General features: G+C 66.2%; 55 protein-coding genes and 6 tRNA genes (2 of these 61 only partly in view). 19 read left to right on the forward strand and 42 right to left on the reverse strand.

Features of this window, described 5'->3' with window-relative positions; genetic code table 11:
* Positions 1–428, forward strand: partial view of a mandelate racemase/muconate lactonizing enzyme family protein gene (locus ACIBI6_RS11700; protein WP_396956036.1) — the 3' end only. 706 nt of this gene lie to the left of the window's left edge; 428 of the gene's 1,134 nt are visible here — the last part of the coding sequence; its start codon lies off the left edge, out of view; the stop codon is at positions 426–428.
* 103 nt (positions 429–531) lie between these two features.
* On the opposite strand, the gene ACIBI6_RS11705 is transcribed toward ACIBI6_RS11700, so the two are convergent.
* The 8 genes from ACIBI6_RS11705 to pgsA form a co-directional block, all read right to left on the reverse strand.
* Positions 532–975 (reverse strand): SRPBCC domain-containing protein, encoded by a 444-nt coding sequence (locus tag ACIBI6_RS11705; RefSeq protein WP_396956037.1) that lies wholly within the window; start codon positions 973–975, stop codon positions 532–534.
* A 29-nt stretch (positions 976–1,004) separates the two neighbouring features.
* On the reverse strand, positions 1,005–1,349 hold the full coding sequence (locus tag ACIBI6_RS11710; RefSeq protein ID WP_364341452.1) for a metalloregulator ArsR/SmtB family transcription factor: 345 nt from the start codon (positions 1,347–1,349) through the stop codon (positions 1,005–1,007).
* A complete protein-coding gene (locus ACIBI6_RS11715) occupies positions 1,346–1,795 on the reverse strand; it encodes an SRPBCC family protein (RefSeq protein WP_364341454.1) in 450 nt (149 codons plus the stop codon). Before ACIBI6_RS11715 ends, ACIBI6_RS11710 begins: the two co-directional genes overlap by 4 nt.
* Positions 1,796–2,325: 530 nt before the next feature.
* Positions 2,326–3,216, reverse strand: coding sequence for a hypothetical protein (locus ACIBI6_RS11720; protein WP_364341456.1), 891 nt, complete (start codon positions 3,214–3,216; stop codon positions 2,326–2,328).
* A gap of 150 nt (positions 3,217–3,366) precedes the next feature.
* A complete protein-coding gene (gene pspA, locus ACIBI6_RS11725; RefSeq protein WP_364341458.1) occupies positions 3,367–4,197 on the reverse strand; it encodes a phage shock protein PspA in 831 nt (276 codons plus the stop codon).
* Between the two features lie 202 nt (positions 4,198–4,399).
* Positions 4,400–4,837, reverse strand: coding sequence for a helix-turn-helix transcriptional regulator (locus ACIBI6_RS11730; RefSeq protein WP_364341460.1), 438 nt, complete (start codon positions 4,835–4,837; stop codon positions 4,400–4,402).
* Between the two features lie 168 nt (positions 4,838–5,005).
* Positions 5,006–5,500, reverse strand: a complete 495-nt coding sequence (locus ACIBI6_RS11735; protein ID WP_364341462.1) for a CinA family protein — start codon at positions 5,498–5,500, stop codon at positions 5,006–5,008.
* Complete coding sequence (gene pgsA, locus ACIBI6_RS11740; RefSeq protein WP_396956038.1) at positions 5,497–6,153, reverse strand: CDP-diacylglycerol--glycerol-3-phosphate 3-phosphatidyltransferase; 657 nt, start codon at positions 6,151–6,153, stop codon at positions 5,497–5,499. Before pgsA ends, ACIBI6_RS11735 begins: the two co-directional genes overlap by 4 nt.
* A 311-nt stretch (positions 6,154–6,464) precedes the next feature.
* Between pgsA and ACIBI6_RS11745 the strand changes: the two genes are divergently transcribed.
* From ACIBI6_RS11745 to ACIBI6_RS11755, 3 genes are all read left to right on the forward strand, one after another.
* Positions 6,465–7,031 (forward strand): amino-acid N-acetyltransferase, encoded by a 567-nt coding sequence (locus tag ACIBI6_RS11745; protein ID WP_364341467.1) that lies wholly within the window; start codon positions 6,465–6,467, stop codon positions 7,029–7,031.
* 16 nt (positions 7,032–7,047) lie between these two features.
* Complete coding sequence (locus tag ACIBI6_RS11750) at positions 7,048–7,332, forward strand: YciI family protein (RefSeq protein WP_396956039.1); 285 nt, start codon at positions 7,048–7,050, stop codon at positions 7,330–7,332.
* Between the two features lie 115 nt (positions 7,333–7,447).
* Entirely contained in the window at positions 7,448–7,987 is a 540-nt protein-coding gene (locus tag ACIBI6_RS11755; protein WP_364341471.1) for a hypothetical protein, read from the forward strand.
* On the opposite strand, the gene ACIBI6_RS11760 is transcribed toward ACIBI6_RS11755, so the two are convergent.
* Entirely contained in the window at positions 7,984–8,985 is a 1,002-nt protein-coding gene (locus ACIBI6_RS11760; protein WP_364341473.1) for a TerC family protein, read from the reverse strand. The two genes, ACIBI6_RS11755 and ACIBI6_RS11760, sit on opposite strands and share 4 nt — an antisense overlap.
* Before the next feature lie 133 nt (positions 8,986–9,118).
* Between ACIBI6_RS11760 and ACIBI6_RS11765 the strand changes: the two genes are divergently transcribed.
* The 8 genes from ACIBI6_RS11765 (at position 9,119) to ACIBI6_RS11800 (ending at position 10,553) form a co-directional block, all read left to right on the forward strand.
* Positions 9,119–9,547, forward strand: a complete 429-nt coding sequence (locus ACIBI6_RS11765) for a hypothetical protein (protein ID WP_364341475.1) — start codon at positions 9,119–9,121, stop codon at positions 9,545–9,547.
* Positions 9,548–9,709: 162 nt separating this feature from the next.
* Positions 9,710–9,856 carry a hypothetical protein gene (locus ACIBI6_RS11770; RefSeq protein WP_396956040.1) on the forward strand — a complete coding sequence of 49 codons (147 nt, stop codon included), beginning with the start codon at positions 9,710–9,712 and terminating at the stop codon, positions 9,854–9,856.
* 78 nt (positions 9,857–9,934) lie between these two features.
* Positions 9,935–10,006: transfer RNA gene (locus ACIBI6_RS11775), tRNA-Trp, on the forward strand.
* An 81-nt stretch (positions 10,007–10,087) separates the two neighbouring features.
* Positions 10,088–10,197 (forward strand) — tRNA-Gly (locus ACIBI6_RS11780).
* 7 nt (positions 10,198–10,204) lie between these two features.
* A tRNA-Leu gene (locus ACIBI6_RS11785) sits at positions 10,205–10,281 on the forward strand.
* Between the two features lie 23 nt (positions 10,282–10,304).
* Positions 10,305–10,377: transfer RNA gene (locus tag ACIBI6_RS11790), tRNA-Arg, on the forward strand.
* A gap of 4 nt (positions 10,378–10,381) precedes the next feature.
* Positions 10,382–10,453 (forward strand) — tRNA-Gln (locus tag ACIBI6_RS11795).
* 30 nt (positions 10,454–10,483) lie between these two features.
* Positions 10,484–10,553, forward strand: a tRNA-Gln gene (locus ACIBI6_RS11800).
* Positions 10,554–10,632: 79 nt separating this feature from the next.
* On the opposite strand, the gene ACIBI6_RS11805 is transcribed toward ACIBI6_RS11800, so the two are convergent.
* The 5 genes from ACIBI6_RS11805 to dapA all read right to left on the reverse strand — a co-directional run bounded on the left by ACIBI6_RS11805 (position 10,633) and on the right by dapA (position 18,777).
* Positions 10,633–12,084 carry a carbamoyltransferase N-terminal domain-containing protein gene (locus tag ACIBI6_RS11805; protein WP_396956041.1) on the reverse strand — a complete coding sequence of 484 codons (1,452 nt, stop codon included), beginning with the start codon at positions 12,082–12,084 and terminating at the stop codon, positions 10,633–10,635.
* Positions 12,085–12,120: 36 nt separating this feature from the next.
* A complete protein-coding gene (locus tag ACIBI6_RS11810) occupies positions 12,121–14,712 on the reverse strand; it encodes a DNA translocase FtsK (protein WP_396956042.1) in 2,592 nt (863 codons plus the stop codon).
* 239 nt (positions 14,713–14,951) lie between these two features.
* Positions 14,952–15,578: a TIGR03085 family metal-binding protein gene (locus ACIBI6_RS11815; RefSeq protein ID WP_364341485.1), complete on the reverse strand. Its 627-nt coding sequence runs from the start codon at positions 15,576–15,578 to the stop codon at positions 14,952–14,954.
* A gap of 228 nt (positions 15,579–15,806) precedes the next feature.
* Positions 15,807–17,786 (reverse strand): RNase J family beta-CASP ribonuclease, encoded by a 1,980-nt coding sequence (locus ACIBI6_RS11820; RefSeq protein WP_396956043.1) that lies wholly within the window; start codon positions 17,784–17,786, stop codon positions 15,807–15,809.
* A 67-nt stretch (positions 17,787–17,853) separates the two neighbouring features.
* The gene (gene dapA / locus ACIBI6_RS11825) at positions 17,854–18,777 is read right to left on the reverse strand and encodes a 4-hydroxy-tetrahydrodipicolinate synthase (protein WP_364341489.1); all 924 of its coding nucleotides are present in this window, start codon (positions 18,775–18,777) and stop codon (positions 17,854–17,856) included.
* 208 nt (positions 18,778–18,985) lie between these two features.
* On the opposite strand from dapA, the gene ACIBI6_RS11830 reads away from it, so the two are divergent.
* On the forward strand, positions 18,986–19,435 hold the full coding sequence (locus ACIBI6_RS11830) for a toxin-antitoxin system HicB family antitoxin (RefSeq protein ID WP_364341491.1): 450 nt from the start codon (positions 18,986–18,988) through the stop codon (positions 19,433–19,435).
* Positions 19,436–19,487: 52 nt separating this feature from the next.
* Here the strand turns inward: ACIBI6_RS11830 and ACIBI6_RS11835 are convergent, their stop codons facing one another.
* From ACIBI6_RS11835 to ACIBI6_RS11870, 8 genes are all read right to left on the reverse strand, one after another.
* A complete protein-coding gene (locus tag ACIBI6_RS11835; RefSeq protein WP_396956044.1) occupies positions 19,488–20,687 on the reverse strand; it encodes a winged helix-turn-helix domain-containing protein in 1,200 nt (399 codons plus the stop codon).
* 99 nt (positions 20,688–20,786) lie between these two features.
* Positions 20,787–21,800, reverse strand: coding sequence for a hypothetical protein (locus ACIBI6_RS11840; protein ID WP_364341495.1), 1,014 nt, complete (start codon positions 21,798–21,800; stop codon positions 20,787–20,789).
* Positions 21,793–23,079, reverse strand: a complete 1,287-nt coding sequence (locus tag ACIBI6_RS11845) for an ATP-binding protein (protein WP_396956045.1) — start codon at positions 23,077–23,079, stop codon at positions 21,793–21,795. Before ACIBI6_RS11845 ends, ACIBI6_RS11840 begins: the two co-directional genes overlap by 8 nt.
* 66 nt (positions 23,080–23,145) lie before the next feature.
* Positions 23,146–23,829, reverse strand: a complete 684-nt coding sequence (locus ACIBI6_RS11850; RefSeq protein ID WP_396956479.1) for a response regulator — start codon at positions 23,827–23,829, stop codon at positions 23,146–23,148.
* A gap of 119 nt (positions 23,830–23,948) precedes the next feature.
* A complete protein-coding gene (locus ACIBI6_RS11855; RefSeq protein WP_364342006.1) occupies positions 23,949–24,401 on the reverse strand; it encodes an NAD(P)H-dependent oxidoreductase in 453 nt (150 codons plus the stop codon).
* Positions 24,402–24,740: 339 nt separating this feature from the next.
* Positions 24,741–25,259, reverse strand: coding sequence for a hypothetical protein (locus tag ACIBI6_RS11860; RefSeq protein ID WP_396956046.1), 519 nt, complete (start codon positions 25,257–25,259; stop codon positions 24,741–24,743).
* Positions 25,256–26,002 (reverse strand): 4-hydroxy-tetrahydrodipicolinate reductase, encoded by a 747-nt coding sequence (gene dapB / locus ACIBI6_RS11865; RefSeq protein ID WP_364341499.1) that lies wholly within the window; start codon positions 26,000–26,002, stop codon positions 25,256–25,258. The genes ACIBI6_RS11860 and dapB overlap by 4 nt, the downstream gene beginning before the upstream one ends.
* A gap of 91 nt (positions 26,003–26,093) precedes the next feature.
* Positions 26,094–26,504, reverse strand: a complete 411-nt coding sequence (locus ACIBI6_RS11870; RefSeq protein WP_396956048.1) for a MarR family winged helix-turn-helix transcriptional regulator — start codon at positions 26,502–26,504, stop codon at positions 26,094–26,096.
* A gap of 59 nt (positions 26,505–26,563) precedes the next feature.
* Between ACIBI6_RS11870 and ACIBI6_RS11875 the strand changes: the two genes are divergently transcribed.
* Positions 26,564–27,010 carry a MarR family winged helix-turn-helix transcriptional regulator gene (locus ACIBI6_RS11875; protein WP_396956049.1) on the forward strand — a complete coding sequence of 149 codons (447 nt, stop codon included), beginning with the start codon at positions 26,564–26,566 and terminating at the stop codon, positions 27,008–27,010.
* A gap of 233 nt (positions 27,011–27,243) precedes the next feature.
* Here the strand turns inward: ACIBI6_RS11875 and ACIBI6_RS11880 are convergent, their stop codons facing one another.
* A complete protein-coding gene (locus ACIBI6_RS11880; protein WP_396956050.1) occupies positions 27,244–28,350 on the reverse strand; it encodes an alcohol dehydrogenase catalytic domain-containing protein in 1,107 nt (368 codons plus the stop codon).
* A gap of 198 nt (positions 28,351–28,548) precedes the next feature.
* On the opposite strand from ACIBI6_RS11880, the gene ACIBI6_RS11885 reads away from it, so the two are divergent.
* Positions 28,549–28,944, forward strand: a complete 396-nt coding sequence (locus ACIBI6_RS11885; protein ID WP_364342010.1) for a VOC family protein — start codon at positions 28,549–28,551, stop codon at positions 28,942–28,944.
* An 89-nt stretch (positions 28,945–29,033) separates the two neighbouring features.
* Here ACIBI6_RS11885 and ACIBI6_RS11890 read toward each other — a convergent pair whose 3' ends face one another.
* Together ACIBI6_RS11890 and ACIBI6_RS11895 are read right to left on the reverse strand one after the other, a co-directional pair.
* A complete protein-coding gene (locus tag ACIBI6_RS11890; protein WP_396956051.1) occupies positions 29,034–30,434 on the reverse strand; it encodes a pentapeptide repeat-containing protein in 1,401 nt (466 codons plus the stop codon).
* 188 nt (positions 30,435–30,622) lie between these two features.
* Positions 30,623–31,858 carry an MFS transporter gene (locus tag ACIBI6_RS11895; protein WP_364342012.1) on the reverse strand — a complete coding sequence of 412 codons (1,236 nt, stop codon included), beginning with the start codon at positions 31,856–31,858 and terminating at the stop codon, positions 30,623–30,625.
* Positions 31,859–31,937: 79 nt separating this feature from the next.
* Between ACIBI6_RS11895 and ACIBI6_RS11900 the strand changes: the two genes are divergently transcribed.
* On the forward strand, positions 31,938–32,267 hold the full coding sequence (locus ACIBI6_RS11900; protein ID WP_364341509.1) for a helix-turn-helix domain-containing protein: 330 nt from the start codon (positions 31,938–31,940) through the stop codon (positions 32,265–32,267).
* A gap of 1 nt (position 32,268) precedes the next feature.
* Here ACIBI6_RS11900 and ACIBI6_RS11905 read toward each other — a convergent pair whose 3' ends face one another.
* The 5 genes from ACIBI6_RS11905 to ACIBI6_RS11925 form a co-directional block, all read right to left on the reverse strand.
* Positions 32,269–33,768 carry a tetratricopeptide repeat protein gene (locus ACIBI6_RS11905; RefSeq protein ID WP_396956052.1) on the reverse strand — a complete coding sequence of 500 codons (1,500 nt, stop codon included), beginning with the start codon at positions 33,766–33,768 and terminating at the stop codon, positions 32,269–32,271.
* 58 nt (positions 33,769–33,826) lie between these two features.
* Entirely contained in the window at positions 33,827–35,137 is a 1,311-nt protein-coding gene (locus ACIBI6_RS11910) for a pitrilysin family protein (protein WP_364341513.1), read from the reverse strand.
* A gap of 80 nt (positions 35,138–35,217) precedes the next feature.
* A complete protein-coding gene (locus ACIBI6_RS11915; RefSeq protein WP_364341515.1) occupies positions 35,218–37,491 on the reverse strand; it encodes a polyribonucleotide nucleotidyltransferase in 2,274 nt (757 codons plus the stop codon).
* A 366-nt stretch (positions 37,492–37,857) separates the two neighbouring features.
* Complete coding sequence (gene rpsO / locus ACIBI6_RS11920) at positions 37,858–38,127, reverse strand: 30S ribosomal protein S15 (protein WP_327100954.1); 270 nt, start codon at positions 38,125–38,127, stop codon at positions 37,858–37,860.
* Positions 38,128–38,253: 126 nt separating this feature from the next.
* Complete coding sequence (locus tag ACIBI6_RS11925; RefSeq protein ID WP_364341518.1) at positions 38,254–39,222, reverse strand: bifunctional riboflavin kinase/FAD synthetase; 969 nt, start codon at positions 39,220–39,222, stop codon at positions 38,254–38,256.
* 312 nt (positions 39,223–39,534) lie between these two features.
* On the opposite strand from ACIBI6_RS11925, the gene ACIBI6_RS11930 reads away from it, so the two are divergent.
* Positions 39,535–40,311, forward strand: a complete 777-nt coding sequence (locus ACIBI6_RS11930; protein ID WP_364341520.1) for a metal-dependent transcriptional regulator — start codon at positions 39,535–39,537, stop codon at positions 40,309–40,311.
* A 408-nt stretch (positions 40,312–40,719) separates the two neighbouring features.
* On the opposite strand, the gene ACIBI6_RS11935 is transcribed toward ACIBI6_RS11930, so the two are convergent.
* The gene (locus tag ACIBI6_RS11935; protein ID WP_364341522.1) at positions 40,720–41,133 is read right to left on the reverse strand and encodes a DUF4345 domain-containing protein; all 414 of its coding nucleotides are present in this window, start codon (positions 41,131–41,133) and stop codon (positions 40,720–40,722) included.
* Between the two features lie 86 nt (positions 41,134–41,219).
* Between ACIBI6_RS11935 and ACIBI6_RS11940 the strand changes: the two genes are divergently transcribed.
* On the forward strand, positions 41,220–41,822 hold the full coding sequence (locus ACIBI6_RS11940; protein WP_364341524.1) for a helix-turn-helix domain-containing protein: 603 nt from the start codon (positions 41,220–41,222) through the stop codon (positions 41,820–41,822).
* On the opposite strand, the gene truB is transcribed toward ACIBI6_RS11940, so the two are convergent.
* From truB to ACIBI6_RS11970, 6 genes are all read right to left on the reverse strand, one after another.
* Positions 41,794–42,699 (reverse strand): tRNA pseudouridine(55) synthase TruB, encoded by a 906-nt coding sequence (gene truB, locus ACIBI6_RS11945; RefSeq protein ID WP_396956053.1) that lies wholly within the window; start codon positions 42,697–42,699, stop codon positions 41,794–41,796. The two genes, ACIBI6_RS11940 and truB, sit on opposite strands and share 29 nt — an antisense overlap.
* Positions 42,699–43,370: a 4'-phosphopantetheinyl transferase Npt gene (gene npt / locus ACIBI6_RS11950; RefSeq protein WP_364342014.1), complete on the reverse strand. Its 672-nt coding sequence runs from the start codon at positions 43,368–43,370 to the stop codon at positions 42,699–42,701. Before npt ends, truB begins: the two co-directional genes overlap by 1 nt.
* 170 nt (positions 43,371–43,540) lie before the next feature.
* A complete protein-coding gene (locus ACIBI6_RS11955) occupies positions 43,541–44,497 on the reverse strand; it encodes a metallophosphoesterase (protein ID WP_364342016.1) in 957 nt (318 codons plus the stop codon).
* Positions 44,498–44,555: 58 nt separating this feature from the next.
* Positions 44,556–45,647 carry a TIGR03943 family putative permease subunit gene (locus ACIBI6_RS11960; RefSeq protein WP_396956054.1) on the reverse strand — a complete coding sequence of 364 codons (1,092 nt, stop codon included), beginning with the start codon at positions 45,645–45,647 and terminating at the stop codon, positions 44,556–44,558.
* A 163-nt stretch (positions 45,648–45,810) separates the two neighbouring features.
* Positions 45,811–47,901 carry an Ig-like domain repeat protein gene (locus tag ACIBI6_RS11965; RefSeq protein WP_396956055.1) on the reverse strand — a complete coding sequence of 697 codons (2,091 nt, stop codon included), beginning with the start codon at positions 47,899–47,901 and terminating at the stop codon, positions 45,811–45,813.
* A 9-nt stretch (positions 47,902–47,910) separates the two neighbouring features.
* Positions 47,911–49,593, reverse strand: a complete 1,683-nt coding sequence (locus tag ACIBI6_RS11970; RefSeq protein ID WP_364341532.1) for an Hsp70 family protein — start codon at positions 49,591–49,593, stop codon at positions 47,911–47,913.
* A 111-nt stretch (positions 49,594–49,704) separates the two neighbouring features.
* Here ACIBI6_RS11970 and grpE point away from each other — a divergent pair, with 111 nt between their 5' ends.
* Positions 49,705–50,277, forward strand: coding sequence for a nucleotide exchange factor GrpE (gene grpE, locus ACIBI6_RS11975; RefSeq protein ID WP_364341534.1), 573 nt, complete (start codon positions 49,705–49,707; stop codon positions 50,275–50,277).
* 183 nt (positions 50,278–50,460) lie between these two features.
* Here the strand turns inward: grpE and ACIBI6_RS11980 are convergent, their stop codons facing one another.
* The 5 genes from ACIBI6_RS11980 to infB all read right to left on the reverse strand — a co-directional run.
* Positions 50,461–51,822, reverse strand: a complete 1,362-nt coding sequence (locus ACIBI6_RS11980) for an MATE family efflux transporter (RefSeq protein ID WP_396956056.1) — start codon at positions 51,820–51,822, stop codon at positions 50,461–50,463.
* Positions 51,819–52,838 carry a bifunctional oligoribonuclease/PAP phosphatase NrnA gene (locus ACIBI6_RS11985; protein WP_396956057.1) on the reverse strand — a complete coding sequence of 340 codons (1,020 nt, stop codon included), beginning with the start codon at positions 52,836–52,838 and terminating at the stop codon, positions 51,819–51,821. Before ACIBI6_RS11985 ends, ACIBI6_RS11980 begins: the two co-directional genes overlap by 4 nt.
* Positions 52,839–52,860: 22 nt before the next feature.
* Positions 52,861–53,304, reverse strand: coding sequence for a 30S ribosome-binding factor RbfA (rbfA, locus tag ACIBI6_RS11990; RefSeq protein ID WP_364341538.1), 444 nt, complete (start codon positions 53,302–53,304; stop codon positions 52,861–52,863).
* Positions 53,305–53,408: 104 nt separating this feature from the next.
* Positions 53,409–53,699 carry a DUF503 domain-containing protein gene (locus ACIBI6_RS11995; protein ID WP_396956059.1) on the reverse strand — a complete coding sequence of 97 codons (291 nt, stop codon included), beginning with the start codon at positions 53,697–53,699 and terminating at the stop codon, positions 53,409–53,411.
* An 85-nt stretch (positions 53,700–53,784) separates the two neighbouring features.
* Positions 53,785–56,356: the 3' portion of a translation initiation factor IF-2 gene (gene infB, locus ACIBI6_RS12000; RefSeq protein ID WP_396956060.1), read on the reverse strand. The gene runs 485 nt beyond the window's last position; only the last 2,572 of its 3,057 coding nucleotides appear in the window; the start codon falls outside the window, past its right edge; its stop codon occupies positions 53,785–53,787.

Genomic DNA, 56,356 nt, shown 5'->3' on the forward strand with positions numbered 1-56,356 from the left:
TCGACGCCTACGACTTCGACGGCCACGCCCAACTCAGCGCCACCTTCGACACCGCGATCGCCACCGGCGAAATGCTCACCAGCGTCGCCGAACACACCCAACTCATCACTGCCCGCGGCGCGGATATCGTGCAACCGGACGCACCGCGCGTCGGCGGCATCACCCAGTTCCTGAAGGTAATGGCCCTCGCCGACAGCCAAAACCTGCAACTGGCACCACATTTCGCGATGGAAATCCACATCCACCTCGCCGCCGCCTACCCCCGCGAGCCCTGGGTCGAACACTTCGAATGGTTCGACTCCCTCTTCAACGAACGCCTGGAAATCGCCGACGGCCGCATGCACCTGTCATCCCGCCCCGGCCTCGGCATCACCATCAGCGACCAAGCCCGCGCCTGGACAACCGCCGAACACACCATCCACTCCTGACCGCCCCGGGGCTGGTCAGATGATCACCATGCGCTGGTGGCGGCATTCGCCGCGAGACCACTGCACCAGCGCATGGTGATCGCCCGTCCATTCGCCTGTTACGTCAGTTCCAGTTGTCGATCTTGACGTCGTGCGGATCGGGCGCGCCTTTTCCGGTCTCCACCAATGACTTCAGGCTCAGCAGGAAGACCGCCCACTTGGTGCTGCAGTGGTGCATGAATTCCACCGGCTCCTTCCAGCCTTCGTGCTTGAAGAGCACGACTGCGTAGTCGTCAACCTGCTCGAGGTTCCAATCCACGTGGGTGCCGACCCACTCTTCGGGGCCCTCTACGGCCTCCCAGCGCACGCGCTTGGCAGGGTCGAGCTCGAGGACCTCCATATCGAATCCGCCGGCGTCGAAACGGAATTGGAGCACGCCGCTGATGTCATTGCCTTTGCCCTTGGTGTTGGTCGCCCACCAACCGGCGAGCCCCTCGACGGTGGTCAGGGCCGTATAGACCTCGGCCGTCGACGCTTTGATCGCGACGCGGTGCAGGATATCCACCATTTTCGAATCCTCTTTCCAGTGTTGGATGTTCACTTCTGCTGATCTTTTGTGCGCTGAATCGCCTCGGCGATTCGCTTGATACGCCGGAGCCTGGCGTCCCAAGCCGCCCCGACCGTGGACAACTGCGCTACCGCGCGGGCAAGTTGCGCCTCGTCCACCCGATACCTCCGTTCCCGCCCCGCGGGCGTGGCGTGCACCAGACCGACGCGGTCGAGCACGCCCAGATGTTTCGCGATGGCCTGCCGTGTCACCGGCAGTTGCTCACTGAGGCTGGTGGCCGTGCCATCACCGGCCGCCAAAAGCAGGTCGAGCATCCGCCGCCGGGTCGGATCCCCGACCGCGGACCACAGATCGTCGTCGACGGGCGTAGTCACGGGGTCGACACCAGCCGCGCGATGTACTCGCCGAGTTGCGGAATGAACCTGTCCCAACCGGAGGCGTGGTCCTGATAGGTCTCCTCCAACTTCGCAGCCTCCCAACCCATCTCGCGAAACCCGGTCTCGGTGAGCCGAATCCTGGTGCCCGCGCCCGCCGGGGTGAGCTCGAAGGTGACCAGCAGCGAGTCGGCGAGGTCGGTCGAGCCCTCCGGATAGCACCAGCGGAACGAGAACAGCCGTGGCCGCTCGACGGTCACCACGGTGATCGGAGCGACATGTTCCCGGTCGCCGAAGACCAGCTCACCGGACGCGCCGGGAGTCACCTGGAAATCGGCCGCGTCGGACCACCATTCCGAGATGTGTTCGGGACTGCTGACCACCTCGAAGACCACCTCGGGCGAGGCGTCGACGTGGATCTCGCGTTCGATGCTGCCGAACTCCATATGCTTTCTCCATTCGCAACGTTTGGTTGCACAGAACGCTAGCCCACCATCCGCAATCACGCAACCATCGGTTGCATGTTGGTCGATCAGGTCTGGGACGGCAGAAACCCTCGCACTACAATCACCCGTGGTCAGCAGAGGTTTCGGCGGTTACTCATACTTTCACCCGCGTTTGGCCTCCGGTCGGCAGTGCCCACGAAGAGGGTGCGCGGCGAGCAGGGTGGCGAGCATCCGATGCTGGGCACCGCCCGCAGATGCTGCGGATATTCGTCGAGTATCGCCAAGTCGGCGGCGAAGTGCAGCCGCAGCCGGGCCATGTAGTCGGCCCCCGTCGTTAGTGATCATCTGCGCTGCGGCGGAAGTACCATCACTCGCCCTCACCTCGGCAACTGTCGCAGGAGACAACTCTCGCCCCCGCCCAGCATCTACGGCAGTGCACCGTCCCTCGGCCAGCAACTGCGGCAGTAGCACTATCCCCCGCCCCCCGCGACTACGGCAGAGGCGGTATCGTCCCGCTCCGAGCTCGCTCGCTAGATCCCCTGCGGGGGAAGGGAAGTCGGGATGTGCTGATCCGCAACCTCGGTGAGGGCCTGTGCCCACCCGTCGAGGCGATCGGCGGCATCGCGCAGGTCGGCGACGATGGTGTCGAAGTTGTGCCGTAGCAAGGCAGTTTCGGGAACCGCGAGAATACGCCCCGCAGCGGCGACCACCTGTTCGTATTCGGCGACGCCACTATCGAGGCGGCCGAGCGCGAATTGCATATTCTCGGTGAGGCCAACGGCGGCAACAGATTTCGAGTGCCCCATGGCTCCGAGTGCCTGTTCCATCGCGGAGATATCGGCGGCCAGCGCGTGTAGCGCGGCCGCGCCGGAACCCGCGGTTTCGATCATGTCGGCGAGTTCGTCCTCGGGCAGTCGGTTCGAGCGGGCGATCTGCGTGCCGAGGCCGTGTAGCGCCTTTTCTGCCCGGACCAGGCGAGAAATCGGCCCGCGCGCGCAGGACCACGGCGGTGGCTGCTTGCGCGGTACGAAGGCTGCCCGCGGCAGCGGGGCGCTGCGCAATTGGAGATAGCGGCGGGCGCTCAGCGCGGTGCCGGTGACCAACGCCACCGCTCCGCCGCCGACCACCACTACCGCCCATACCGGTGCCGAAATCACCATCAGCCCAACGGTTCCCGCAGTAGTGAGACCTCCGACCGTGCCGAGTTGGAAGCTGCGGCGGCGAGCCCGGCGGCGCTTACGCAATTCCCGCTCGCGCGGATCCGCCCAGCGCCGCACCGCCACCAGCGCATGTTCGCCCACCTCGCGCAGACTGTCGGGCAGACTCCCCGGCTGTGGCGCGAGCACCGCCTGTGCGCGCACCAGCGCAGCACCGCGACGACGACCGCCCTTACCTTGTTCGCGAGGTCCCTGCGGGCTCATCGTTCTCCTCCAGGGCAGGCGTTCCGCGCGACCCGCGGTGGCCGGACAGGCAGGGCCCGAGCATGACCGACGGCCGACCCGCCAGGTACCCGTGCCATGTCTTCCACCGAACAAGTCCTCGCCGAACTGTATTTATTTCGAACTACGCGCCTACTGCTGCGCGGTCTGACCCTTGTTCATCTGCGGCTGCGGCTGCGCCGGATTCGCCTGCGCCGCACCCGGATTGATAGCGGTGGCACCGCCGGCGGGCAGCGCATCGCCACGCATCGAGGCGCGGATCTGCTCCAGCTTGCTGTGTCCGGCCATCTGGACGCTGGCCTGCTGCACCTCGAGCATCCGGCCCTGCACCGAATTGCCGGCCAGTTCGGCGGCACCCAGCGCATTCGCGTAGCGGCGCTCGATCTTCTCGCGCACGGCATCCAAACTCGGCGTGGTACCAGGCGCGGACAGCGTCGAATCCATCCGCTGCAGCGATGCCGAGACCTGCTCCTGCATCTTGGCCTGCTCCAGCTGGCTGAGCAGCTTCGTGCGCTCGGCGACCTTCTGCTGCAACAGCATCGCGTTCTGCTCGACCGCCTTCTTGGCCTGCGCGGCCGCCTGCAGCGACTGGTCGTGCAGCACCTTGAGGTCCTCGACAGCCTGTTCGGCGGTGACCAACTGCGCGGCGAATGCCTCGGCGGCGTTGGTGTACTGGATCGCCTTCTCGGTATCGCCGGCCGCAGCGGCCTGATCAGCCAGCATGACAGCCTGGCGCGTATTGGCATTGAGCTTCTCGACATCGTCGAGCTGACGGTTCAGCTTCATCTCCAGCTGACGCTGGTTGCCGATGACCGATGCGGCCTGCTGCGAGAGGGCCTGGTGCTGACGCTGAGCTTCCTCGATAGCCTGCTGAATCTGGACCTTCGGATCCGCATGCTCTTCGATCTTCGAATCGAAGAGGGCCATCAGGTATTTCCAGGCCTTGACGAACGGATTAGCCATCGATTGATCCCGCCTCCATAAGATGCGCCGCGCTTTACCGCGACTCTAGTGCGCGACCGTCACGCACCCGATATGTGCCTATCCTCCACCATGTGGCACCCGGGCCGGGCGAACCCGGCCCATCCGACGCCTAGTACAGAATCTATCCGCTTTCGGCACAGGTTCGCAGCGTCGGCCGCGGGCGCCACCTCTCGTCTATTGATCAGTTGCTTTTCACCAGGACCAGCATGTCCGCCTTGGGCGCCGGAATGACGATCCGGGTCTCCTCGGCGATCTGCGGCCGGGGTTCAGCCACCGACATCGTGGCGGTCGCGGGCTCCGGCGCGGCCTCGGCGGGCTCGGCCGCTGCGGTCCGCTCCGCCTCTGGGGCGTCGACGGTCTGGGCGGGCGCCTCGGCAGGCAGGCCGTCGGCACCGGCCATGATCGTGCTCACATCCCAGAGCACCCGCGACAGCGGCACATCCAGGGCCGCGCAGATGGCGGCGAGTAGTTCGCTGGAGGCCTCCTTGCGACCCCGCTCGACCTCCGACAGATATCCCAGGCTCACGCGCGCCGAGGTGGAGACCTCACGCAGGGTCCGGCTCTGGGCGAGACGAGCACGCCGCAGACTGTCCCCGATCGCCTCTCGCAGCAGCGTCATGTCGTTCTCCTTAGCTCCCAGTAACCGGGTCCGCGGGCGCCTACCAGCGCTGCGCACGCCGTCCTTTCTGGCACAACGTCGAGCAGGGACCGGTTGGTTCCCACAGTGGCAAACCAGATGCCGAAGCACCCAGCTAGCTGACCCTTTCGAGCGACCTGCAAGCAGTCGCTAACGGCCGCCTCCCACGATACGACGCAACTCCCGCACCGCGCTGTGCGTAGCGCCGATTCGGATCGCCCACCGGCCCCCGTCCAGTTTCAACCGCATGACCTCGGTATGCCCAGGCCCGGCCACACCCAGGAAGACTGTGCCGACGGCATGCCCACCCTGGGATTCAGGTCCGGCGACGCCGGTCAATCCGACACCCCAGTCCGCATCACAGCGCAGCCGCGCACCGACGGCCAATTCTTCGGCGGTGCTCGCGGCCACCGGACCTTCGGTCGCGAGCACTTCGTCACTGACACCGGCGAGGCTGTGTTTAAGTTCCGTCGCATAGACGATCAGCCCGCCGCGCAGCACCGCACTCGCACCCGGCACCCCTGCAATGGTCGCCGCGAGCAGCCCCGCGGTCAGCGATTCCGCGGTTGCCACGGTCTGCCCGGCGGCACCGAGCTCGCGCACCAATTCGACGACCGGCGCTCCGGCTGTCAGCGGATCGGTCATGCGCCGCGCGCCCGGCCCGAACCTCCCGCGAGCCACAGCCGCGCCGCCTGCCCCACATAGTCGAGGCCGGTAATGACCGTCAGCGCGACAGCCACATACATCAGCGCCATACCAGCGGTGGCGAATCCGCCATGCAGCGGCAACAGCAGAACCGCGATCGCGACGGACTGCACCAGCGTCTTCAACTTGCCGCCGCGTCCGGCCGGAATCACCCCGCGCCGCACCACCACCAGCCGCAGCAGCGTGATCCCGATCTCACGACCGCAGATGACCAGGGTGATCCACCAGGCCAGATCGCCCAGCATGGAAAGTCCGATCACCGCCGAACCGATCAGCGCCTTATCCGCGATCGGATCGGCGAGTTTGCCGAAATCGGTGACCAGACCATATTTGCGTGCCAATTGCCCATCGAAGCGATCGGTGATCGCGGCGATGCCGAACAAAGCGGCGGCAGCGATCCGCCAGCCAGTCTGGTGGCCGCCGCCCACGAACAGCGCGAGCACGAACAGCGGAACCAACGCGATGCGCAGCATGGTCAGCACATTCGCGATATTCATCAGCGGTACGACCGGATCCGCCTGGGCGTGCGCGAATCCGGCACGGGCCGCGGGTTCGACCCAGCGTCGATCTATCTCTTCGGGCTGCACGCTCACGCCTCCGCCTCGCTGGCGCTCGGCTCCGGCGCGTGCGTGCACGGCTGTGACATGGTTCGCTCGCTACGCTCCCGCACGGCCCCCGCCCCACTTGCGCTCAGCTCCGGCGCGTGCGTGCACGGCTGTGACATGGTTCGCTCGCTACGCTCCCGCACGGCCCCCGCCCCACTGGCGCTCAGCTCCCGCGCGCAGGCCACAAAACCCACCGCCACGAGGCTCGGACGCATGCCGACGCGATGCGGTGAGCGGAGCGGGTGGATGTGCGGCACACGTTCAGAGTATCGGTAACCGGGCCGACTACTGTGCACCCCATGACCTCTCGGGGACCACTTGGTGGTTCGACTAGCGACGCGCATCCGGGCGCGGCACCTGCCGCGAACAAATCTGTCCCTGTCGTGCGACGCGCCCGAACCTCCGATGTGCCCCAGATCAAGGCCCTCGTCGATGAATACGCCGGTCGGATTCTGCTGGAGAAGAACCTGGTCACGCTCTACGAGGCGGTGCAGGAATTCTGGGTGGCCGAACTCGACGGCCGGGTGGTCGGCTGCGGTGCGCTGCATGTGCTGTGGGCCGACCTCGGCGAGGTGCGCACGGTCGCGGTGCATCCCGATGTCAAGGGGCATGGTGTCGGGCGGCTCATCGTGGAGCGGCTGGTCACAGTGGCCAGGGAACTCGAACTGGGACGGCTGTTCGTACTCACTTTCGAGGTGGACTTCTTCGGCAGGCACGGGTTCGTGGAAATCGACGGGACACCGGTGACCGCCGAGGTGTACGCGGAGATGTGCCGGACCTTCGATCCCGGCGTCGCCGAATTCCTCGACCTCAGCTATGTGAAACCGAACACCCTCGGCAATACTCGAATGCTGCTGAACCTCTGACCAGAACGGATCGATCGTGCCCATCTTCGCCGTGCACTACACCTATTCCGACGCCACCGTCGAGGCGCGCGACACCTTCCGCCCGGAACATCGGGCCTGGCTCAACGGTCTGATCGATGCGGGTTCGCTGCTGACCAGCGGTCCCTACCCGGACGGATCCGGCGCCCTGCTGCTGTTCCAGGTGGCGGACGAGGCGAGCATCGAGGATCTGCTGCCACAGGATCCGTTCGCCCGCGAAAACCTCATCGAGGACGTGCGCGCGGTCGAGTGGCTGCCCGTGATGGGCACATTCGCTTCCTGACCGATCGGGCTGACCGCCGCGTGTCCCCGCTCAACCCTCGGCGGTCAGCAAACTTACGGCGACACGCCGCGCCAGGTGCGGGCGAATCCGAGCCCGCCGACGCAGACTCCCCCGTATGCGCATATCCGTCGCGATTTTCGCGTCGATGTCGGTCGCAGGCCTCGCACTCACTACCTGCTCGACGGCCACCGATTTCGACAAAACGGCAAACTTGGCTGCCGGGGATCGTCCCTTGCTACGACCAGGTGTGGTCGACGAGTCGATATACCGCGCCGCCGATGGCTACTACTTTCGAACAGCGGACGGCGGCATCGCCTGCGGCTTCCTCGATGAGCCGTTCGGACAGCCGAAACGACCGGTTGGTTGCCAGGGCACGACCCAACCCACCCCACCGACAATGCAAGCCTGCTGGGGCAGCGACCCGAGCGCGGCCGCCCTCGCGGTCGGCGAGAGCGCCGGATATCTCTGTGTGAACCGGGGCTTCTTCGTCGGAACCACATCCGGCGCGGATGCCGACGGGCCGGTGCTGCCGGTCGGGTCGAGCCTGAGCATGTACGGCTTCACCTGCCGGGCCCAGCCCGTCGGGGTGACCTGCCGCAATGACGCGACCGGCCGCGGCTTCGAGATCGCGCCCGAATACAACCGAGTGTTCTAATCGCCGATCCGGCTCTCGACCGACCGGGCCGCACCACGGGTTTTGATCAGGCTCGCCACGGTCGCGATGAGCAGAATCCCGATGATCACGCTCAGCGAGACGGGCGTGGAAATATCCGGTACCTCGACGTGCCGACCACCGTTGACGAAAGACAGGGTGTTCTCGTGCAATGCGTGCAGCACCAGTTTGACGCCGATGAACGCGAGAATCGCCGAAAGGCCATAGGACAGGTAGACCAGGCGATCCAGCAGGCCGCCGATGAGGAAGTACAGCTGCCGTAAACCCATGAGCGCGAAGGCGTTCGCGGTGAACACGATGTAGGGCTGCTCGGTCAGACCGTAGATGGCGGGGATGGAGTCCAGCGCGAACAGCAGATCCGCGAAGCCGATTGCCAATAGCGCCAACAGTAATGGGGTGACTGCGCGCCGACCGCCGATCCGGGTCAGCAGTTTGTCGCCGTCGTATTCATCGGTGGTCGGAAGCACTCGTTTGGCCAGCGCTACGATCCGGCTGTCGCGCTTCTCCTCCTGCTCTACCTCGTGTCCGCTCTCGCGCAATAGTTTCACGGCCGTATAAACCAGGAACAGACCGAACAGATAGAACACCCAACTGAACGCACTGATCGCGGCCGCGCCGACGGCAATGAACACCCCGCGCATGACCAGCGCCAGCACAATGCCGATCAGCAGGACCTTCTGCTGGTAGATCCGCGGCACCGCGAAGCTCGACATGATGATGACGAAGATGAACAGGTTGTCCACCGACAGGGCCTTCTCGGTGACGAAGCCCGCGTAGTACTCGCCCGCGAAGGTCGCGTCCCACTTCCAGGCGACGAAACCACCGAATACCAGGGCCAAGCCGATGTAGATCGTCGACCAGATGCCGGATTCCTTGAAACTCGGATCGTGTGGTGTGCGGACGTGGGCGAAGAAGTCGAAGACGAACAGACCCAGGATCATCGCGATCGTCAGGGTCCACTCGAGTGCGGTTACGTGCATGCGGGCTCCGGGGCGGCTGGGCGTCTCATGACAGCAATCATGCCCGATTTGTCCGATCTGTCGAGCTAGCGGAGGAGTTGCTAACCATAATTTCACATGCGGGTCCGCCGACCGTCGTGTCACCCTCACGAGCATGACCGACGACTACCTCATCCTGAACAAGGCGAAATGGGACGAGCGCGCGCCGGCGCATGCCGCATCGCGTGACTACGCTGTGTCACGGTTCGTCGCCGATCCGGAGTTCCTCAGGATGCTGTGGGCCATGGACGAAACCCGCACCGACCGACCGACTGTCGGCTATCCCTACTTCGAAATGCCCGAGCCCTCCGTGTTTTCGTCTGGAACGACTTATGTCGAGACCGATACGGAATTCACACAGATCGTGACGCACGAGTGGAACCACGGACTCGGCGACGTGGTGACCGCACTTCTCGATCACGGCATGACGATCACCGGACTGGTGGAGCACCGCAGCGTTCCCTGGGAGGCATTGCCCGGACAGATGACGCGCGAGGCGAATGGCGAGTGGCGACTCAGCGAGCATCCGAACGCCTTCCGCTGACTTACACGCTGCAGGCACGCCGACAACTCGCCGGTAGGGAATAAATGGGTTCCTCATCGCGGCTTCCGGTGTTAGCGTTATCCGCATCGCTGGCGACTGCTTGCAGGTCGCTCGAAAGAACCAGTAATCGATCGGTTATCGGAACCACGAAAGGCAAAGGCAATGACCAGCACCCAGGACCAGGGACTACGCTCCCTCGCCGGTGCCTGGCAATTGCGTTCCGGCACCCGACGGCCGATGTCGCAGCTGCGCCTGACCTGGCCGTTGATGTCGCAGCCGCGACAGGCGAGTATCCGGAGCCGCCCCTGAGGTCTCGATTCGAGAAGGCCTGAACAGGGGCCGCTCCAGGCGGAATACTCGCCACGGAGCGGTCCTTTTTCTTGTCCAGCGGATGTAGCTCAACTGGAAGAGCAACGACCTCCAAAGTCGTGGGCTGGGGTTCGAATCCCTCCATCCGTGCTCATAACTTCATAGTGAATGCACAGCAGTAGGTATTTCGTAATGCGAGGTTTGAATAACCCTGCTGCATACCGGTTTCGAGCCCGTGTAGCTCAATGAGAGGGCCGACCCTTTCGAGCGACCCGCAAGCAGTCGCCAGCGGTGTCCTCCCACGGCGCAGGTCGGCGGTTCGATCCCACCCACGGGTACCAAAACCATTCCCTCGTAGCCCAATTGGCAGAGGCACCGGACTTAGAATCCGGTTGATGCGAGTTCGAATCTCGCCGAGGGAACCAGTCCGCGCGGTTTGCGTGGATCAGCGCTCGTAGCTCAACGGACGGAGCACCTGTTTACGAAGCAGGCGGATGAAGGTTCGAATCCTTCCGAGCGCGCCGATGGAGTGTGGTGTAAACGGCAGCATGATGGGCTCTGAACCCGTCGATTCAGGTTCGAATCCTGGCACTCCAGCTTAGTTCTCGGCGCTCGCGCTCAGAACGATGGAGTGTGGTGTAACGCAGCATGACGGACTTTGACTCCGCCGGTTCAGGTTCGAATCCTGGCACTCCAGCGCACACCGACCGAGGCTCATGCAGGTTCGCCCCGGGGCTCTCATAAGGCCCTGCCGCGTGGTTCGACTCCACGATGAGCTACCAAGTCACACTCGTATGGCCCCATTCTCGCGAAGCCGACCCGCGTTCGCGGGTGGTTTGCCGTACCCGTGCCTGATCGGTGTAAAGATACCCTTCGGACCAGATATAGCGGGTGCCACCCCAGCGCGCCGCGGCGGCCACATCCGGAAAGAATCCGCACCCTTCGGAATTCGCGCTCGTATTGCACAACACCGGTACGCCGCTGATGACCTCGTACGCCGAAAGGATCCGGGCGGTCGGGCTCTTTGCCGCGGCATCGATCGTCTGCACCCGCGCGGTACCGTCCAACTGCACGGCTCGAATGCGGTCGGCCCACTCCGGACGGATGCGGTGTTCGAAGGTCAGGTACGGATCGTTGCCGCCGGGCCCGAACACCTCCGCAGCCCGTTGCGTCAGGCACACTGCCGCCACTGACCGGTCGGCGGCTCGGCGCTTGATGCCGTTGAGCCGGTCCCGCATTGCCGAATCCGTTGCGGGAGCGAGAATGCTGCGGTTGCCGAGGGCGCGCGGTCCGAGCTCCGCGCGACCCGAAAGCACCACTACCGGCTCACCTTTCCGGTGCAGTAGGTCCGCCACTCCCCGCTCGTCACAGGGCTGTCTGCGCCAGTTGTCCGGCACCCCGCATACCCTGACTCGTGGACCGGAGTACACACCCCACCGCAGTGCCGTACTTCGCCCCTTCCGAAACATCTCGCAGCACGCGGCACCGATGGCCGCGCCCGAGTCGTCGGGAAACGGCGGAATCCAGACCTCCTCGAAAATCCCGCGCAGCTGCGAGTTCCACTTGATATCGAGGGCGCTTTCCCCGGTCACCACGAGCCTCGATGGCAATGAAGGATCCTGGCGCACAAGCGAACTCAACGACAACCGCTGCGTCTGCTCCTGGCATGTGGCGACCGAACGGACCCTTCGTGCCGCCGCCACGACATGGTAGAGCCGCGCGCGAGCTCCACCGTCGCCGACCAAGACGAGCGCATCCTCCCCGCGTGCCGCGAACGGACTCGTGCAATAGCCACCCATGATGTGCTGGTCCACGTGGTGATAGCTGACGTACTCTTCCGCGGCCGAACCGAATCCGTGACCGCGAAAGCGGTGCCGTGCCAGCGGTATGGTGCATCCGGGCCGATCCTGATACGGCGCGATCGCGAGTTCGACGGGACGGCCGCCGACCAATGTTGCAATGCGTGCGGTCTCGGTCGAATCCATCTCCGGCGCAGAACCATCCACCACGAATCGGTCGATATCGGTGGGCGCCAATCCCTCCGACCGCAATATATCGGCGACCTGGTCGAGATCGCCGAGCGTGCGGTGGCGCCTGCTGTTATCCAGCTTCTCCAGCTCGATGCCGAACACCAGCCGGTCGTCCTCGATAACCGCGACCCCACCATCGTGCGACACTCTGATTCCGCAGATCACCACGCGGCACCACTGTACCGACACCACAGCCACCCACCGGCGGTGAGAATATTTGCCGCCGAAGCGTTTTCACTCCTCTGGGTGGTCCGGGTCCGCGTCGTCGCCGCCGCCGCGGATCGTCCACAGCAGCCCGTCGAGTTCATCGGGCTTGATGAGCACATCGCGCGCCTTCGATCCCTCGCTGGGACCGACGACACCGCGGGTTTCCATCAGATCCATCAGGCGGCCGGCCTTGGCGAAGCCGACGCGCAGCTTGCGCTGGAGCATGGAGGTCGAGCCGAATTGTGAAGTGACGACCAGTTCCACGGCCTGCAGGAAGACATCCAGATCGTCGCCGATATCGGGGTCGACATCCTTCTTCTCACCCGCTTTGGCAGCGGTGACGCCCTCCTGGTATTCCGGTTCGGCCTGGTTCTTGGCGAAGTCGACGACCGCGTGGATCTCCTCATCGGAGATGAACGCACCCTGCAGTCGGGTCGGCTTGTTCGCGCCCATCGGCAGGAACAGTCCGTCACCCATACCGATCAGCTTCTCCGCGCCCGGCTGATCCAGAATGACCCGCGAATCGGTCAATGACGAAGTTGCGAAGGCCAATCGGGACGGAACATTGGTCTTGATCAGGCCGGTAACCACATCCACGGAGGGACGCTGCGTCGCGAGCACCAGGTGAATGCCCGCGGCGCGAGCCTTCTGGGTGATGCGCACGATCGCGTCCTCGACATCGCGCGGCGCGGTCATCATGAGATCGGCGAGCTCGTCGACAATGGCGAGAATGTACGGATACGGCCGGTAGACCCGTTCGCTGCCCAGTGGCGCGGTGATCGCACCCGACTTGACCTTCTTGTTGAAGTCGTCGATGTGGCGCACCTTATTGGCCTGCATGTCCTGGTAGCGCTGTTCCATCTCCTCCACCAGCCAAGCCAGCGCGGCCGCGGCCTTCTTCGGCTGGGTGATGATGGGGGTGATGAGGTGCGGAATGCCCTCGTATGGAGTGAGTTCCACCATCTTCGGGTCGATGAGGATCATCCGGACCTCGTCCGGAGTCGAACGCGCAAGCAGCGATACCAGCATCGAGTTCACGAAGCTCGACTTACCGGAACCGGTCGAACCCGCGACCAGCAGATGCGGCATCTTCGCCAGATTCGCCGAGACGAAATCGCCCTCGATATTCTTGCCGAGACCGATCACCAACGGGTGGTGGTCATTTCGAGTCGAGGGCGCCTTGAGCACATCGGCCAGGCGCACCAATTCGCGATCGGCGTTGGGCACCTCGATACCGACGGCGGACTTACCCGGAATCGGGGCAAGCAGCCGAACATTCTCGGTGGCGACGGCATAGGCGATATTGCGGGCCAGCGCGGTGATCTTCTCGACCTTCACACCCGGACCGAGTTCCACCTCATAGCGGGTGACCGTCGGGCCGCGCACGAATCCGGTAACCGCCGCGTCGATCTTGAACTGCACCAGCACCTCGGTGATCGCCTCGATCATCGATTCATTGGCGGCACTGCGCTTCTTGGGCGGTTCACCGTCGGTCAGCAGCGTCAGCGGCGGGAGGGTGTAATCACCCTCGATCTCGCGGTCGGTAATGAACTCCAGCTGCTTGGGCGGCGGTGGGGTCTGGTCCTCGACCTTGATCGGGGGGCGTTTCTTCGGCTTGGGCTTCTCCTCGGGTGCTGCCTCGGTCGCAATCGGTTTAGCATCGCGTAGGGGTGGTTCGCCGATGAGCTCGGTGACCGCATCGGAACCGCCGAATTCGTCGGGCGGGTAGTTCTCCTCGGGGGTGCGACCACGTCGCTTCGACTTGGTACTGCGATGCAGTGGGAATCCGTCGGCATCGTAATTGGTCGGATCGAAATCGGATTCGCCATCGTAGTCACCGTATTCGTCACCACCGCTGCCGGTGCCGAAGTATTCGCGCAACCGCTGCGGCACCTCGCGTACGGTGGTTCCGGTTACCAGCAGCACACCGAAAACGATGGCCAGCAACAGAATCGGCACCGAAAGCCAGCCGGTGAGCCCGTCGGTGAGCGGCCCGCCGACCACGAAACCGACGAAACCCGCTGCGCGCGAACGCCCGTGTGCATCTGTCGGCGACCCGGCCGCGACATGCCACAGACCCAGGGCCGGCAAGCCGATCAGCAATCCGCCGAGTACCAGCCGCGGCCGGATCTCCGGACGTGCCTCGGTCCGCATCAGGACAATCGCGATTCCGGTTGCCACGAACGGCAGTCCGGCCGAAGCCGATCCGGAGACCGCGCGAATCGCCTCCTCCACCCAATGCCCGATCGGACCACCCGCCGAGAGCCATACGGCGGCAGCGATCACCGCGCTGAGGGCGATGAGGGCCAGTGCGATGCCGTCGCGGCGATGGCCGTGTTCGATTTCGCCCGCCCGACTCACGGCCCTGGTGGTGGCGCCGAGACCGCGCGCGAGCATATTCCAGCCGCTGCTGATCCCACGACTGATCACCGCGAGCGGTGCGGTATTCGACTTGCGACGGACCGGGCGGCGCACCGGTGTGGTGCGGCCGCGCGGTGCGGGCGAGCGGCGCTGAGCGGTGGTGCGAGCCTGGCCCGAACGAGACGCCGCCGTGGTCCTCCCCCGGGCCGATCCCGCCCGCGCACGAGTGGTCGTGGAGCTGCGGGACTTACCTGCCATGGACCCAGGCTAGCCGCAAACGCCCCATCCAGACCATCAACCACACAGGTAACTGTCCCGCCTCCCCGAACCTTTTGCCGGTCGTGAGTACCTCGGCACTCTCGTACCGGACCGCATGTGAAGTGCTAGGCGGCTTTTGGACGTGCCCGACGAGTTACCCATGTCCGCACGAGATCAGTCGTCGCGAATCAGCCATCCTGTTTGGCGTGTCGACCGAGCAACCGCACCCACGAACAGGGTTACACTGACCGATCCAGCTCCAGGACAGCGCGCACATCGGCGGAATCACCTTCGGTTTCGATCCGGACCTCATCTCGACCGAAGGCGTGCAGCAGCAGTTCGGAGGGCTTGCCGGTCAGCGTCACCTGCGCCGTTCCGGACTTCGTATGCACCACGGCCCGCCTGCCCTCTGGGGTGGCCAGTTCGACGGTGACCTGTGCTTTGCGGTAGGCCATCCGCCCCATGCGCCGCAGCCCCGACCACAGCTTGTCCTCATCCGCGGCGGGCAGATCACGCGGCTCCCAGCCGGGTGCGCCGCGACGCACATCCTCGTGATGGACGAACATTTCGGTCAGATTGACGACGGCATCGAGCGGTTTGAGCGGAGACCACCACGGCGGGCCGGAGCGCACATCCGCCAGCAGTTCCGTAAAGGGTCGCCGCGCCGCCTTGGCCTGCACCGACTCCAGATATCCGGCGAACGGTTTCAGCATGATGCCGGGGGACGCGTCCGGGCGGCGTTCCCGAACTACCAAGTGCGCGGCCAGATCTCGCACCGTCCAGGCGCCGCACAGCGTGGGCGCGTCCGGCCCCGCCGCGGACATCGTGTCCACCAGTGCCCGACGTTCCCGTTGCGCCATGCTCATCTGCCGAACATATCGGATGCGATGTCGGCGCGGCAGTCCCCAATCCGATAGGTGCACCAGGGGGCCGGGAGGGCGGCGCGCCGACCTCGACCACTCCGCCGAATCCGACCGAGCCGACCGCCGAAGAGCTCAAATCCGCCGAGCTGGACTCGGCGGCATGCCAGCAGGAGTGCCGTGCCACGCGAAAACCGCCGGATAGCAACAGCTTCCGGCGGCTTCGGGTAGGTGTCAGACGCCGATGACCGTCGGCACGATCATCGGACGGCGGCGGTAGGTCTCGGCCACCCAGCGGCCGACCACCCGCCGCACACTCTGTGCGATGCGGTGGGTTTCGGTAACGCCCTCACCGGCCAGCCGCAGCAGTTCGATCTCGACGAGTTCGGCGGCATCAACTAGTGCGGTCGGATCGTCGGAGAATCCGCGCCCACTCACCTCGGGCGTGCTCACCGCTTTACCCGTGGTCGAGTCGACCGCGAGGGTGATCGAGATGAACCCACCCTCACCGAGAACCAGGCGATCCGAGAGCGTCGATTCACCGACATCGCCGACCGAAAGTCCGTCGACGTAGACGTGTCCGACCGGCACGCGCCCGACGATCGAGGCGATCCCGTCGACCAGGTCCACCACGACGCCGTCCTCGGCGAGCACCACCCGTTCCTCGGCCACACCGGTCGCCACGGCCAGCGCGGCATTGGCGCGCAGATGCCGCCATTCGCCGTGCACCGGCATGGCGTTGGTGGGCCGCACCGCGTTGTACAGGTAGAGCAATTCACCAGCGGACGCGTGCCCGGAAACGTGCACCTTCGCGTTCTGCTGGGTGATGACCGTGGCGCCGAGTCGCGACAGACCGTTGACCACCGCGAATACCGAATTCTCGTTGCCCGGGATCAGCGAGGAGGCCAGCACCACCAGATCGTCGGCGCGAATATTGATCTGGCGGTGTTCACCGCGCGCCATCCGCGACAGCGCCGAAAGTGGTTCGCCCTGCGAGCCGGTCGAGATGAGGACCAGCCGATCGCCCGGCAGGGTGGCAGCGACATCGAGATCGACGACCACACCGTCGGGCACCGTCAGATAGCCCAATTCCTGCGCGATCTCCATATTGCGCACCATCGAGCGACCGACGAAACACACTCGGCGCCCGTACTTCTGCGCGACATCGACAACCTGCTGAATGCGATGCACATGGCTGGCGAACGACGCGACGATCACCCGATGCCTGGCCTTGCCGATCACCGTATCCAGTACGCCGCCGATTTCACGTTCCGGCGTGACGAAACCCGGCACCTCGGCATTGGTGGAGTCCACCAGGAACAGATCGACGCCCTCGTCACCGAGGCGGGAGAATCCGGCCAGGTCGGTGAGGCGACCGTCCAGGGGCAGCTGATCGAGTTTGATGTCGCCGGTGTGCAGCACGACGCCGGCGGGCGTGCGGATGGCAACGGCAACGGCGTCGGGAATCGAGTGGTTGACCGCGAAGTACTCGCAGCCGAACGGGCCGTGCGTGGTGTGCTGGCCCTCGATCACCTCGACGAGCTTGGGACGCTGCCGGTGCTCGCGGCATTTCGCGGCCACCAGGGCGAGAGTGAATTTCGAACCGATGACCGGGATATCGGCGCGCAGGCGCAGCAGGAACGGCACCGCGCCGATGTGATCCTCGTGGCCGTGGGTGAGCACGATGGCTTCGACATCGTCCATCCGGTCCTCGATGGGCCGGAAATCGGGCAGGATCAGGTCGACGCCGGGCTGCTGATCCTCCGGGAACAGCACGCCGCAGTCGACGATGAGCAGTTTGCCGCCGTATTCGAAAACGGTCATATTGCGACCGATTTCGCCGATGCCACCGAGGGCGAAGACGCGCAGACCGTTCTTGGGCAGCTTCGGCGGGGTACCCAGGCGGTCGGCTGCTGCCCGCTCGACGGGGGCTGGCGCAGGTTGCTCACCGCGTCCGCGTCCGCGCGGCTGACGGCCGCGCGCGGGTCTGCGGGGCTGCTCCGCCGGGGCCTTCGGCGCGGCCTCTTTCGCGGGGCTCTGCTGCGGCGCGGTCCGTCTGGGCGCGGTGTCGGACTGCGATAGGTCGCCGACATCGGATTGCGCTGCCTGCTCGGACCGTTCGATGCTGGCGGGTGGACGCTGCGCGGGGGGTTCGGGTGCGCCCGCGGGACGGCTCGCAGTCCGGCGGGGGCGGCGGCCTGCGGCTTCAGTCATGACTGCACCTCACTACTGGTCGGTTCGATCATGTCTGACAATGTGGTGATTCTGATTCGCTCACTCCTCATGAAAGCACCCCTGCCAGCCGGAGGTCGGCGGCGAGGACATCGAGTTGTTCATTGGTCGGCATCAATTGCGGCAGGCGCGGTTCACCGGCATCCACACCGAGCAGACGCAGCCCGCCCTTGCTCATCGCGACGCCGCCCAGTCGCGACATCGCGGCATTCAACGGCAGCAGGCCCGCATTGATCTCGCGGGCGCGCACCACGTCACCGGCGGTATAGGCGTCGAGCAGGGCACGCAGCCGCTCGGGCACGAGATGTCCGATGACACTGATGAATCCGGTCGCGCCGACCGACAGCCACGGCAGGTTCAGCGCATCGTCACCGGAGTAGAAATCCAGATCGGTATTCGCGATGAGATCCGCACCCGCGTTCAGATCGCCCTTGGCATCCTTGACCGCGACGATGCGCGGATGTTCGGCAAGTCTGCGAATGGTGTCGCTGGCAATGGGAACCACCGAGCGCGGCGGAATGTCGTAGAGGGTCACCGGCAGGTCGGTGGCGTCCGCGACGGCGGTGAAATGCGCGATCAGGCCGTCCTGGGTGGGCCGGGAGTAGTACGGCGTCACCACGAGCAGGCCGTGCGCGCCCGCACGCTGGGCATTGCGGGCGAGTTCGATCGAATGCGCGGTGTCATAGGTGCCCGCGCCCGCGATCACGGTGGCACGTGCGCCGACGGCATCGACAACGGCGCGCAGCAGATCCGCCTTCTCCGATTCGGTGGTGGTCGGCGATTCCCCGGTGGTACCGGAAATCGCCAGCAAATCGACGCCGCGGTCAACCAGGCGGGCGGCGAGCGCGACCCCGGCGTCGACATTGAGCTTGCCGTCGGCACCGAAGGGGGTCACCATCGCGACACCTACCGTGCCGGACGCACGCAGCTGTGTTGGATTTGCGGTGCTCGCCGGCCCTACGTGGTTACGCATGCTGCCGCCTCCAGGCCTGAGGCTCACACCGCGGTGTAGGCGTCGATTCACCGTTCGTCATGGTCAGAAAGGCTACCCGCTCCCGGGAACAGCCTCGACACCCTCATCGCCGAACGGGCTGCCACGGCCAGTGATTCACCTCCCAGTATCCGGCCATGATGTCAAATCCGTCCTTGAATGACGCCATGAATGGCGTCACACTGATGTCATGGATTTGAATAAATACACCGCCCGGCTACGCGAGGACCTGATCGCAGCCGCCGCACTCGGTGACGAAAAGACCCAGGCCACCGCCGCCGCTCTGGCGGCCGCAACCGAGAGTTCGGCGCGATTGGCGCTGCTCGCGGCGTTATCGGACCTCGCCGCGGAGGTCAGCACAGAGCTCGGCGACCGAACAGTTCACGTCTCGGTGAATGGCACCGACGCCACCGTGGACGTCCGCAAGAATCCGGCGACGGAAAGCGAGCATCCGACGATCGAGGAGATGACCGGCGATATCAGCCGAGTCACGCTCCGGATGGTCGAGCAATTGAAGGCCAAGGCGGAGGAAGCCGCCGCCGCCAGCGGAGTCTCGTTGAACTCCTGGCTCTCGAATGCCGTCAGCGGCGCAGTGCGCGATCAGATGCGCGGATACGGAGGCCCCAAGCGCGACGTTTGAAGGGACGCGACCTGCGCCGCAACGAGCACACATCCGAAAGGTAGCGAGAAGTTCACAGTAGCGGCGCTAGATCGCCGCGGTCGCCGATGACTACCTCGTCCAATTCGAGCCAGTCCGCCATCTCGCGGAGGGCATCCGTCAGTGCCGCAGCGGTTTCCGGCGTACGGTGCCCCGGCTCGGCGAACGCACCGGGCACCAGCAGCCGTCCGGACGCGCGTTCGACGCGCAGGTCGACGCGTCCCACGAGTTCTCCGTCCAGGAGGAACGGGAATACGTAGTACCCGTGCACCCGTTTGGGTTCCGGCGTGTAGATCTCGATCCGGTAGTGGAAGTCGAAGATCCGCTCGGTGCGTGTTCGGAAGAAGATGAGCGGATCGAACGGGCAGAGCAAGGCCGCACCCTCGATCCGGCGCGGGGTCGAGGCACCGGCGCGCAGGTAGGCGGGTTTACCCCAGCCCGACACCTCGACCGGTTCCAGTTCCCCGGCATCGACCAACTCCGCGATGGCCGGTTCGGTTTGGGAGCGGTGCAGGCGGTAGTAGTCGCGTAGGTCGGTCTCGGTTGCGACGCCGAGGGCGTTGCCCGCGCGCCGCACCAATTCCCGCACTGCCTCGGTCTCGGATACGTTGCGCGCCAAGATCTCCGGCGGGATCACTCGCTCGGCCAGGTCGTAATGACGGGTGAACCCGACTCGCTTGTCGACCGACAGCGCACCCGCCGCGAAGAGCGCCTCGCAGACCATCTTGGTATCGCTGAGATTCCACCACGACCCCTTCGGGCGCGGCTTGTCCAGCTCGAGGTGGCGTTCCACCTCACCGGCGGTAGCGGCGCCGACCTCGGTGATGACGTCGAGAATGTCCTTGCCGAGGGTAGGGTTGCGTTCGATCGCCCGGCGCATGCCGTTCCAGCGCCCGTGTTCGTATTTCCGCATCCGCCAGCGCATGAGCGGCCAGTCCTCGACCGGGATCAGCGCGGCCTCGTGCGCCCAGTATTCGACCAGTCGCCGCGGGCGTCGCACACCGTTGCTCCAGACGGCTTCGTCCAGCACGGTCCGGTCGTAACCGCCGATCCGGCTGAAGACCGGCGCGTAGTGCGCGCGCACCACCGCCGATACCGAATCCAGCTGCAGTAATTGGGTTCTGCCGAGCACGTCCAGGATCGTCCGCCGGGTCGGCGCGGCCGGTTTGCGCCGCCCGAAACCCTGCGCGGCCAGCGCCGTCCGACGCGCCGCGACCGCACTCATCGTCCGCATGATCACGACAATGCCATGGGGGTACGACAGATTCGGAGAGTCATCTGCCTGCCGGAGCGGGCGTGCACTTTGCTGACTTGCGCGCCACGGCCCGACAGGTTACGTCGAGACCGAGACCTCGCCCGCGGTGTCGATCTCGGTCCGCCGATCCCGGTCGGGTGCGTTCGCGAGAACTGTCGCCAGCACCCGTCGGCCCATCGGCAGTACCCGCACGGTCACCGAACCCGCATTGGCCGCATCCAATTCCCTGGTCGCCGATTCGATCACCTGCTGGCGCACCCATTTCGGCACACCGGCGAATCCGCCGTCGTCGAGTAGCACCACCTCGACCCCGCGCGAGCGCGCACCGCGGGCGGCGCTGCTCAACCCGTCGGTCACCAATTGTGGTGCGCGCAGACCGTCCCGGAGTTCGGCCTCCAGCAGCCTGCACTCTTCGCGTTCGCCCGCGGTGAGTTCAGCACCTTCGGCAATGCGTTCCAGAATCGGCCGGGCCACCTTGTCGAGCCGGGCCAGTTGCCGATCCCGCTCGCCGTTCTGCGCGGCCATGGTCGCCTCGGCGGCCGCGCGCATGGTCGCCTCCTCGCGCAGCAGCCGCAGCGAGCGCTGCATCGGCCGCATGACCGCCGCACCGATGGAGACCCCCGCCACCGTGGCGATCGGCACGACGGATCCGACCACCACCCGCAGACCGTTCGTCGCACCGACCACCGCGATCACCGCCGCGATGCCCGCGACACCGCACCACGCCACTCCCAATCGCCCGCGCACCACCAGTACCGCGAGTACATAGGACGACGCGAATGCGGTCCAGACCTGCTTGGACAGGCCGTGGTCGATACTCACGGTGGTCATCGCCGCCGCGATCGGCCCGGCCGCGGCAACCGCGATGGCAGCGGGCAGCGGCAGCGGATCGACCGGAATCACCAGGACCACCACTCCGGCACCGGCTACCAACACCAGCGCGGTCGCGGCCAGAAGCAGCGGGGACTCGGCGAAGTTGCGCACCATGTACAGCAGGATCGTGGCCTCGAAGATGACCAGGAAGAGCCAGGCCGAGCGGTCCCGCAGCCCGAGCAGATCGCGCAGGCCGAATTCGTTCTCGATCTCAGCCATCGCCACCCCAGACCAGGGTCACCGTGGTCCCCTCTCCCGGTTGGGATTCCACGAAGCCGGCGCCACCGGCCAGCTGACGCATCCGGCCGAGGATACTGACCGAGACGCCGAGCCGATCGGCGGGCACCCGGTCCAGATCGAATCCCGCGCCGTCATCGCGGAATACGACACGGATACCACCCGCACTGATCGTCACTGTGACGGTGCGCTGGACGGTACGGCCCGCAACGGTGGCGTGGCGCAGACTATTTCGCGCCGCCTCGGCCAGGGCGGCGGCGATGGTGCCCGCCGCATGCACGGGCAGGCGCAGGTCATCGAGTCCGGCCCAGCGGCGCGCGGTGAATCGGATGCCCGGATTCACCGCGTAGATCGCCGAGCGCAGGAAGCCGATCGCCGATTGCGCGTCCAGTCGGTCGGGTTCGGTATTGGTGCCGCGACATTCGTCGAGTTGTTCCAGCGTGCGTTCGGCCTGACTGCGCAGCACCGGCGATTCGGCACCAGCGCGCGAAGCGTCGAGCAGGGTCGACAGCACCGCGTCATGGATCAATGCGGCGAAGCGGGCGCGCTCACGATCCCGGGCCGCGGCACCGGCCACGGCGGCTGCGCGCCGGCTCGCGATCACCGATTCCCGGTCCACCCGCGCGGCCGCCGCGAGCGCGAAGATGCAGCACCACAGGAATAGTGCGCACAGGCCCGCGGCCCTGGCGAAATCGCCGATGAGGGACCAGATCGTCGTGCTGGGCACCGCATACCGGTTCCCCACTGCCGCAGTTGCCGCGGCGACCACGAGATAGCCGGTGGCCAGCGCCGGACGCCAGGCCAATACGGCCGCCAGCACGCCGAGCGCGAGCACCCGATACATCCACACCGAAGTGGTATCCGTCAATGGCACGGCATAGATGAACGGTATGGTCGCAAGCGCCGCAAGATAACTCACCGCGGCCGCCCCGGCCACCACGCGAATCGCCCTGCGGCCCATGGTGAACGAGACGACCACGAGCACCGGGAACCAGCCGAGCGCCACGCCGACCACCAGGCTCGCCCACGGACCGGAGACGAATTTGGCTTGGTCGGCAATATCGGGTAGCTCGACGATCGCGACGATCACACCGGCGATGCCGACGGCCAGACCCATGCGGCGCAGGATGCGATCCGAGGCCGCTTCGACAATCTTCTCCCTGGACACCGCGGTCCGCCCACGGCGCCATCGGCTCGCCCGAAACAGGTCGACGGAGCTCGCAGTGGTTGTAGAGGTGTCCAGCGCGCTGGACGCGGTCATACCTGCGCCTCGCTGGCGCTCGGCTTCGTTATGCCCGCGATTGCGGCTGTGGTCATTGTCGCTCGCTCATGCGCGCGGATGCCGCTCGGGAACCGGTAGCCACCCGTCCTCTACCGCCCGCTTGTAGAGGTCGGTTTTGGTGGGAGCCGGACGACCCGCATCGGCGTACTTCTGCCGGATGCGCCCCAGATAGTCGTTGACGGTCTGTTCGGACAGTCCCGTCAATCGCGCGACACGGGAGGCCTTCTCCCCGGAGGCGTAGAGGGTTAGCACCTCTTCCTGCCGCGGGCTCAGACCGACGTCGGACAGTTGCGGATCGCCGTCGATGGCGGCGGCCCAGTCGGTGGTCACCACCTGCTCACCCGATGCCGCGCGGCGCACCGCCGCGACCACCGTCGGCACATCCTCGGATTTGCGCACCACGCCGAGCACCCCGGCCTTCGCTGCCGCGCGCACCAGGAACGCGTTATCCGCGCCGGTGAATACGAGGACCTCGACGCCGCGGTTGCGCAGCGCGCGCACATTGTCTTCGGGCGAGGATCCGTCGGCCAGTCGCAAATCGAGAACGACCAGATCCAGCGGTGCGCTATTCGCCGCCGCCGCAAGCAATTCCGGCACGGTCCCCGCGGTCAGCACCAGATCCAGATCAGGTTCCGGCGCCAGCATCGCGGCAAGCCCGATCGCCACCGATTCGTGGTCTTCGACCAGCCCGATCCGACGCGGTGCTGTTTCGCCCCCTTCGGCCCACATCACCTCGACACTCCGTTCCCGAGCAAACTCGTCCACATCCCCTCCGCTACAACGTCACCTCGTAGTATGCCCGGATCCGCCGTATACCAGTCAGACACCAAAATTCGGGGGACGGCGCACTATCCCATGAGCTGCGCCGCGACAGTCGCGCCGAGTTCCCAGCACTGCTGGATCTCCGCTTTACCTGGCGCTCCCATCACGATGACCGGCGCGGCAACCTGCTCCCAGCCGAGTCCGGTGGTCACGCTTCGCACACCACGCTCGGCCCCCTCGGTGCCCTCATTGCCGTGCAGATAGAAGCCGAACGGCCGACCGCGCGTCGAGTCGAGGCACGGGTAATAGAACGTGTCGAACGCGTGCTTGAGCGCACCGGACATATAGCCGAGATTCGCCGGGCTACCGAGCAGATAACCATCAGCTGATAGCACATCGCTCGCGGTAACCGCCAGAGCCGCCCTCCGCTCGACCTGCACACCTTCGATCTCCGGATCCGTCGCCCCCGAGACAACCGCCTCGAACATGGCCTGCATATGCGGTGACGGAGTGTGATGAATGATCAGCAGCCGAGGCACATCGAGCAGCGTACTGCCGCCCACGAACTCGAGCGGATCTAAGGGGCCCCGGCTATTGACTAGCGACAAAATAGGAGGAAAATAAAGGTTTACACCAGAAAACCGGAAAGTACCGAAGATGTCGACGGAGACGTCCAAAGACATCGGAGGGATTTCAAGGATCTGGCCAGGCCCCCGGCAAGCCAGTCGAATATCGGAGTTGTCAGCGACGACTGAGACTCATGGATTCGATGGAGACTACCGGGGACTGTTCTGTATTGGGGGTCTTTTGCTCCGGCTGTTCTCGGAGGGGCTGTTCCCCGAGGACAGTATCGGGTGCCCGCAGTGAGGGCGAGGGGGTTAGGGGTTTGGGTCTAGTTTTTCCAGGGCTACTGCGCGGCGCATGGTTTCGCGAGCTCGGGTGCGGTCGCCGGCGTAGTCGTAGGCGCGGGCTAGGCGGTAGGAGACGCGCCAGTTGTCTGGATCCGCCTCCCATTCCTGTTTGACCTTGTTGAAGAGTTCGTCTGCGGCGGCGCGTTCGACGCGGCCGGAGGGACGGCGGGGGAGGTTCGAGGTGTCGAGTTCCAGGCCCTCGTTGTGGATGCGGCGGGCAAGGTGTTGGTGGGCCAGCGCGGCACGGAGGGTGGCTACGACGATCCAGACGCCGAGCAGCGGCAGGATGAGGACGCCGATGCCGATGACGACGGCGGCGAGGTCACCGGAACCTATGAGGCTGAGTGCGATGCGGCCGAGCAGCAGGAAGTAGAAGCCGAGCACCACGACCAGGGCCGCGATGAATGCGACGACCTTGCGGACGTCGCTGCCGGGTGCCTCGGTGTCCGAGCCCTGGTCTTCGGGCTGGACCGGTTCCTTTGTCACAGATCCAGGAACGGGTCGAGCCCGACGGTCAGGCCGGGGCGGTTCGCGATCTCGCGGACGCCGAGCAGTACACCGGGGGCGAAGGAGGAGCGGTCGATGGAATCGTGCCGAATGGTGAGGGTTTCACCCTGGGTGCCGAAGAGCACCTCCTGATGTGCGACGAGTCCGGCCAGGCGCACCGAATGCACCCGCACGCCGTCGACATCGGCGCCGCGGGCGCCCTCGAGTTCCTGGGTGGTGGCATCGGGGCTGCGGCCGACTCCGGCCTTGTCCCGCGCGGCGGCGATCAGCCCCGCGGTGCGATATGCGGTGCCCGAGGGCGCATCGACCTTGTTCGGATGATGCAGCTCGATGACCTCGACAGAATCGAAAAACCGCGCCGCCTGCTCGGCGAATCGCATGGACAGCACCGCGCCGATCGCGAAGTTCGGAGCAATCAGCACGCCGGTCTCCGGCCGGCCGGCCAACCAACCGCGCACCTCGTCCAGGCGGGCCTCATCGAATCCGGTGGTCCCGACGACAGCGTGAATTCCGCGCTCCACCAGGAACTTCAGATTCCCCATCACCACATCGGGATTGGTGAAGTCGACGACCACCTGGGTGCCCGACTCGGTGAACGACTCGAGCGAATCGTCCTTGTCGACGGTCGCGACCAACTCCAGATCGTCGGCCGCCCGCACCGCCGCACAGATCGCCTGACCGACTTTCCCCCGCGCACCGAGCACTCCGACCCGAATGGTCACCGCACCTCCTAATTCCACCAACGACTCCGCCAGCCTATCGACCCCGCTCCCCTCCCGGTCCGCTGACCTCTGGTGATCGGCGACACGCAGCTCACCCGCCGGCCATGTTCTCGGCCATCTTCTCCAGCAGGCGAACGGTCGCTACGTACTGGTCGTCGGTGATTCCGTCGAGCATGGCGCGACGGCGCTTGCCGATCAGGGCGTAGGCCTGGTGGTGGGAGATGCGGCCCGGCTCGGTGAGGGCGAGGGTCCCCGAATCGTCGGTGATGTCGCCGCGATCCACCAGTTGCGCGAGTTGGACGCCCCACTCCGAAGGGTCGTTCCAGAACGGGGCGAGGCCGTCGCGCACATCGGTGGCCGAGCGGGGGCCTTCGGCGAGTGAGTTGAGGATCTGCCAGTGGCGGCGAGTCAGACCGGACGCGGCCAGATCGTCCTCGAAGCGGGCGTCGATCCGGCGGTCGAGTTCCTTGAGCCAGTAGCCGATCGGACGCTGTGCTGCCATCATTCCTCCAAAGCATGTAAAATTACAACTACATGTAATATGACATGAAAGTAGGCCGGATGGAAGAGCACGATTCGGTCACCGCGGCCGTCGAGACAGCGATGGTGCGGATTCGGCGGCGGCAGACCCGCGGGGCACTGGGCAAGGATTCGCCGGTGCCGATCGCGGTGTTCCGAGTGCTGGACGCGGTGGCCGGTGCGAATGCGGACACCGTCGGGACCCTGGGCCCGGCCTTGGGCGTCGATCAGCCACGCGCGAGTCGCCTTGTCGCCCAGGCAGTTTCATCCGGCCACCTGGAGCGGGTGGCGGATCAGCAGGACGGCAGGCGAGCCGTCCTGCGACTGACCCCCGCCGGACGCGCCGTCGTCACCGCAGCGCGCGACGGCCGCCGCAGCGCGATGGCGGCCGCCATGGCGGACTGGACCGACCGTGAGCGCACCGAATTCGCCCGCCTGCTCGGACGATTCGTCGACGCCCTCGACGAACGCCCTGGAACGGGTACCTGAGAGCGGCCGCCGCGGATGACCAGACCGGCGGCGCGCGGTAGGCGGCCCGCGATGACAGATCCCCTCACACATGGGTCGTCCGAGGCTGGCGAGGGAACGCTCGGCGACGGTGTCCTGAGCGAGCCAGACCTGCCCGGTCCCACCGCTGCCGACTTCCGCGATGTCCTGCGACCGCGCCGGAGCAGCGTCACGCGAGCACACGCGACAACCGCGCAGGCCGGAGAACCGCCGCGCTAATCGAACACAATGACCTGCCGCAGCGCATGCCCGGCAGCGAGTTCGTCCATGGCGCGGTTGACTTCGTCCAATCCGACGTGCGAGGAAACCAGCTTCTCGACAGGCAACCGACCCTCGCGCCACATGCGAACGTACTCCGGGATATCGCGGGAGGGCACCGCCGAACCGAGGTAGCTGCCGATGATAGTGCGGCCTTGCGCGACCAACGCGAGGGGCGAAATGCTCGCGCGGGCATCGGGGGCAGGCAGTCCGACGGTGACGGTCGCACCGCCGGGACCTGTTGCGGCAACAGCGGTTTCGAAGGCGCGGACATTGCCCGCGGCCTCGACCACGACATCCGCCTGGATGCCCTGGTCCGCGAGTTCGGTCGGTGTATACGCGGCGCTCGCGCCGAGTTCCTTTGCGAGAGCAAGCTTTTCCGGCACGGTATCGACGGCGATCACCTCATGCGCACCGAGCGACACCGCGACGAGCACCGCCGCCATGCCGACGCCGCCGAGCCCAACCACCATGATCCGATCTGCCACACCGGGTTTCGCGGAGTTGAGCAGCGCACCACCACCGGTGAGCACCGCGCAGCCCAGTACCGCCGCAACCTCCGGCGGCACATCGGCATCGACCGGAACCACCGATCGGCGATCGACGACGGCGTACGTCGCGAAGGCGGACACGCCGAGGTGATGGTGCACCTCCGCGCCCTCACGGTGTAGCCGCCGCCCACCGTTCAATAGCTCACCCGCATTATTGGAAACACTGCCCGGCCCACACGGCGTGCGGCCGTCACTGGCACAGCCCGCACACTCCCCACAGCGCGGCAGAAAGGTCATCACCACGCGCTGTCCCACCGCGAGATCACTGCCACCGGGACCGATCGCTTCGACGATGCCCGCGGCCTCGTGGCCGAGCAGCATCGGCACCGGTCGCACCCGGTTTCCGTCCACCACCGACAGGTCGGAATGACACAGCCCGGCGGCCTCGATCCGCACCAGCAGCTCACCCGGACCCGGCTCCCCCAGATCCAGCTCACAGACGGTGATCGGCGCCGACTCGGCGAACGGCGTGGGCGCTGCGATCCGCTCCAGGACCGCCCCTCGAATCTTCATTCCACGACGCTACCGCGCAGCGTCACAGACAGAGAAGCGGGTCACAGCCGGACACGCGGTCGAGGAAACATGGTGCCGATCACTCAGGGTGGCACGGTGGGTAGTGATTCGCTAACCTCGACGCCCGTGACGGTGCTCCCGTAGGCCGCCTTGTACCGAGCCCGGGGTCGGGACCGTCACGACACAAGGAGAAATCCCCTGTCAGTACAGTTCAATCACACCATTGTCGGATGTCGCGACAATCGGGTGTCCGCCGAATTCTGGTCGGACATCCTGGGTTTGGAACTAGGAAAAGAGTGGGGCCCGTTCATCCCACTTCCCACGGGTAATGGAGTCACCTTCGACTTCGCGAACGTGCCGGAACACATCTCCGAAATCCAGCCCCAGCATTACGCATTCCTGATCTCCGAGGCCGAGTTCGATGCGGCTTACGCCAAGATCCAGCGCTACAAACTGGAGCACTGGGCCGACCCGCGCCAACAGGGCGTCAACGAGATCAACCACAATGATGGCGGTCGCGGCGTCTACTTCGTCGACCCCAACGGCCACTTCTTGGAGCTGATCACCGTACCGTACGGCGGTTGGCCGACGTAGTGCACACCGTCGGGGCAGCCGCCAACCGCAGCTGCCCCGACGGTTGGTTCGTGAACCCCACTGGCCTGTTCGCGCGGGTCGGCTGAGCGTCACACCGCGGCGGTCGGCGGCCAGGGATTGGGTTTGACGCTGCTCGGTTTGCGGGTCGGCGCGTCATCCCAATCGAAGTGGTTGCCCACCCAGGCCTTCGGGCGATCGAAGTGGATTTCCTGGGCGGCGAAACGGGTGCCGATAAAGGAGATGTCGCCGAAGAAGTCGCCTTCGGTGAAATCGACTATGCGCCCGCCGAGCACTGTCCGCAGGAACCTGACGCCACCGTGGAACTCGGCCCGCGCGAAGTCCGTTTCGCGGGTGCCTCTGTTTCGTAGTCGATTCGACGCACCTACTCTGGCCTCGTCGAAGGCCGTGAGCGTGGCGTAGAACTGCGCGCCTCTGAATGTGACACGGGCACTCACGAATTCGGCGCGATCGAAGGCGATGTGGTCACCATCGAAGGCGGCACGCTCGAACGAGGTCAGCTCCGCCCGGAACTTCGCGTCCTGGAACGAGGTTCGCGTGCCGAGGAAGCGGGCGCCGCTGCAGTTGGTGCGCGGGCCTTGGAAGCAAGCGCTCTCGAACGACACCGAACCTTCGAATGTGACATCGGCGAAGGTGGTGCCGTTACCTGCCTGTTCGCGCTTTTCGATGCGGCTGGTATCGAACTTCGCGTGGTCGAACAGCGCAGGGCCGTCCCGGAACGTCGCACCGCGGAAGGTGACATGGTGGCCGTCGAAACGCACGCGTTCGAACGTCGTCGGCCCGATGAAGGTCGCCCCGGCGAACGACGTATGCCGCCCCGAGAACACCGCGTCCCGGAAATCGACTCTCTCCAGCACCGCGCCGTTGAAGGTCAGGTTGCACGCCGACCACAGGATGTCCGCAGACGGTCTCAGGTGTTGGGCGATCACGCGGACGATGGCGCGACGCACCTCCCGATCGTTCTGCCGGAACTGGTAGACCCGCTCGACCTTGATCCCGGCTTCGTCCGCCGATTCGGCCCGCGAGACAAGATGATTCGCGCCATCGACCGGTTCGTACGGCAGCTGCAGATATCCGCACAGCACATCTATGCACTGCTGTCTTCGACTCCGCGCGGAAAACTCATCGGCCACCCCCGCCATCGCATAAACCCCGGCGATCCGCACCGCCACATCGGCATCCCCCAACTGCCGCGCCGCCGCTCCGAACAACTCCGCGAACCGCCCCCGCTCCAGATCCCGCTGCCGCCGGTATGCCACCACCAATGCGACCGCGCCACCAACACCAGCCGCCACCGATAGCGCGATCTTGGTGAGATCCAACTGATTCGGGGTCTCGGACTTCGCACCCAGCAGCCACCACAACAACCACCAGGTCAGCCCGGCAATCACCAATCCACCGACAACCGCACCCAACACCGCGAGCAACAGTGCCGCGCGGTGTAGTCGGTCGCCCAACCGCCCCCATCGCATCACCGCATGGTAGCCGGATCGTCGCTCACCGACTACCCGGCCAGATCAGCTACTCTGCGCCCCTTACCTTTTCGAATGCATTCTTGGTGCGCGGCTGGCTGACCGATCCGGCGGTCACGGCAGATCGGTCACGCGCGGCCTGGGATCAGCTGTTGGTCGAACCGGCCAGACGAGTAGCGCCGAATCGGCTACCCCTGCGCTCCTTGCGTTTTCGCTTCCTGATTCCGACGCAACCCCAACCCCGCCGCGACCAGGCACGCGAACGCGACCGCACCGACGAACCACGGGAACACCTCGCTCAGCCCCCATTCGGTGGCCGCCCATCCGGCGAGAATGGTCGGCAACGCCATGGCCGAATAAGCGAGCAGGTAGTACGCCGACATGGTCTCGCCGCGCTTGTGTTGCGGCACAACCTCGGACAGATGCCGCAGCGAACCACCGAACCCGAGTCCGAAGGTCGCGCCGAGCAACACTCCGGCCAGCAGCACCACGACCCAGTTGCCGGTGTGCAATGCGGGCACCGTGAGCACCAGTGCCACCGCCATGCCGGTGTCGCCGCCGATTGCCGCGCGCCGCGCCGGAATTCCGGTCGCGAACAGCTGAGCCGTGGCACCGGCGATGGCGGTCGACGCGACGACCGCGCCACCGAAGACCAGATTGTGGATGCCGGTCTCAGCCGAGGCGAGCGACGGATACAGCGACAGCAGCACACCGAGCACCGACCAAGCCGCCATCACGCCCAGCGCCGAGAACCAGAAGTCACCGCGAATCTCCTGCGGCACAGCCGGCTTCGCGATCGTGATGCGCCCGGCGATGCGAGCGGTATGCGGTTCCCGCAACGCGATGACACCGACGCCGATGAGCAGGCACACCACCGTGATGACGACGTACGGCATGCGCAGCGGATGCGGTGCGTACTGCGCCAGCAATGCCGAACCCAGAATCGCCACGGCCATACCGACATTGAAGGCGACGCCGCTGAGCTGACCGGACCGCGCACCGTGCTTCGGCCGCAGATCCAGCAGCGCGGCGGCACCGGCCACGACCGTCGAGCCGACCGCCAATCCGTGCAGCGCCCGCGCCACCAGCAACATCGCGACATTGTCGGCCAACAGGAACACCACAAGCCCGATGATCATGGTGACGATCGCGCCGAGCAGCACCGGCTTGCGACCGACCACATCGGAGATTCGCCCCGAGACCAGCACCGCGGCCAACGCCGCCAATGCGTACACCGCGAAGACGAAGGTCGTCGTCAGCGGCGTGAAATGCCATTCCTTCTGGTACATGCCATACAGCGGCGCGGGTACACCGGACACGCCGAGCGCCACCCCGCTCGCCGCCAATATCAGCGCGTATGCCCAACGCTGTGAGGTCTGCTGGTCGGCCGCCACCGTCATTGTCGCTGTCATCGGAACCCCGATCAGGTAAGTTTGATGATGATCGAACTTCAATAGACGATACAGCCGGTACGATAGCCATCAAACCACTGTGAGGTAGATCATGACCGAAACCAAGGAATCGGCCACCGAGACGGCGCCGGTCGCCTCGTTACCCGCCGTGCTCGGCGCATTGCAGGATCCGGTACGGCTGGAAATGGTGCGACGGCTGAGCAATGCGGGCACCGCCGTGCGCTGCGGTGCGCTCTACGAGGTGATCAACAAGTCGACCGCCACCCACCACTTCAAGATTCTGCGCGAAGCCGGTGTCATCGAGCGATTGATTATCGACGGGCAGACCTGCCAGCGCCTGCGCTCCGAGGATCTCGACCATGCCCTGCCCGGCCTGCTGCCCTCGATCGTCGAGGCGGCGAACCGCGCCCACAGCGACTGAGCTAACCCGTGGGTGTCGGCAGCACCGGCGGCGTGAAATGGAACGTCGGAAGGGGCGGCGGTGTGAAGTGGAAGGTTGGCGCGGGCGACGGTGATTTCGGGGCGGTCGGCACCGAAGTCCGCTCATCGCTGTGGAAAATCTGCGTCGCGGTCTGCTGCAAACCCCACCCGATCGCGAGCGCCGTCAATACCGCGACCAACAACACGCCCCCGACGTACGCGTCGAACATCCGCCACCGGTACTCCAGCGCCTGCACCAGCAGAATCTCGAGCAGCAACGTCACAACCACAATGCCGACGATCGCGACGAATACCCCGAACGCCGCGGGCTGACGAGCCCAATGCCGCAGCGCGGCAAGCATTCCCACGAGTAGCAGCCCGCCACCGATCACGATGATCACGCTCAGCAGCGCGAATTCCTCCCCGGCACCGCGATCCGACTCGCCGTCGCGCCGCACGACCCACGCGCCGAACAGCAGCAGATGCGCCAGCGCGGCACCCACGACCCCCACCAGCACAACGATGTACCCGCCACGCACCTCCTCGGCCGACCAATCCGATCGCAATACCAGCGCACCGATATCCGTGACGAAACTCGACAGCAGCCCGATCACCAACGCCAGCAACGCTTCCGGACGACGCAGCAGCCGCTTGCGCATATATTCTCGCGGCAATTGGCGACCCAGCTTCCGGAACACGCCGAACCACGCACCGAGCACACCCACGAAAAGCACGGGTGTCAGGACACGCATACCACCGGTGGGAATCCACATCGATAGGGAAACCACGGCCGCCGCGAAGAACCACACCCAAGCGGCCAGTCTTATCAGCGCTCGCCACATGATTTCGGCGAGCAGCCGACGTGCGCCCGCATTGCCCGGATTCGACCCGAGCAGCCCACGCAGCGTCGCGACGGCCTTATCCCTGGTCGCGATGTTCTCGAAGTCCAGCCGCGCCCGGGTCTGCAGCAGTTCGGCATGTACCGGATCCTCGGCGAGACCGGCCTCGACGTGGCGGCGCGCCGCATCCGAATCATGCAGTCGCCGATAAGTTTCCGCCGCATGGGCGTGTGTACCCGCATGCGCGGGGGCGAGTTGCGTTGCCCGTTCGAGAGCGTCGCGGGCTTCGGCTCGCGGTTTATCGGAGGTCGCCGCATTGGCGATGACCCGAGCCAGCACCAGCAGGGCGGCAACATTGTCCGGCGCCAACCGGGTCGCCATGCGGGCGTGCCGTTGCGCTTCCTCACGCATGGTGTAGGCATCATAGGCCAGGGCCGCGGTCAGATACGCGTCGAAGCGCGCTGGATCGGCGGCGATAGCCGCGGTCGCATAGCGCAGCGCCTCGTCGGTCTGATCGAGCCGATAGGCGATGTCGGCCATGCGTTCCAGCAGCATCGGGTCGTCGGGTTGGACCACCAAGGCCGCACCGATGATCCGGCGCGCTTCGTCCAGCCGTCCGAGGTCGGCCGCCACCTGGGCGCGACCGAGCGCCGATCCCGTCATGTCCACCCCCGATCGGATCGGTGGCCGACGCGAATCGCACCGGCCACCAATGCCTACCTCAGCCTTCGACCAATCGCCGCACCGCGGCAGGCAAGTCCCGGGCGCGCCGATACGGTCCGGCCACCGCGGCCGCGAATGGCCGCGCGAGCAGAGTGCGGGCGATCGCGGAAACCTCGTCGGTGGTCACCGCATCGATGCGGGCCAGCGTCTCCGAGACGCTGCGGTGGTTGCCGTAACTCAGTTCGCTGCGACCGATCCGGTTCATCCGCGAGGCCGAATCCTCCAGGCCGAGCACCAGACCACCACGCAACGACCCCTTGGCGCGCGCGCATTCCGCGTCGGTAATGCCGTTGGCCGCAATCTCTTCCAGCACCCCGCGCGCCAGTGTCGCCACCTTGCTCAGATTTTCCGGCTGACAGCCGATGTACACCGAGAACGCGCCGGTATCGGCGAAGGTATCCACGCTGGAGTACACCGAGTAGGCCAGCCCGCGTTCCTCCCGAATGCGTTGGAACAGCCGCGAACTCAGGCCACCGCCGACCACGGTGTTGAGCACCGACAGCGGCCAGCGCCGCTCCCCCTCGTGCCGCCCGAACGCCCGCACACCGAAGGCCAGATGTGCCTGCTCGCTGTCGCGATGGCTCCAGTGCAGCGCCGGTACGCTGTGCGGCCGAAAGCGGCCCTCGCGGCGGGGGGCCGGCTCGGCGATCGGGTCGAGCCGGGGCGCGAATGCGCGATGCACCAATTCCACGGTGTGTTCGTGCTCCACATTGCCCGCGACCGCGACGACCATCCGATCCGGCCGATAGCGACGCAGATGGAAGCCGCGCAGCTGGGCGGCATTCATCGCCTCGATGGTTTCGATGGAGCCGATCACCGGACGCCCGATCGGATGATCCCCGAAGAGCGCGGATAGAAATGCGTCGCCGACCAGATCCTCCGGATCGTCGTCGCGCATGGCGATCTCCTCGAGCACCACCTGCCGCTCGACGTCCACATCCTCGGCCCGGCACAGGCCGTTGAGTACGACATCAGAGACCATATCGACGGCCAGCGGTAGATCCTCGTCCAAGACGTGGGCGTAGTAGCAGGTCTGCTCCTTCGCCGTGAACGCGTTGAGCTCACCGCCGACCGCGTCCATCGCCTGCGCGATATCCAATGCAGAACGCGTCGGAGTCGCCTTGAACAGTAGGTGTTCCAGGAAATGCGCGGCACCAGCGACGGTCGGTCCCTCGTCGCGCGAGCCGACCCCAACCCAGACCCCGATCGATGCCGAACGCACGCCGGGCACATGTTCGGTGACCACGCGCAGCCCGCCGGGTAATACGGTGCGCCGTACTCCCGCATCGGTGCCCCGCATCTGGTCCATCCGCAGCTCCAGAGACGAACCCCCCTGCTCGCCGCGGAGCAGAGGGGTTGCCGTCTTCTTCTTCGTCACAGAGACAAGTACTACTCGGTCTCCGCCTGGCCCGCATCAACGGTTTCCGCCGACTCGGACTCGTCGGCGTTCTCGTCGACCGGCACCAGCGAGATCTTGCCGCGGTTGTCGATATCGGCGATCTCCACGCGCAGCTTGTCGCCGACGTTCACCACGTCCTCGACCTTGGCCACGCGCTTGCCGTTGCCCAGCTTGGAGATGTGCACCAGACCGTCGCGGCCGGGCAGCAACGAGACGAACGCGCCGAAGGCGGTGGTCTTGACGACCGTGCCCAGGAAGCGCTCGCCGACCTTCGGCAGCTGCGGGTTGGCGATGGCGTTGATCTGGTCGATCGCCGCCTGCGCCGCCGGGCCGTTGGTCGCACCGACGTAGACCGTGCCGTCGTCCTCGATGGAGATATTGGCGCCGGTCTCCTCGGTGATCTGGTTGATCACCTTGCCCTTCGGGCCGATGACCTCACCGATCTTGTCTACCGGGATCTTGATCGCGGTGACGCGCGGTGCGTAGGGGCTCATCTCGTCCGGTGTGGCGATGGCCTCGGCCATGACCTCCAGGATGGCGGTGCGGGCGTCGTGTGCCTGGCTCAGCGCACCGGCCAGCACCTGTGAGGGGATGCCGTCCAGCTTGGTGTCGAGCTGCAGTGCGGTGACGAAGTCCGGGGTACCCGCGACCTTGAAGTCCATGTCGCCGAAGGCATCCTCGGCGCCGAGGATGTCGGTCAGCGCGACGTAGCGGACCTCGTCTTCGCCCTTGTCGTTCTTGATGGTGTCCGACACCAGGCCCATGGCGATACCAGCGACCGGCGCCTTCAGCGGCACACCGGCGTTCAGCAGCGACAGGGTCGAGGCGCACACCGAGCCCATCGAGGTGGAACCGTTGGAGCTCAACGCTTCCGAGACCTGACGGATGGCGTAGGGGAACTCTTCCTGGCTCGGGAGAACCGGCATGAGGGCCCGCTCTGCCAGGGCGCCGTGGCCGATCTCGCGACGCTTCGGCGAACCGACGCGACCGGTCTCACCGGTGGAGAACGGCGGGAAGTTGTAGTGGTGCATGTAGCGCTTGGAGGTCTCCGGGCCGAGCGAGTCGACCTGCTGGGCCATCTTCACCATGTCGAGGGTGGTGACACCCATGATCTGGGTCTCGCCACGCTCGAACAGCGCCGAACCGTGCGCGCGTGGGATCACGGCGACCTCGGCGGACAGGGCACGGATATCGGCCAGACCGCGACCGTCGATGCGGAAGCCGTCGGACAGGATGCGCTGGCGCACCAGCTTCTTGGTGACCGAGCGGAATGCCGCGCCCAGTTCCTTCTCGCGACCGGTGAAGTCGTCGGCCAGCCGGTCCAGCACGGCGAGCTTGATCTCGTCGATCTTCGCCTCGCGCTCCTGCTTGTCGGCAATGCTCAGCGCCTCGCCCAGCTCACGCTTGGCGGTGCCTTCGACGGCCTCGTAGACATCGGCCTCGTACGGCGGGAAGAGCGGGAACTCCTCGGTCGGCTTGGCTGCCAGCGAGGCCAGATCCTGCTGCGCCTTGCACAGCCGGGCGATGAACGGCTTGGCGGCCTCGAGGCCCTGCGCCACTACGGCCTCGGTCGGCGCCTGCGCACCGTCGGCGACCAGCGCGATGACCTTATCGGTGGCCTCGGCCTCGACCATCATGATGGCCACGTCACCGGATTCCACGACCCGGCCCGCGACGACCATGTCGAAGACCGCGCCCTCGAGCTGCTCGACGGTCGGGAATGCGACCCACTGGCCGTCGATCAGCGCGACGCGCACGCCGCCGACCGGACCGGAGAACGGCAGGCCCGAGATCTGAGTGGACGCGGATGCGGCGTTGATGGCCACGACGTCGTACAGATCGTTCGGGTCCAGGCTCAGCACGGTGACCACGACCTGGATCTCGTTGCGCAGGCCGTCGACGAAGGACGGACGCAGCGGACGGTCGATCAGGCGGCAGGTCAGGATCGCATCGGTGGAGGGGCGGCCCTCCCGGCGGAAGAACGAACCCGGGATGCGGCCCGCGGCGTACATGCGCTCTTCGACATCGACCGTCAGCGGGAAGAAGTCGAACTGATCCTTGGGGTGCTTGCCCGCGGTGGTCGCGGACAGCAGCATGGTCTCGTCGTCCAGGTAGGCGACGACCGAACCGGCGGCCTGGCGGGCCAGACGGCCGGTCTCGAAGCGGACGGTGCGGGTTCCGTAGGTGCCGTTATCGATCAGCGCGACGGATTCGAACACACCGGGTTCGACCTCGATGGCCGATGATGTAGCTGTTTCGGACATTTTTCTGCTCTCAACCTCTCGTCTTCGCTGGATCGAGCGCCAGGAAGGCGCGATCCAGCTGTCGTCAGCCGTCCCGGATCCGGACGCGCGGCAACCCTCCTGGCTGCGACGCGCGCACCCGGCCGGATCCCCTTGGAAACGGCGACGCGGAGGCGGTCATCGATCGAAGCCCGCCGGCGACTGCTCGCCTGCCGGGAGGCCACTACCGAAGACCGACGCCACGCAGGCGGGTGCATACGGCTGTGCAATGTTGTCGTGCAAACAGGGTGTGAATAACCCCTCATACACATATAGCCAACGGGGAGATTGTACTTCTCCCCGTTGGCCGGTCTGTCGACTACCCGAGGTAGCCGGTGTGTCGAAGGATCAGCGACGCAGACCCAGGCGCTCGATCAGCGAACGGTAGCGGTGGATGTCCTTGTCGGCGAGGTACTTCGACAGGCGCTTGCGACGACCGATCAGCGCCATCAGGCCGTGGCGGGTGTGGTGGTCGTGCTTGTGCTTCTTCAGGTGCTCGGTGATGTCGGCGATCCGCTTGGACAGCAGCGCGATCTGCGCCTCCGGGGAACCGGTGTCCTTCTCGTGCACGCCGTACTCGGCCAGAATGGCCGACTTCTGCTCGGTGGTCAGCGCCATGGGGCATCCACTCCTATATCTCAGTTCCGCGCTCGAGGATTCCGGTTACCCGGTGGGCGCCACCGCGGACCGCAGCAAACCCGAGGAGCCACCTTACCCGACACCCCCGCGCCGAACCGAATCCGGTCAGGAGTCGGCGGCGGTGAGGACCTTGCGGGAGTTCTCGACGTCGCGGGCCATCGCCTCGAGGAGTTCGTCGATGGAATCGAATTTGCGCATACCGCGCAGATGCTCGACGAAATCCACCGCGACGTGCTGGCCATACAGATCGGCCTCACTGTCGAGTACGTAGGCCTCGACGGTGCGGGCGCGCCCGGAGAAGGTCGGGTTGGTGCCGATAGAGATCGCGGCCATCGCGCGCTCCCCCGGTGTCACGGTGCCGATGGTAGGGCCGGGACCGAGCACGGTGAACCAGCCCGCGTATACGCCGTCGGCCGGAATGGCGGCATACATGGGCGGCGCGATATTCGCGGTCGGGAAGCCGAGCTCGCGGCCGCGGCCGTCGCCGTGCACGACCACACCCTCCACCCGGTGCGGACGACCGAGCGCCTCGGCGGCCGCGGCCATATCACCCGCGTCGACGCAGGCGCGGATGTAGGTGGAGGAGAAGGTGACCGCATGCTCGACGAGCAGTCTCACGCCGTCGACCTCGAAGCCGAAGCGCCCACCCAGCTCGCGCATGGTCTCGATGGTGCCCGCGGCCTTCTTACCGAAGGTGAAGTTGTCACCGACCACGACCTCGGTCACATGTAGCCGCTCGACCAGCAGATCGTGTACGTAACTCGCCGGGGTCAGCTTCATGAATTCTTGGGTGAAGGGCATGACGCAGAACACGTCGACGCCCAGTTCCTCGGCCAATTCCGCACGCCGGGTCAGCGTGGTCAACTGCGCCGGATGCGAGCCCGGGCGCACCACTTCCATCGGGTGCGGATCGAAGGTCATCAACACTGCCGGAACTCCCCGTGCGGCAGCGGACTTCACGGCCCTGCTGATCAGCTGCGCATGGCCGCGATGCACACCGTCGAATACGCCGATCGTGAGTACGCACCGCCCCCAGTCCGCGGGTACGTCATCGAGGCTTCGCCATCTCTGCACAGTCCGCAGCCTACGCAAAATGCGGGGGGAACAGTATTCGGAGGTGTCCATCCGCCCTCCGGGCCAGAGGCCTGTGTGTACATGGGGTGAATTGCTGGTTCAGGCGGGTGACGACAGCAACGGTGTGATCGCGCTCGAACTCGTCGAAACACCAGCCGCCCGCATCGGGTTCGCACGGTGAGGCCGACCGAGCACCGACGGCCCCGAGAGCGGCCCGGACCAGCCGAAACCGAGGGATCCGCAAGCAGGATCGAGGCTGTCGGACAACGGCACCGAGTGTTCAAGTGTCTAAATGTGTGAATCGGGAGTCCTATGCATAAGCTCGAAGATGTGCCCGGTAAACGAGACATCGCAACCCGACGCGAGCTGGCCGACACCGCAGCGCAGCCGACCGAGACCCCAGGCCCCCACGGCAGCACCGCGACGATTGCGCCGGAGCTCACCTCGGTCGCCCAGGACTATTTGAAAGTGATCTGGACCGCTCAGGAATGGTCACAGGAAAAGGTCTCGACGAAACTGCTCGCCGAACGGATCGGCGTCTCGGCTTCCACTGTCTCCGAGGCGGTACGTAAGCTCGCCGATCAGGGCCTTGTCGAACACGCTCGGTACGGCTCCATCACCCTCACCGAACACGGACGCCGCGCGGCGGTCGCCATGGTGCGCCGGCATCGGCTGATCGAGACGTTCCTCGTCAACGAACTCGGCTACGGCTGGGATGAGGTGCACGATGAGGCCGAGGTGCTCGAGCACGCGGTTTCGGAGTTGCTGATGGCGCGCATCGACGCGAAACTCGGCTATCCGGACCGGGATCCGCACGGCGATCCCATTCCCTCGGTCGACGGCGCGGTGCCGACGCCACCCGCCCGCCAGCTCAGCGATTTCCGCGCGGGCGAATCCGGCCATGTCGCACGGATTTCCGATGCCGATCCGGATATGTTGCGCTACTTCGATTCGGTCGGCATCGCCCTCGATACACCGATCGTTGTGGTGGAACGCCGAGACTTCGCGGGCACCATCGCGATTCGCATCGGGGACCGCACCATCGATCTCGGCCGCCCCGCCGCCGAAGCCATCTGGCTCAGCGACTGACTCGCGTGCCGGTGGTGACTAGTTGTCACCACCGCACGCCGCCGCGGCCACCGCGTCCGCGGCAAGAACAAACGCCGATATCCCCCTATCGCGCCGTTGGGCTCGGAGTTACCACAGGTCAAGCCCCATAGAAATGTCGCCGAGTCGAATCGGTCAGCGCGACAGGAAATTCAGCAGCGCACGGAATCGGATGGCGACAGGTCTCCGCCGCCGCAAGCAGCGATTCGGCGGGCTCGTCGATCAGCCCAGCGCCGACATGGCGGATCAGGGATTCGAGTTGCCCACTTCCCTTCGTCGCACTGTCTACCGCGCCCCGTGTACGGATCGCCTGCCAGTTGACGCATAGCCACCGACTACCTCACATAGGGCACACCCTGTGCGAGGTAGTCATCCGATATGCGACATGGGTCAGCCAGCGGCGGGCACGCGGTCAGCGGTGAAGGCGGTGCGCTTTTCCTGGGCGGCGGCTAGCCAGAAGAAGATCGGAGGGAGGGCGAATTCTATTGCGGTTAGGACGATTTGGAACCAGTGCGGCCAGCCGTAGACGGCGACCGAGATCAAGCGGGCGATGCCGCTCAGTAGGAAGATTCCGGCGAGCCAGCGCACCGCGAGTGCGGAGATCGGATTTTGGCGGGCTGCCCAGATCCAGGCGAGGCCGTAGCCGAGGAAGATGCCGCCGAAGAAGCGAGTCTGACTGTCGGCGGTGACGCCGGAGGATCCCATATCGGGGATGCCGTCGATTCCGGCGGCCATGTGGAATATGCCGATACCAACGATGACAACGCCCATCGCCATGGACAGCCATTTGAGTGCCACGGTCATGAATTCCTCCCTTCACTAGTAGACGTATGTCTACTAAGATCGACCCTACGACTCTTAGTAGACAAACGTCAACTAGGCTTGCAGGGGTGACCCGCCGCCGCCTCGCCCCCGACGAACGCCGTCGACTGCTGCTGGAAGCGGGCGCGAAACTGTTCGCCGAACGCGCCTACGATGCGGTGCTGATGGAGGATGTCGCGGCTGCGGCCGGTGTTTCGCGCGCCCTGCTCTACCGCCACTTCCCGACCAAACGCGATCTCTTCGCGGGCGTCTACCAGCTGGCCGCGGATCGCCTGCTGGTCGCGACGAAACTCGATACCGAAACCCCGCTGCCCGAACAGCTGGCGGCCGGACTCGACGAGCACTTCGACTATTTCGAGGCCAATGCCAATACGGTGGTGGCCGCCAACCGCCTGCTCGCGGGCGATCCGACGATCCAGGCGATCATCTCGGGCGAACTCGGCGAACTCCGGGTGCGTCTGCTCGACAGCATGGGCGTCGAAGGCCAACTCCGCGAGCTCACCTCATCGGTGCTGATGAGCTGGCTGACTTTTGTCCGGGTGCTATCGGTCGACTGGCTGGAAAACCGCACCTGCACCCGCGTCGAACTCCGCGATATCTGCGTCGGCGCGCTGCTCGGCGCGCTGGAGCCGCTTGGCGCGGTTAGAGATTCGACGGACGCACGACCATGACCGAGGCCGCGCGATTACCGCTCTCCTGCAATAGCGCGATGGCGCGCCCGAACGGGTCGATGGCGGCGTAGACGCCGGATATTCCGACCGGCTCGAGCCAGCGGCCGTTGCGCAGGTCATCGGCCTGTTTGTCATCGATATCGCGGTGTGGGAACGCGGTTCGGATGGCGTCGTCGATATCCAGACTCAGCGGTGCTTCCTCGGATTCGGCCAATTCGTCGAGGGTTCTGGCGTGCTCGAGGGTGAACGGGCCGACCCTGGTGCGCCGCAACGCGGTCAGATGGCCACCGACGCCGAGTGCGGCGCCCAGATCGCGCGCAAGGGCACGAATGTAGGTGCCGGACGAACATTCGACGACCACGTCCAGATCGACGAACTCCGAAATATCCCGGCGGGCAAGGATATCGAAGCGCGAGACGGTCACCGGGCGAGCGGCCAGCTGCACCTCTTCACCGGCCCGATGCCGGGCATAGGCGCGTTCGCCATTCACCTTGATGGCACTGACCGTGGCGGGCACCTGCTCGATATCGCCGGTCAATTTCGCGGCGTGCGAGGCGATTTCGGCGTCGGCAAGATGGGTGGCCGATGCGGTCGAGAGCACTTCACCCTCGGCATCGTCGGTGGTGGTGGCCTGGCCGAGCCGGATGGTCGCGGTATAGGCCTTGGTGGTCAGGGTGAGCAGGCCGAGCAATTTGGTGGCGCGTTCGACACCGAGCACCAGTACGCCGGTGGCCATCGGATCGAGTGTGCCGGCATGTCCGATCTTCTTGGTGCGCAATAGTTTTCGACATTTCGCGACGACGTCGTGGCTGGTCCAGCCGCCGTCCTTGTCGACGATCAGCAGACCACCGAGTGCGTCGATCCGCGCGTCGGCCATCAGTCGTGCACGATCGCGGTCAGGATGAGTCCGTCGCCGATCATCCAGCGGCCGTCGAAGGAAATCAGCGGCGCGCCACCGTCGGTGACCTGTCCGGGTACCAGGATCTGGCTGTGGAAGGTGCCCGAACCCGCGCCGTCGGAGCTTTCGTCGATGGTGAAGGTGATGTGGGCGTCCTCGAAGCCGAGCCAGCGCGCGGTCAGTGGCCACCACGCCTTGTAGGTGGCTTCCTTCGCACAGAACAGCAGACGGTCCAGGTGCAGGCCGGAACGGTCGACCCGCGCCAACCAGTCCCGCTCGGGGGGCAGGCTCACCGAATCCAGCACGCCCTCGGGCAGGGTGCCGTGCGGTTCGGCGTCGATACCGATCGAGCGGAACCGCAGTTTGTGGCCCAAGGCCGCCGCCCGGTAGCCGTCACAGTGCGTCAGGCTGCCGACGATGCCACGCGGCCACACCGGCGCACCCCGCTCACCCTTGCCGATCGCGACCGGCGCCTCACCCAGTTCCGCCAACGCCAGCCGGGCGCAGTGCCGAGCACCGATGAAGTCCCGGCGGCGCTTGTCCACCGACTTCTCGATGAGGTGTGCCTCGGCCGGATGCGGTCGCAGATCCTCCGGATACTCCAAGAGTTCTGCCGAAGCCACGCCGGCGGGAAGAATTTTCTCGATCAGCTCGTCCGCCTCCCCGCACCTTCGGGCCAGACTCGTGTGCCACGCGAGCAGCGTCGGCGTCCGGCGGTCAGGGGGCAAGTGAATTTGCCCGTACCCGACGAGTTACCCATGTACACACCAAATCAGTAGTTGCCCCGCGAATCAAATTGCCGCCGCTATGCCGGACAGGGTCAAACGCCGCGACGACGCTCGGCTTTGGCGCGCATCTCAGCGGCTGCGGCCTCCATCTCGGGAGTGACCTCGAAGTGGCCGCCCCACTTGTTCAGCGAGCCCGGCGGATAATCCGGAGTCGGGAGGATTTGACGCAGCAACTGGTCCGGCAGTCCGCGGCGCTGCCATTCGCGGGGGTAGCCGAGCGACACCTCTTCGAAGCGCACGCCGTCGTAGTAGGAGGTGCGCGGGATGTGCAGGTGGCCGTAGACCGAGCAGACCACGTTATAGCTGGTGTGCCAGTCGGCGGTCAGATCGGTGCCGCACCAGAGCGCGAATTCCGGGTACCACAGCACCTCGGTGGGCTGGCGGACCAGCGGGAAGTGATTGATCATCACGATCGGCGTTTCGGGTGGCAGCGCGTCGAGCTTCCGTTTGGTGACTTGGACGCGGGCGTGACACCAGGCATCCCGGGTCAGGTAAGGATCCGGTGACAGCAGGAATTCGTCGGTGGCCACCACATTTCGTTCCCGGGCCAGGGCGAGCCCCTCGGCCTTCGTTTTGGTGCCCTTGGGCAGGAACGAATAGTCGTAGAGCAGGAACATCGGAACCAGCGTCACCTGACCGCCGTACTGCTCCGACCCCGCGCCGGTCCACACTGGGAACGGATCCTCCGGTGTGATGACATCGAGGTCTCGGCAGATCGACACCAGGTAGTCGTAGCGCGCGACACCGTGCATCTGCACCGGATCCTTCGCCGTGGTCCACAATTCGTGGTTGCCCGGCACCCAGATCACCTTGGCGAAGCGGCCGCGCAACAGCTCCAGCGCCCAGCGAATATCGTCGGACTTCTCCCCGACGTCCCCGGCCACGATGAGCCAGTCCTCGGGCGAATCCGCCCGAATCTGCTCGACGACCGGACGATTCCCCTGGTGCCCGACATGGATGTCGCTCACCGCCATCAACTTGGGTATCACCACACCTACATTGGCATATCCGTTCGCGTTGCCGCCGTTCGGCTCGATGATCATGGCGCTAACGGCCGCGTTCGTACGGCCGGTCCGGAGCCTCGATCCGCTGGTAGTCGGTGACGGCGAGGGTGGGCGTGTGATCCGGATCCCGCTGGGCGCTACCGGTTTCGACGACACCCCGGACCTCTAGCCAGGCATCGTCCTCGACCACCTCCGGCATGTCCGACAGGTGCACCAGTACATACCGCGCGTCAGCGACACAGCATGTGATGACCACCCGCGCGAGATCCGCATCGGGCGCATCCGGATGCTGCTGCTCGAGATCTTCGGGCCGAATAATGAACCCACTGATCGTGACCTCACGACCGTCCAGCGAGTGACTGGAGTCCTGAAGCGCCCGATCCACCAGATCCACGATCGGCAAGCGCGGCGCGGGCTCGGCAGGCAGCGGCGGAAAAGCCCACAGTTTCGGCTGCTCAGCGGCGACGTCGCGCGGCACGACTTGAACGGGCGAACTGGTTACCGCCGCGCCCGCGCCCAGCGCGGGTGGTGCGATGAGCAAGAGCGCGGCGACCGGCGCGAGCAACAGCCATTGCGCGCGGTCGGACCCGTGACCGTGGTCGCCATGCCCGAACGGTTCCTGGTGGCCCTGGGCGTTGGTGTGGCCCTGGGCGTTGGTGGGGCCCTGGGCGTTGGTGGGGCCCTGGGCGTCGGTGGGGCCCTGGGCGTCGGTGGGGCCCTGGGCGTCGGTGGGGCCCTGGGCGTCGGTGGGGCCCTGGGCGTCGGTGGGGCCCTGGGCGTTGGTGGGGCCCTGGGCGTTGGTGGGGCCCTGGGCGTTGGTGGGGCTCAGTGCGTTGGTGTGGCTCTGGGCATCGTCACTGCCGAATGCACCCTCGAGCATGTCACCACGGCCGAACGTGTGCTCGCGGCCGGCCACGGCACTGCGGCCGTCCATGTCGGCGGGGCCATCCACACTGCCCTGGCTGAGCATGCTCACGTGGTCCGGCACAGCGCCGCTGTGACCGAATGTGCCCTCGTGACCGACCACGTCACTGCGGACGCACCCGCTGGCATGGCCCAGTGCATCGTCACCGCCGAGCATGTCGTTGAGCCGGCGTGTGTCGATGTGCCTGAGCACCGCACTGTGGCCGTGCATGTCGGTGTGGTCGTCGGATGCGGTGCCGCGGCGGATATCCCGAATGCGAATCCGGAATCACACCAATCGACGGCGCGGACCGCACGCGGCATTATCGAGGTCCCGACGGTCCGGCAGCAGATTCACTGCATCTCGGTATCCACGGCACGCGGACCGACCTCGGCTATCCGAGCCAGCGGATCCGCGCAGTCGGTGCGAAAACCGCGGCGACCGTGAGCTTTCCGTTCGGTTCGCGGCGACAGGATGCGATGGCGACGTGACACGGTCGCGGGATATCGGATGGGATCCGGACGCCGCCGTCGATTTCGTACCGCATATTGGTGACCTTCCAGGAGCGGGCCTGGGGGTCGTCCGGGGTGGTCGGCGGTTGGTCGGGCCGCACGACGGCCATGACTTCGGTGACGCCGATGGGCCAAGTGAAGACCAGTAGCCCCGCTTGGTCGGCCAGTCCGGTCACGGTCGGGATGCCACTCGGCGACGGATCGACCTGCGATTGTTCTTGTCTGCCTTGCGGTTTCGCGACCGGGCCGGTATCGGATCGGGTGATCTCGGAGTACCTGCCCGCGACGGCAGCGGCCACCGCGTACACCGGGTGCCCCACGGTGGGTGCACCACCGTCCTCGAGTTCGGTCGCCTGTGTGCGGCCGACCACGCGCCAGGATCCGTCCGGCTGCAATCTGGTCACCCGATATGCGACGTTATCCGTCGATGTCGGCGACCACGCCACGAGCACCGACCCATTCGCCAATCGGGTGGCCTCGACCCGCTGCGGAGCCTCGATCGGCGACTCCGCGAGCGCAGCGAGCACACCGCCGTGATCGGTGCATACCTCGACCGCGGCGAGCAGTCCGCGCATTCTGGCATCGGCCGGTCCGGCTTGTGCCTCGGCGAAGAGCCGGTCCGCTTCGGCGATCGCGTCCCGGGCTTCGGACAGCAACTGGTCGATACTGGGCACCTGGTTCAGCGGCAACAGATCGGACGCGGTGCGACGCACCTGTTCCAGATGCGGCAGCGCCTCGAAATACCGCTTTGCCGCACGCGCGGCCGTCGCCTCGCGCCAGTGGGCCTGCGCCTGGTTCAGTACCCGGTCGACCTCATCGGATACCGAACGAATCGGCGTGAGCCCTTCCCCATCGGGGCCGACCAGCCGGTGCGCCTCCTCGACATGCCGCGCGGCTTCGTGTGGCCGTCCCCCGCGCAGCGCCGCCCGAGCAGCCTTGAGCGGTGCTTCCCAGTTTCTGGGCGCAGGTGGTTGCGATATCTGTTGCGGCACCGCTATAGGCGGCGAATTTGCCACTCGTGCACCGAGTTCCACGGTAATCTCGGTGAGCAACCGGGTGGCGTCGGACCGATCGAGACCCAACCGCATCGCCTCGTCGAGCAGGTATCGGAAGTCGTCGCCGACGAGTTGGTCCTCGACCAGCACCGCCGCTCTGACCTTCGGTCGCAATTCCTTGGCGACATCCTCGGCCACTGACCGCAGATATTCCCGCAGCGTCGCCTCGTCCGATTCGAGTACATCCTGGATGTGAATCAGCAACTCGTCCAACACAACTCGGACACGTCCGGGTGGCAGCTCGCGGGACCGCGCGCGCAAAGCCTCGGCGCGCAATCGAATCTCCTGGGTCTGACCGGCTTTCGCCGGATCCACCCGCAGCAACGCGAAAAGCGTCGGCGTCGGATCACCGTCGATGAGCCGTTCCCATTCGCTGAGCAACTGCCGAATCTGTTGTCTGCGTTGGTCGGTGAGAACTCCGACGGGCGTGGGAGCATCCTCGATGACCCGATGCCTGCGCAATCGAGTCGCGACCTCGCCGGCACTGAGCCCACCCATCGCGCCGATCTCCTCCAGCCCGGGCACCTTCCGGGCCGGAACCCCACCGTGCCGCTGTACCAATCGCGAGATCGCCGCATCGAGCATCTCGTAGCGGTCCGCATCCCGCCGCTCGCGCATCTCCCGGATCCGCCCCGCTTCCACGCGACGCACCGCCGAATCCAGCAGCACCCGAGACAGCTTGGGATGCTCATCGACCAGCAGACCCACGAGCACCCGGTATTTCGGATGATCACGCTGGCGCTGCCAGAAACCCCAGACCTCCTCGACCCGCGCGGCGATCTCGGCATCGCTCAGCGACTCCGCCTCGTCCAGCGGAATGTCGTAGAGCTCGAACGGATCCGATTCCTCGAGCCCGCCGCGGCGCTCGACATCAGCGAGTACCCGCTTGCGATAGTCGTTCGGGTTGAACGCCTCCATGGTCCCGGCTCAGCTGTCGCGGCGGCGGGTGCGCTGGACCTGATCGAGTTCGCGCGCCACATCCGCTTGCGACAGGGTCGCGCCGGTCTGAGCGGTCAGGACCAATGGAATATCGGCGTCGATGTGGTGGCAGGTGACGCGCAGGACGCCGTCGAAGCCCATCTCGAAGGTAACCCGCACCTCGCTGCCCTCGGGATAGCCTGCGGGGATGCCGCGAATGCGGCCTTCCACCAGCACCTTCGTATCCTCGGGTCGCGCCGATGCCGCCTGGCCCTGCTGTTCCACGATGGTCAGCGCGATCTCGTCCTGATCCGCGCGCACGGTACCGAAGGAACGACGCACCTTCACCGGCAGAGTCGAATTGCGATGCACCAACCAGGTCGCCGCCAGCCCGGACTTGTAGTCGAGCGCGAGCACACCGAAACCGCGCGCGACAACGGTATCGACCTGGATTTCGAGCATCCGACGTACCAGCCCGACCGGCTGTCCGAAGGAAGCGGCGACGCGGGCGATCGCTTGGTCCAGATCGGCTGGGGCGGCGTCCTCGATATGCGCGCCATCGCGCAGTCGGCCGCGCGTGGTGAGGTCGGCGAGGACGAGACGTTCCATCTCCAGCTTTTCGCCGTAGAGCGCCGCGCCGCGCGCCACCGAGAGGTCGGGATCGCGCAGTTCGCCGGCGAGGCCGAGCTCCTTGCGCAATTCGCGCTCCACCATCGGCATGCGCGAGGAGCCGCCGACGAGCAGCAGGCGGTCGACGGATGCGACGCCGCGCTTGCTCGCCGCAGCCAGGCAGTCGCGGGTCAGGTCGATGGTGCGGCGCATGAGTGAGGCGGTCATCGCGTCGACTTCGTCGCGTGTCAGCGGGATCACCGCGCGGGCGCCGTCGTGGGCGATCACCACGTCGGTGCGCTCGGCATCGGTCAGCTCGCGCTTGGCACGTTCGGCGGCCAGCACCACCATCTGCGAACCCGCCGAATCGTCCAGCGGGTCTTCGGCATCCGGATTCGCCTCACAGAACTTCTGCGAAAGATACAGCGCGATGCGTTCATCCCAGTCAGCGCCGCCGAGTTGGTGATCACCCTCGACCGCGAGCACCGAAATGCGGCGGTCGGCGAGTTCGATGACGGTGGCGTCGAAGGTGCCGCCGCCCAGGTCGTAGACGAGAACGGTCTCGCGCAGGCCCGGCTCGCCGACGTCCACACTGCCGTCGAGTCTGCCGAACCCATAGGAGAGCGCCGCAGCAATCGGCTCGGAGAGCACACCGGCGACATCGAAGCCCGCATACGTGCCCGCCTGGATGGTCGCGCGCCGCTCCTCATCACCGAAGTAGGCGGGTACGGTGATGACCGCGCGTTTCACCGGCTCCGCACCGCTGAATTCGGCATCCGCGGCAAGGCTTTTCAGGATCAGCGCCGAAACCGCGGGCGCGGACCAAGTTTGTCCGTGCGCGGCGAAACGCCAATCCTTATCGCCCATCCGCCGTTTCACCAGTGCGCACACATGCTCCGGATCGAGGCGGGCCTGCCGCCGAGCACCCTCGCCCACCAGATGATCGAACGCCGACGCGAACAAGACGACCGAAGGCACCGTCGCCTCGCCGTTCAAACCGATCATGACTTCGGGCCGACCATCGGCGTCTATCCGCGCGATCGCCGAATTCGTCGTACCAAGGTCGATGCCGTAGACCCCCATGAGACGCGATGGTAGCAGCCAGCTCCGACACCAGCCCAGTTACCGACAGCGGATCCCGATGCCGCCCAAAACAATCGATGCTCCCCCGCGAACTCGCGTTAAAGTGCGAGCATGACCGACCCCGTCGCGCCGCACCCCGAGGACCCGACCACCCTCGCCGCGCGGCAGGTCGAGACCCCGATCGCGCCGCAGACCGATTACCCGGCGAACTCCCACCCGCCACAGCTCGAACACACCGACCCGCTCGCCCAACTAACGGAACGTATCGAAGACCTCACCCGAGTCATCGCCCGCCAAGCCACCACTATCGATCGCCTGGCCGACGAGGCCAAGGCACGCGACCGCCGGGATCGCGCTGGCGCCGACCTCCCGCTCGTCGTGGAACTCTTCGCTCTCCATACCGACACCACCGCGTGCGCCACGACCGCCGAATCCCCGCGCGAGCGTGCAGCATTCGAAGCCATCGCCACCCGCATCGAACGGCTCATCGTCGGCCGCGGCGGCACACTGGTCACCCCACAGCGTGGCGACGCCTTCGACTCACTCACCATGGAAGCGGCGGACGTTGCGAAGATCGACGATCCAGCCCTGGATCGCACGGTGGCATCCGTCGTCCAAACCGGCCTGACTGTCTCCGGACGCTCGGTCCGCCCGGCAGGCGTGGTCGTTCACCGACACCGCTGACCACGTGCCGCACCACCGCACCCAGATTCACCCGGTGGGAGTGGTCGTCCGCAGGCACCGCTAAGGGTTGGCCGCCCGTCGAGCATGATGGGTGGTTCTTCACCGACCCCATTGACGACCTGCCGTCCGCCGAGCGCGGAGTTCGCCCCGAAAACCTGCGCGGCATGCGAAACCGTGCACGAGCTAAGCCTTGACGCGCGGGATTTCCGTGCCGGCTCGGGCCCAGCGGCCGGATTCCGCGCGCCAGACTACGGCGATAAGGCGTAGGAGCATGAAGGCTACGAGGCCGGTCCAGATGCCTGCTATGCCCCAGTCGAAGACGAGGGAGAGCCAGATGGTGGGGAGGAAGCCGAGGAGCGCGGCGCCGAGCGTGGTATTGCGGAGGTAGGCGGCGTCGCCCGCACCGAGGAGGACGCCGTCGAGGGCGAAGACAATGCCTGCGATCGGGATGATGGCGACGAAGAACCACCAGGCGACGTGGGTGCGGTCGAGGACGGCCGGATCGTCGGTGAAGAGTTCGGGGATGACGGTGGCGCCTGCCGCGAAGGCCGCCGCCAGCACCAGCGCGAATCCGCCCGACCAGCGGGTGATGCGGCGCGCCAGACCGCGCGCACCGGTGGCGTCGCCCGCGCCGAGTGCCGCACCGACCAGCGTTTGGGCGGCGATGGCCAGCGAGTCCAGAGTCAGCGCGAGGAAATTCCAGAGCTGCAGGACCAGCTGGTGTGCGGCCACCGATGCCGCACCGAATCGGGAGGCGACGGCCGCGGCCGAGACGAAGCTGGCTTGGAAGGCGAGGCTGCGGGCGATCAGATCGCGACCGAGTACCAGTTGCGCCCGCATCACCGACCAGTGCGGAGTCAGCGGAACACGTGCGCGCACCAGCGCGGTCAGGAACAGCCCGGCCGTCACGAACTGGCCCACCGCGTTGGCGACCGCCGAACCGGCCAACTCCAGCCGCGGCGCACCCAGTAACCCGTGCACCAGCGTCGGGCACAACACTCCCGAAACCAGCAGTCCCGCGACAACGAACAGTAGCGGCCGACGTGTCTCCTGCACCCCGCGCAACCACCCGTTACCCGCCATGGCGATCAGAATCAGCGGCACCCCGAACAACGCGATCCGCACCCAGCCCAACGCCTCCCCCGCAATATCCCCACCACCCGCGATCACATTGGTCAGCGGAACCGCAATCGCCTGCCCCACAACAAGAACCAGCGTCCCGACGATCACGGCGACCCAGGTCGCCTGCACACCTTCCCCGATCGCACCGCGCTCATCCCCCGCTCCGTGCCGCCGCGCCGCCCGCGCCGTCGTCCCATACGACAGGAACGTCAGCTGGGAACTGACCTGCGCCAGAATCAATCCACCGACCGCGAGCCCGGCCAATGCCAATGCCCCGAGCCGACCCACCACAGCCAGGTCGAACAGCAGATAGATGGGCTCGGCCACCAGCACACCCAAGGTCGGTAAGGCGAGTCCGAGAATCCTTCGCGGCCCCACCGCGCCGATCTGATCCGACGCGACCTCGCTGACCTCCGAACTCACCCGAGTTCAGCCAACAGAGCCGCGACGACCGATTCGGACGTGCCGTTGGTCGTGTACCCGGCCGCGAACCGATGCCCACCACCGCCCAAAGACGTTGCGACAGTAGCCACATCGACACCATCCTGCGCGCCCGGCGCGCTGTCGCGCGACCGCAGCGAAACCGTCCACCGATCCGGAATCGTGCGAGACTCCTTGAACACCGCGGCGACCCCGGCCTCGGAGGTGGTGCGGACGATATCGACCACACTCTCCACCTCTTCCGAGCGCACACCATCGACATCCTCGCGCCGCACAACGGCATACACCAGTCCGGTCCCACCCCCGGCCTGCGGCTCCAACCGAGCCGAGCCGAGCACCCGCGACAACATCGGCAACCAGCCGAACGGATGCGTATCCATCAGCGAGCGGGTGATTTCGGCACCGTCGATGCCGGTGGCCAACAGCCGTTCGGCCAGGTGATGGGTGCCGGGCCGCACCCAGCGGAAGGATCCGGTATCGGTAACCAAACCGGCGTAAAGGCAATGTGCCACTTCGGCATCGATCGGCTCCTGCCAGGTATCGAGCAGCCGCGCGATCAGACTCGTCGTCGATTCCGCACTCGCATCGATCACATTGATCGTCCCGAACCGGGTGTTGGAGCGGTGATGGTCGAACACCAAAGTCGTTGCGGCCCCGGCCAATCGATCGGCAAGCGCACCAAGCCGACCGGCACTGCCACAGTCCACGGAAACCAGCAGATCCACCTCGGCGGGTACATCCGCGGGCGGCACCAGATAATGCACACCGGGCAGCGTCCGCATCGTGGCGGGCAGTTCGGCGGGTTCGGCGAACGACACCCATACCGGGATACCGCGCCGATGCAACACCAATGCCAGGGCGAGCCCACTGCCGATAGTGTCGGCATCGGGCTGCACATGACACAGGATGGTGACCGAACGGGCCGCGCTCAATGCCGCAACGGCCGGTCCGAAATCGACCGGATCGACAGCGACCCCCCTACCCGGGTCGACGGGCATCGTCGTCATGGTCTACCGCACGTCACTCGTCGGATTCGCGTTCGACCTTGTACGGGTCGGCTTCGCCGGCGTGGGTAGCGGTCGCCGCCACCTTGGCGACCGCGTCGTCGGCGGCCCGCGCCCTGGCCAGTAGCTCTTCCATATCCCGTGCCGCATCGGGCACCTTGTCCAGCACGAACGCCAACGTCGGGGTGAATTTCACGCCGGTGCCTGCGCCCACCTTCGAGCGCAGCACACCCTTCGCCTTCTCCAGACCGGCGGCCGCGGCCGCGTAATCCGGTTCCACGTCGAGGGTTTCGCCCATCACCGTGTAGTACACCGTCGCCTCGCGTAGATCGCCGGTGACCTTCGCATCGGTAACGGTCACGAAATTCAGACGCGGATCCTTCACCTCGTACTCGATCGCGGTCGCCACGATCGCGGAAATCCGCTTGGCGAGTCGGCGTGCCCTGGCTTGATCCACCATGGCTGAACCCTCCTCACTACTGCTGTGTTCATTTTGCGGGCGGGACCGAGGCCCTGCGTGGTTACGCAAGCTACCGCCTCCGAGCCCGTCGTTCCCGCCGCGGATCAGTCTTCGGGTCCGAAGATCCTGCGGCGCACTGCCAGCAACTCTAACTCCGGACGAGCCGCGACGTGACGCTCACATTTGTCGAGTACCTCGGTCAGGTGATCCATACCGGAACTGACCATGGCAACTCCGAGCAATGAGCGACGGTGGCGGTCTTGTTCCCCACCCTCGGCGGCACTCACGCCGAAGCGCTGCAATTCGGCCAGCACGGGCCGAATCACCGAACGCTTCTGCTTCAGCGAGTGCACATCTCCGAGCAGGACGTCGAACTCCAGTGCACCCAGGTACACCCAAGCCTCCTGTTTCGGTGCCTACGAAAAGACTGTCTGGGTGGTCCGGCCCGGTGTTGCTGGGCCGGACCACCGACGCACAATCTCAGTCGCGCGGCTTCTCGCGCAGCTCGTAGGCCTCGATCACGTCGCCTTCCTTGATATCGTTGTAGGTCAACGTCATACCGCATTCGAAGCCCTCGCGGACCTCGGTGACGTCGTCCTTCTCCCGCTTCAAGGTGGAGATCGTGACCGTCTCCGCGACCACCACGTTGTCGCGGAGCAGGCGCGCCTTGGCGTTGCGCTTGACCGAACCCGAGGTGACCATGCAGCCGGCGATATTGCCGATCTTCGACGAACGGAAGATCGCGCGGATCTCCGCCCGGCCCAGCTCGACCTCTTCGTAGATCGGCTTGAGCATGCCCTTGAGGGCCTTCTCGATCTCGTCGATGGCCTGGTAGATCACCGAGTAGTACCGGATGTCCACACCTTCGCGGTTGGCCAGCTCGGTCGCCTTGCCCTCGGCCCGAACGTTGAACCCGATGATGATCGCGTTCGACGCCGACGCCAGGTTGACGTTGGTCTCGGTGACACCACCGACACCGCGGTCGATGACCCGCAGGCGCACCTCGTCGTCGATCTCGATACCGAGCAGCGCCTCCTCGAGGGCCTCGACGGTACCGGAGTTGTCGCCCTTGAGGATCAGGTTGAGCTCCGAAGTCTCCTTCAGCGCGGCATCCAGATCTTCCAGGCTGATCCGCTTGCGAGTGCGTGCGGCCAGTGCGTTGCGTTTGCGCGCATTGCGCCGGTCGGCGATCTGGCGAGCGATCCGGTCCTCATCGACGACGAGCAGGTTGTCACCCGCGCCGGGTACCGACGTGAAGCCGATGACCTGAACGGGCCGCGACGGCAGCGCCGCGGCGACATCGTCGCCGTGCTCGTCGACCATGCGGCGGACACGACCGTAGGCATCGCCGGCGACGATCGAGTCGCCGACCCGCAGCGTGCCGCGCTGGATCAGCACGGTCGCCACCGGACCACGGCCGCGGTCGAGGTGCGCCTCGATGGCAACACCCTGCGCGTCCATATCCGGGTTGGCCCGCAGGTCCAGCGCCGCGTCCGCAGTCAGCAGCACGGCCTCGAGCAGCTGCTCGATATTGGTGCCCTGCTTGGCGGAGATGTCGACGAACATGGTGTCGCCACCGTATTCCTCGGCAACAAGGTTGTATTCGGTCAGCTGCTGCCGGATCTTGTCCGGGTTCGCGCCTTCCTTGTCAATCTTGTTGACCGCGACCACGATCGGCACATCGGCCGCCTGCGCGTGGTTGATCGCCTCCACCGTCTGCGGCATGACGCCGTCGTCGGCGGCGACCACCAGGATCGCGATATCGGTGGCCTTCGCACCACGGGCACGCATGGCGGTGAACGCCTCGTGACCCGGGGTGTCGATGAAGGTGATGAGCCGGTCGTTATCGCCCAGATGGGTGAGCACCTGGTAGGCGCCGATGTGCTGGGTAATGCCACCGGCCTCGCCCTCACGGACGTTGGCCTTACGGATCGTGTCGAGCAGTCGGGTCTTACCGTGGTCGACGTGACCCATGACGGTCACCACTGGCGGACGCTGCTCGAGATCCTCTTCGCCGCCCTCGTCCTCACCGTAGGTCAGGTCGAACGATTCCAGCAGCTCGCGGTCCTCATCCTCGGGGCTGACCACATGCACGACGTAGTTCATCTCGCTGCCGAGCAGCTCGAGGGTCTCGTCGTTCACCGATTGGGTCGCGGTGACCATCTCACCGAGGTTGAACAGGGCTTGCACCAAGGCAGCCGGGTTCGCATCGATCTTCTCCGCGAAGTCCGACAGGGAGGCGCCGCGGGCGAGTCGGATGATCTCGCCGTTGCCGCGCGGCAGCCGCACGCCGCCGATGGCGGGCGCTTGCATGCTTTCGTATTCTGCGCGCTTTGCCCGCTTCGACTTACGGCCACGACGCGGGGCGCCACCGGGACGTCCGAACGCACCGGCCGCACCGCCGCGGCCACCGGGACCACCGGGACGGCCACCGCCGCCACCGGGACGACCACGGAAACCACCGGCCGCGGGAGCACCGGCACCGGCACCGGGCGCACCCGTGCCGCCGCCACCCTGGCCGCCGCGGTAGCCACCGCCACCGCCGCCACCGGGACGACCGCCACCACCGGGGGCACCGCCGGGACGACCCGGACGGCCCGCACCGGCACCGCCGCCCGGACCCGGACGGGCCGAACGCGCGGGCATGGCACCGGGGTTCGGGCGCGGCGGCATCGAGCCGGGGCTCGGCCGCGGCCCACCGGGACGCGGACCGCCCTGGCCCGGAGACGGACGCCGCTCGCCCTGAGTGCCACCCGGACGGGGGCCGCCCTGGGCCGGACCCGGACGCGGACCCTGGCCGGGACCCGGGCGGGGTCCACCCTGGCTGGGGGCCGGGCGCGGCGCGGGACGCTCACGATCGGGTGCGGAAGAGAAGGGGTTATTGCCGACGCGCGGTGTCTTCGGACCCGGCTTCGGACCGCCGGGGCGTGGGCCGCCCTGCGTCGGTGCGCCGGACCGCTGCTGCTGACCGGGACGTGCGCCACCCGGAGTCGGACGCGGTCCACCCTGAGTCGGAGCGCCCGGCGCCGGGGCGGCCTTGGCGGCCGGAGCC

It is taken from the genome of Nocardia sp. NPDC050412 (genome assembly GCF_044458825.1).
In the GTDB taxonomy this organism is placed as follows: Bacteria; Actinomycetota; Actinomycetes; order Mycobacteriales; family Mycobacteriaceae; genus Nocardia.

Bases quoted from the DNA above. Each gene is read 5' to 3' on its own strand.
- pspA (WP_364341458.1), bottom strand. From the start codon at position 4,197: ATGGCTAATCCGTTCGTCAAGGCCTGGAAATACCTGATGGCCCTCTTC.
- ACIBI6_RS11890 (WP_396956051.1), bottom strand. From the start codon at position 30,434: ATGCGATGGGGGCGGTTGGGCGACCGACTACACCGCGCGGCACTGTTG.
- ACIBI6_RS11840 (WP_364341495.1), bottom strand. From the start codon at position 21,800: ATGGCTGAGATCGAGAACGAATTCGGCCTGCGCGATCTGCTCGGGCTG.
- ACIBI6_RS11835 (WP_396956044.1), bottom strand. From the start codon at position 20,687: ATGCGGACGATGAGTGCGGTCGCGGCGCGTCGGACGGCGCTGGCCGCG.
- ACIBI6_RS11810 (WP_396956042.1), bottom strand. From the start codon at position 14,712: ATGGCAGGTAAGTCCCGCAGCTCCACGACCACTCGTGCGCGGGCGGGA.
- ACIBI6_RS11900 (WP_364341509.1), top strand. From the start codon at position 31,938: ATGACCGAAACCAAGGAATCGGCCACCGAGACGGCGCCGGTCGCCTCG.
- ACIBI6_RS11880 (WP_396956050.1), bottom strand. From the start codon at position 28,350: ATGAAGATTCGAGGGGCGGTCCTGGAGCGGATCGCAGCGCCCACGCCG.
- ACIBI6_RS11745 (WP_364341467.1), top strand. From the start codon at position 6,465: ATGACCTCTCGGGGACCACTTGGTGGTTCGACTAGCGACGCGCATCCG.
- ACIBI6_RS11960 (WP_396956054.1), bottom strand. From the start codon at position 45,647: ATGCACGGCCACAGTGCGGTGCTCAGGCACATCGACACACGCCGGCTC.
- ACIBI6_RS11715 (WP_364341454.1), bottom strand. From the start codon at position 1,795: ATGGAGTTCGGCAGCATCGAACGCGAGATCCACGTCGACGCCTCGCCC.
- ACIBI6_RS11870 (WP_396956048.1), bottom strand. From the start codon at position 26,504: ATGGCAGCACAGCGTCCGATCGGCTACTGGCTCAAGGAACTCGACCGC.
- grpE (WP_364341534.1), top strand. From the start codon at position 49,705: ATGACCGACCCCGTCGCGCCGCACCCCGAGGACCCGACCACCCTCGCC.
- ACIBI6_RS11735 (WP_364341462.1), bottom strand. From the start codon at position 5,500: ATGACCGATCCGCTGACAGCCGGAGCGCCGGTCGTCGAATTGGTGCGC.
- ACIBI6_RS11815 (WP_364341485.1), bottom strand. From the start codon at position 15,578: ATGAGCATGGCGCAACGGGAACGTCGGGCACTGGTGGACACGATGTCC.
- ACIBI6_RS11770 (WP_396956040.1), top strand. From the start codon at position 9,710: ATGACCAGCACCCAGGACCAGGGACTACGCTCCCTCGCCGGTGCCTGG.
- ACIBI6_RS11935 (WP_364341522.1), bottom strand. From the start codon at position 41,133: ATGACCGTGGCACTCAAATGGCTGTCCATGGCGATGGGCGTTGTCATC.
- truB (WP_396956053.1), bottom strand. From the start codon at position 42,699: ATGGCCGACGCGCGGATCGACGCACTCGGTGGTCTGCTGATCGTCGAC.
- ACIBI6_RS11970 (WP_364341532.1), bottom strand. From the start codon at position 49,593: ATGGGGGTCTACGGCATCGACCTTGGTACGACGAATTCGGCGATCGCG.
- ACIBI6_RS11905 (WP_396956052.1), bottom strand. From the start codon at position 33,768: ATGACGGGATCGGCGCTCGGTCGCGCCCAGGTGGCGGCCGACCTCGGA.
- ACIBI6_RS11705 (WP_396956037.1), bottom strand. From the start codon at position 975: ATGGTGGATATCCTGCACCGCGTCGCGATCAAAGCGTCGACGGCCGAG.
- ACIBI6_RS11965 (WP_396956055.1), bottom strand. From the start codon at position 47,901: ATGGAGGCGTTCAACCCGAACGACTATCGCAAGCGGGTACTCGCTGAT.
- ACIBI6_RS11915 (WP_364341515.1), bottom strand. From the start codon at position 37,491: ATGTCCGAAACAGCTACATCATCGGCCATCGAGGTCGAACCCGGTGTG.
- ACIBI6_RS11845 (WP_396956045.1), bottom strand. From the start codon at position 23,079: ATGACCGCGTCCAGCGCGCTGGACACCTCTACAACCACTGCGAGCTCC.
- ACIBI6_RS11820 (WP_396956043.1), bottom strand. From the start codon at position 17,786: ATGACTGAAGCCGCAGGCCGCCGCCCCCGCCGGACTGCGAGCCGTCCC.
- ACIBI6_RS11910 (WP_364341513.1), bottom strand. From the start codon at position 35,137: ATGGACCAGATGCGGGGCACCGATGCGGGAGTACGGCGCACCGTATTA.
- ACIBI6_RS11875 (WP_396956049.1), top strand. From the start codon at position 26,564: ATGGAAGAGCACGATTCGGTCACCGCGGCCGTCGAGACAGCGATGGTG.
- ACIBI6_RS11850 (WP_396956479.1), bottom strand. From the start codon at position 23,829: ATGTGGGCCGAAGGGGGCGAAACAGCACCGCGTCGGATCGGGCTGGTC.
- ACIBI6_RS11930 (WP_364341520.1), top strand. From the start codon at position 39,535: ATGCATAAGCTCGAAGATGTGCCCGGTAAACGAGACATCGCAACCCGA.
- dapA (WP_364341489.1), bottom strand. From the start codon at position 18,777: ATGCGTAACCACGTAGGGCCGGCGAGCACCGCAAATCCAACACAGCTG.
- rpsO (WP_327100954.1), bottom strand. From the start codon at position 38,127: ATGGCGCTGACCACCGAGCAGAAGTCGGCCATTCTGGCCGAGTACGGC.
- ACIBI6_RS11760 (WP_364341473.1), bottom strand. From the start codon at position 8,985: ATGCACGTAACCGCACTCGAGTGGACCCTGACGATCGCGATGATCCTG.
- ACIBI6_RS11755 (WP_364341471.1), top strand. From the start codon at position 7,448: ATGCGCATATCCGTCGCGATTTTCGCGTCGATGTCGGTCGCAGGCCTC.
- ACIBI6_RS11730 (WP_364341460.1), bottom strand. From the start codon at position 4,837: ATGACGCTGCTGCGAGAGGCGATCGGGGACAGTCTGCGGCGTGCTCGT.
- ACIBI6_RS11830 (WP_364341491.1), top strand. From the start codon at position 18,986: ATGGATTTGAATAAATACACCGCCCGGCTACGCGAGGACCTGATCGCA.
- rbfA (WP_364341538.1), bottom strand. From the start codon at position 53,304: ATGGTGGATCAAGCCAGGGCACGCCGACTCGCCAAGCGGATTTCCGCG.
- ACIBI6_RS11720 (WP_364341456.1), bottom strand. From the start codon at position 3,216: ATGAGCCCGCAGGGACCTCGCGAACAAGGTAAGGGCGGTCGTCGTCGC.
- ACIBI6_RS11765 (WP_364341475.1), top strand. From the start codon at position 9,119: ATGACCGACGACTACCTCATCCTGAACAAGGCGAAATGGGACGAGCGC.
- ACIBI6_RS11985 (WP_396956057.1), bottom strand. From the start codon at position 52,838: ATGCCCGTCGACCCGGGTAGGGGGGTCGCTGTCGATCCGGTCGATTTC.